Here is a 57,671-nt window from a genome sequence, read left to right as displayed (position 1 = left end):
GAAGCCGGCATGGATGTGGTACAGTCAGCCGGTCAGCTCGTGCTGCAGCCCCAGTCGGAGACAGAGCATTTGAGAAGGTACATCGCAGAGAATGGCTGGAAGATCACAGAAGAAAAAATGCTGATAGATGCTGGCAAATACTACGGTGTACTGAACGTGGATGTGACAGCACAGGATTTTGGTAATAAGTCAGCCATGGATGAAGTATATTATAAATACGGATATTACCTCATACATAATCATGACAAGATCCTCGGAGAGTATCTGAGGGATAAGCTTGATTCGACCGGAAAAGTCCTTGAAGGACTGAAGAAGGCGGATACGGTCAATGCCAGACGGCGTGCCGGTGAGCTCACGCATGAAAAGGAATGCATGGAAGAGGCATTGAGACTTATATCGGATATGGAGTAGATATTTATATGGGTGATGAGCAGAGAAGTATAACATCATTAAAGACAACTGCAAAGGAGTGGGCGAGGAAAGTCGGTATCGATTCGGTCGACAGGCTGAACGAGATGATCGATTCAGGAAAGGGACTGGAGCTCATACTGGTATGCGAGGCTATGCAGAGTAACTGCATGTATGAGATAGCCAGAAAAGTCTCCGAACAGAAGCGCAGGATAATACTGATATCCGGGCCGAGCTCGGCGGGCAAGACAACACTTTCCCACAGACTCAGTATCCAGCTTCGTGCCATGGGACTCAGACCACATGCGATAGCTGCGGATAACTATTTTGTGAACCGTGAAGACAATCCGAAGGATGAGAATGGCAACTATGATTTCGAGTGCCTGGAGGCCATGGATCTTGAAACACTTAATAGGGATATGACAAGGCTGTTGGACGGTGAAGAGATAGAGCTTCCGGTTTTCAACTTCAAGACCGGAGTGAGGGAATATCATGGGGACCTTCTCAAAATAGGTGAAAATGATGTTATCATCATGGAAGGAATCCATTCGCTTAACCCGAAGATGACATACGGCCTGGCGGATGAAGACAAGTACAAGATATACATAAGTCCTCTTAATCAGTTGTACGTTGAAGGTGAGGACGGCGAGCCGGCAAAGGTTTCAACCATAGACAGCAGACTGCTCAGGAGAATAGTCAGAGACAGCAGGACCAGAGGGAACGATGTGGAGAAGACACTTTCCATGTGGAGCTCAGTCAGAAGGGGAGAGGAGAAATATATCTTCCCATATGAGAGCGAGGCTGATGAGATGTTTAACTCGGGACTGTTGTACGAATATACCGCCATACGGCGTGAGGCGAGACCATTGCTGCTCGGGGTAGATGAGACTTCAGAGCATTACCAGGATGCGGCGAGACTTCTGCGTCTGATAGATATGTTCCACGATATAGACACGGAATACATACCTGCCAATTCCATACTCAGAGAATTTATAGGTGGCGGATGCTTCAGGATATGATGAAGGTTCACACAAGGATATAGAATAACCAATAAGAATAACCAGTAGCATAAAAAATACGGCACAGAGGCAAATCAAATGTCTCCGTGCCGTATTTTTTGTTCAAAATATAAGAAAAATACTATGAAAGGGAATGAGTTGGACTGTAAGCCGGGTTATGTCGAGAGTGATCATCTATCTAGGATTTATGTTACCATAAAACTCAAGCAACCTACCTGGAATGCAGCGGGCAACTGTATCATTCCACAAGCTCCTTTGCAGAAGCTATATTTGGTCTTGCTTCGGATGGGGTTTACAGAGCCTGTCATGTTACCATGGCAGCGGTGAGCTCTTACCTCGCCTTTCCACCCTTACCATACGAATATGGCGGTATATTTCTGTTGCACTGGCCTGGGAGTCGCCTCCACCGGACGTTATCCGGCATCCTGCCCTGTGAAGCCCGGACTTTCCTCACCTGCAAAAATGCAGCCGCGATCACTTATCCAACTCATATAATCTTATAACAAATCACCGGCAAAAAGTAAAGTGAAAATAATCAAAAAACAACGAATGTAGTTTTTAAAACTACTTAACACAGTTAAGAATGCTTGATGTGGATTGAGATTCATGATATAATCTATAGCAAAGACGAGCAGACTAATATATGACTTCAGGCATATGGCGCACACAGCGCTGGAAAGGACTAACAATGGAAGATGTATATTTAACTAATAGAGATTATGTGAAGATAAAGAATCTGAATCTGGTGAGCTACGGTGGCAATCAGAACTGGTCAAAGTCAAAGAAGATGCAGAAGGTCGGATGTGGTGTTATAGCCATGGCAGACCTCACGATGTATCTTGCTGAGCAGAATCCGAATATGATGACCGATGCCATCCGAAAGATCAACAAGCCAAAAGGCTTATACAACAAGCATGACTATCTTGAGTATGTGAGATTTTTCTATGTGCACTACGTGATACTTCTCATGCACAAGGGTATGCTGGGAATAGCACTCAAGCATACGATGAACAGATATTTCATGCTGAACGACATAGGGCTCAAGGCAAAGTGGAAGATGATGCAGTCCGATGAATCGATGCTGAGAGATATAAGACATCTCATAAGAAAGAATAAGCCGGTCATACTGGCCATAGGACCTAACAGATACAATCCATTTGGCAAGAAGGGTATCAGCCTTTATGTGGACAAGGACGGTGAGCTGAAGAGCTCCATCAGGGAGAATGTCCACTCACATTATGTGACTGTTACAGGAGTGTGCACCATAAAAGGAAGAGAATATCTTGTTGTATCTTCATGGGGAAAGAAGTATTATATAGACTATAAGGAATACAGGAATTACGTGAATAACGTCGGTGACAAGTTCACGAGCGGGATATTATATATCCAGGGATTATTATAAGATTTTACACCAGGAGGACATTGTATGAACGCAGTAGAATGTATCAAGACCAGAAGAAGTGTGAGAAAGTTTACAGATGAGATGGTGAGTGTTGACACAGTCAGAGAGATTGTTGAGCTGGCGTCATATGCGCCATCATGGAAGAATACACAGGTTATCAGATATACACTTGTGGAGGATCCGGAGATCATAGCTAAGATAGCTGCAGAGGGCGTTATGGATTTCCCTCTCAACCAGAAGACAGTCAGCAGAGCGAAGCAGCTCATGATAGTCACCAAGAAGGACGGAATATGTGGCTATGAGAAGTCAGGAGAGTTCAGCACAAGCAAGGGCAGCGAGTGGGAGATGTTCGATGCCGGTATAGCAACCCAGACATTCTGTCTTGCCGCTCATGATAAGGGCGTTGGAACAGTCATACTCGGAATATTTGACGATGCAAAGGTAGGAGAGATAGTTGGTATTCCTGATGGACAGACTGTTGCCGCAGTTGTGGCTATGGGTTATCCTGCATTTGCACCGGAGATGCCGCCTAGAAAGTCAGTGGACGACCTTCTCACAGTGAAGTAGATCACAGAACGGTACAATTACATATAAAAAGAAATTGATGTAAGCTGCACTTTAGTATACACTAAGTGCAGCTTTTTTTAATAAGGAGGCAACATGGCAGACAGGATTTCTTCAAAGGCTGATGTTCTTAAGAGCCTGTATGGAAAATTGAAGTATTCGAGAGTGGAAAAGCTGAAGATAGTAACCGGAGCTGAGCTTGATGCCGATCCGTATGGACTTGCGGCGGAGATAGCAGAAGAATTTGCCGGAGGGTATATCGTGGTCAGAAGCTCGTCCTCAAATGAAGACGGACTCAACACTTCGAATGCCGGTCACTATGAGAGTATTCTGGGAGTGGACCCTTCAGACGGAGAGGCGGTAGTAAGGGCAGTCAGGGAAGTGCTGGATTCATATAAATGTGATCTGGACGATGTGTCCGGCGAACAGGTTCTCATACAGAGACAGATCACGAATATCAGCTACAGCGGCGTTATATTTTCAAGGGAGATCAAGAAGGACAGGCCATATTATACGATAACCTACGATGATTCATCCACAGACGCGGTTACAAGCGGAAGGGGAGGAAAGACGGTATACATAATCAGGAATGTGGACTGTGATGAGCTGCCGGCGAACTGGGCTGCGCTCATCAGATCCATGCGTGAGCTGGAGGAGATGCACCCTGAATATCCACTGGATGTGGAGTTCGCAATATATGAGGACAATACAGTCACGATATTTCAGATGAGACCTCTTGCAGCCAGCATCAATGGTGTTCACTCCGATGTCGATGACGAAGAGGTGTTCAGGACTGTTTTGGAGGCTGAGGATACATACAGGGAGATCAGCAGCCTGGTTGGGGACAGGAACACCATATTGTCGGATATGGCATTCTGGAATCCTGCGGAGATCATAGGTGAAAATCCCCATCCGCTTGACTATTCCCTGTACAGGGAGATCATCACGTCTGCGGCATGGAATCAGGGACTCAGCTACATTGGTTACAGAGAGGTGGATGGAGACCTCATGTATAAGCTTGGCAACAAGCCGTACATATCTCTTAAGAAGTCGTTCCTGGGGCTGATGCCGGATGAACTGGATGACAGGCTGGAGGCGAAGCTTCTGAAGTATTACGATAAGAAGCTTATAGATGATCCGACCGCCCATGACAAGATAGAATTTGAGATAGCATTTTCCGAATATGACTTCTCGACGGAGGACAAGCTGGGGGCACTGACGGAAGCCGGGTTCACCAGGGAGGAGATTGAGGACCTCTCGGATTCGCTGTTCAATCTGACAAACAATGCGATATGCAATTTCAATAGAAACAGGATGAAGGATCTCAGGGCTCTTAACGGCCTTCGTGTCCACCGTGAGAATACGAGAAGCAACTGGCTTATGGCGCACAATGATGTGGTAACGCTGATACAGTATTTTGTACAGCTCATAGAGAGCATAAAGCATTACGGAACCCCGAAATTTGCGCGACAGGCGAGACTGGCATTCATATCGAAGGCGATTAGCAGATCCCTTGTGTACAGAGGATATTTTACGGACAAAGAGATAGACGATTTTATGATGTCGATATATACTGTTGCGTCGGAGTACGATTCTGACTTTCAGGATCTGGTGGACGGCAGGATAACAAGAGTTACATTTGATGAAAAATATGGACATCTGCGTTCAGGCACATACGACATAACCTGCGAGACATACGCCCAGCGCGAGTTCGACCTGTCCAAGGGAAGCGCTGCTGCGAGAAAGCAGAGGCAGACCATAGAGGAGCTTAAGCATAATCCTCTGGATTCGGTTAAGCTCATGGAGGCACTTGAGGATATAGGCTTTTATGTGGACCTCAGGGAATTTCTGGATTTCCTCAAGGATTCCATGGAGGAGAGGGAATTCTTCAAGTTCGAGTTCACCAAGACATTAAGCCTTGCCATAGACATACTTATAGATATAGGCGATAAACTTGGCATAAGCAAGGAAGACATGGCATATCTTGAGGTGCCGGATATTCAGCTTATGGTGAACAGACCTGCGGAATTCACAGGCGATATATGGAGAAAGAACATAGATCAGAACAAAAAGAAATTCCAGAGGGCGTCCATGCTTATACTGCCGGATGTCATATATGATCCGTTGCAGTTAAAATGCATAGAGATATGGGAGGCCAGACCTAACTTCATAACATCTGAATGCGTCACGGGTGACATTCTCCTGCTTGAAAATTATGAGAATGAGGATCACGAGGATGTGGCTGACGTTCAGGATAAGATAGTAGTTCTCCCGAAGGCGGATCCGGGATACGATTGGATATTTGCAAAGGGGATAAAAGGATTTATAACGAAATACGGCGGAGTTGCATCCCACATGGCGATAAGGTGTGCGGAGTTCAACATCCCGGCGGCAATAGGCTGCGGAGACTGCATATACAGTTTCGTGGAAAAACAGCAGACGGTGACGCTCGACTGTGCACACGGTAAGATAACAAAGGGGGTATAGGTTTTATGTTACATGCACTTATAACACAGCGGGAAGGACACAATATGTATGGAAAATATACGGACGTTCTCGAGGCTGCTTATGTGGAGTTCTATGAGAGCCTTGGAATAAGACTCAGACCGGTATCCAACTTTACAAAAAACTTTGATGAGATAGTGGATGAACAGTTTGATCTCCTGATAGTGACAGGGGGCGGAACGCTCCATCCGAGACATTATGTGGAGCCGCACAATGCAGAGCTGCAGCCGCACCGTGATGCGCTAGAGGAGCAGCTCATAATGTACTGTGTCCAGAATGAGATCCCAGTGATAGGCGTGTGCAGGGGAATGCAGCACATAAATGCGCTGTTTGGCGGTAAGATAAGTTATTCCGCGCGCTTTAAGGTGCCAAGACCCAGAGGCACAGACCACATGGCAAGGATAGTCAAGACGGACAGATATATCAAGGTAAACAACTTCCACAGCGACTGTGTCTATCTGGAAAATCTGTCGACGATGTTCTATCCGATAGTGGTCGATGAGGAGAATGAATCTGTCGAGGCATTTGTATCACCGACGATGAGCATACTTGCCTTCCAGTGGCATCCTGAGCGTATATTTGAGAGCGAGGAAGGACGGCTTTTTACAAGACATCTTATACAGGATTTCCTTGGGCTTCCGAGAGATGATGTGAAACCGGCGATAGATTAACGTTGAAATGCCATATGAAAGATGCTAAAATAAACTAGCGTATACTTATGAGATAGAAAAGTTGCGATGGAGGCACTATTATGGAGAACGGAAAAGCTAAACAGCTTTTAGATAGAATACAGGATATAGTTGGAGATGGACAGAACGTTCCATTTGCAGCAGGTAAGGTACTGGTCAACAAGGAAGAGGTTCTTGAGATCGTTGAGGAGCTCAAGACTACTATAGATCTGGAACTCAAGGCATATCATGAGATCACAGACAAGAGAAGCAAGATCATCAAGGAGGCAGAGCAGGAGGCCGATGAGATCATCGCGGAGGCCGAGGAGACTGCATCCAGGATCAGGCTTACAAAGCCAAGCCCGCTCTTTGTGGACCGCAAGGTCAAGAGCCTTGGCAAGCAGGACAGGCAGGCGCTCAGAACGGCCAACGAGATATATGCGGCATCTATCATTTATACAAATGAGATGCTGATGGAGATCAACGAGACCGTGAACCAGGCATATAATATGATAAGCATGGAGAGCGACAGAGTCCTTGATTCTCTGAGAAAGAAATCTGAGATCATTGAGAACAACAAGAAGGAGCTCATGGAAGGTCTCATGGATATGAAGAAGCAGGAGCGCTATGCCGATATACTGGAGATCAGCCAGCTTCTGGCGAATGAGCTGTATTACGAGAAGAACAAAGCCAAGGATGAGGAGCACAAGGATAAGAACGGTGAGCCGGAGATGGTTCAGTGGGAGTTCGATTTTGAAGATAAGAAGGAGCCTGAACCGATCCGGGTGAAGGCATCTAGGGAACCGGTCAAGAGTGTCCAGAGGGAGACTGATGATGCGGATTCTTCGATACATGTCATAAAAGACAGTGATCATGACGATAAGATGAGACGCTTTGGAGACAGAACACCGGTGAGACTTGAGGAGTCGATAACGGATGCGAGTGCCAAGGGAAGCGACTCAGACAAGAACGGCAGACCTGATTTCAGAATAGGCGGACGTATATCCGATGCCTATGATGACGTGGATGACGGAGTCGTATAAAAGTTTCGTGCAACATGCAGGGGACGCGCTAGTTTTGAATATTAAAGCCTGATAAGTTGGCGGCTGATACTTTACAGGGGGTAACGTGTCGAATAGCACATTATATGATGCAGCAACACAGCATGCATGGCATTGCGCCGGAGCATGGGAGATCATATAATGGTGGTGTCGTCGACAGGAGGCAACATTTAATATTATATACAAATAAATCAACCTAAAACGCGGAGGTAAAAAGTTATGGGAATTTTAAAGAGATTTAAGGACATTATGTCATCAAACATCAATGCACTTCTTGACAAGGCAGAGGATCCTGAGAAGATGATAGATCAGTACCTCAGAGACCTTCAGGAGGATCTCAGAAAGGTTAAGTCAGAGACTGCAACTGTTATGGCAGAGGAGCAGAGATGCAAGAGACAGCTTGATGAGTGTGACGCAGAGATCGCAAAGATGCAGACATATGCAGAGAAGGCACTTGTAGCAGGTAACGAGGGCGATGCAATGAAGTTCCTCGAGAAGAAGAACCAGCTCACGCAGAAGCAGGTAGCTCTTCAGCAGGCATATGATGCAGCAGCAGCTAACGCAGCCAAGATGAGACAGATGCATGACAAGCTCACAAAGGATGTCAGCGATCTCAATGCAAGAAAAGAGACTATCAAGGCAAAGGTTCAGGTTGCTAAGACTCAGGAGCGTATGAACAAGATGATGAGCGGTATCGGCGATTCATCAGCTTCACTTGATGCATTTTCAAGAATGGAAGCAAAGGCAGACGCTATGCTTGACAAGGCAAATGCAATGAGCGAGCTCAATTCATCAAGCGCAGATTCAATAGATGATCTTGCAAGCAAGTATGATGCAGCTCCAAATGCAGACGTTCAGGATGAGCTTGCAGCACTTAAGGCAAAGATGGGATTATAATATTCCAAACATATTGCAGAACAGAGAGGAGTGCACTACATGGGTTTATTTTCAAATCAGTTTGCTAATGTTGTAGAATGGGAAGAGTACAGAGATGACGTCATCTTCTGGAAGTGGACAAATAGAGAGATCAAGAAGGATTCAAAGCTTATAATCAAACCGGGACAGGATGCTATATTCCTTTATAACGGAGCGGTTGAAGGTATATTTACCGAGTCTGGAAACTACACTATTGATTCACAGATCATACCATTCCTTTCAACACTCAAGGGATTTAAGTTCGGATTCAATTCAGGACTTCGCGCAGAGGTTCTGTTTGTGAATACAAAAGAGTTTACATGTAACTGGGGAACCAGTTCACCGATCAGACTTCAGGCACCGGGACTTCCGGGCGGACTTCCTGTGAGATCAAATGGTAAATTCTCATTCAAGATAGACGATTATAATGTTCTAATAGAGAAGGTTGCAGGTATAAAGCAGCAGTTCACAGTCGATGACATAAGAGACAGGATAAGGGGTATCCTGGACGGACTGCTGATGAAGTGGATCACAAAGGTTGGCGGAGACGTATTCAATCTTATGGCCAATTCCGTTGATATAGCTAAGGGTATCAAGGAAGATCTGGACATGGAACTCTTGGGAATCGGACTTACGATAACTGATTTCAGAATAAGCGAGTTTACATATCCTGAGAATATACAGAAGCGTGCTGATCAGGCTGCTGAGTATTCTATGATAGGGGATATGAACAGATTCCAGCAGGTGAATATGGTTGATTCAATGGCAAGGGGTGGCCGTACAGGAACAGCCGGAAGCAATGCAACGGATATGGCAAATGCCATGGTAGGAATGCAGATGGGAATGGCTATGGCAGGTCAGATGGCCGGAGCTATGAACCAGATGAACAATGCAGCAACACAGGCAGCAGGAACCGGAACAGCTCCAAAGTTCTGTCCTAACTGTGGACAGCCAACTAACGGTGCGAAGTTCTGTGGCAACTGTGGAACGAAGCTGATCTAAAGACAAATACATTATAATTGAATAATGATATTTTCAAATAAACGCTGTTATGATATACTAGGCAGATGGAATAAAACATATGTTTGGTATATATAACGGCGTTTTTTACGTCACAGGATACAGGAGGAATTATGGCAGGACTTAACGATATGCAGGAACAGGCCTGTGAGCATGTGGATGGGCCACTGCTCATACTTGCGGGAGCAGGAAGCGGAAAGACCAGGGTTATCACACACAGGGTAGCCTATCTAATGGAGCACGAAGGAGTTAATCCTCTGAACATACTGGCGATCACATTCACCAACAAGGCGGCCCGTGAGATGCGAGAGAGAGTTGATCTGATAGTTGGGGACGGAGCTGACAGGGTATGGGTCAGCACATTTCATTCGCTGTGTGTGAGGATACTCAGAAGATATGCTGATAAGATCGGCTATGGCAAGAACTTTGATATATATGATTCGGATGACCAGAAGAGTACGGTGAAGAGTATACTCAAGGATTTTCAGATAGACCCGAAGAGGTATCCCGAGAAGATGTTCATGGCGGAGATATCCAAGGCCAAGGAGAAGTATCTGTCACCTGATGAATTTGCAAAAAAGAATGCTGCAGACTATGCAGGAACAAAGGCTGCAGAGGTGTACACTGAGTATCAGAGTCGTCTTAAGAAGAACAATGCGATGGACTTTGACGATCTTATTTACAAGACGGTGGAGCTGTTCGAGCACAATCCTGATGTCCTTGATACATATCAGAATAGATTCAGATATATCATGGTTGACGAGTATCAGGATACTAATCACATACAGTTCCTGCTGGTCAAGATGCTTGCGAGAAAATACAGGAACCTGTGTGTGGTGGGAGACGATGATCAGTCCATATACAAGTTCAGAGGAGCGAATATAACCAATATCCTGAACTTTGAGAAGGAATATGAGGATGCGAAGGTTATCAAGCTGGAACAGAACTATAGATCCTGTGGCAATATACTTGCCGCAGCGAATGCAGTCATACAGCACAATGCAGGCCGTAAGGATAAGGCTCTGTGGACGGATAAGGATGCCGGTGAGAAGATCTCGTTTGAGCAGTGCGATTCGGAATATGCAGAGGGAGATATGGTGGCGAGCCGTATCAAGACTCTTGTCAGACAGGGAGTGGACTACAGGGATATAGCTATCCTCTACAGGACGAATGCACAGTCCCGTGTGCTCGGAGAGAAGATGGTGTATGCGAACATACCATACAGAGTATATGGCGGCACAAACTTCTATGCCCGAAAGGAGATCAAGGATGTTCTGGCATATCTCAAGGTCATCAACAATTCCACTGACAACCTGTACTTCAGGAGAGTGGTAAATGTTCCGAAGAGAGGTATAGGCGAGGCGATTCTCAGCAAGGTTGAGTCATTTGCGGATGCGTATGGATTGTCGATGATGGATGCTGCGGCGAGAGCTGACGAGATACCGGGAATGGCTGCCAAGACCTCGGCCAAGATCAGGCAGTTTGCGGAGCTTATCACATCATTCAGGGATATGCTGGCGGATGGTGAGAGCCTTGACTCGGTGTACGACAGGATCCTTGAGGATACGGGTTATGAGTCAGAGCTCATAGCAGAGCACACAGAGGAGGCCATGACTAGGCTTGAGAATATCGATGAACTCCGCAACAAGGTGGTGGAATTCACAGAGGATAATGAGGAGGCAGGGCTCAGCGAGTTCCTGGAGGAGATAGCGCTTGTGTCTGACCTCGATGCCATGTCGGAGGATGACAATCAGGTCAAGCTGATGACTCTCCACAGTGCCAAGGGTCTGGAGTTCCCATATGTATTTATATGCGGAATGGAGGACAGAGTATTTCCTAGTGGAATGGCACTCAACTCAGATGATCCCGATGCTCTTGAGGAGGAGAGACGTCTGTGTTACGTGGGTATAACCAGAGCCATGAAAAAGCTGTACCTGAGTGCGGCGAAGGAACGAATGATGCATGGTAACAGGGTGTACAGCGATGTGTCCAGATTCATAAGAGAGATCCCACCTATGCTGTTTGAGCATGAAGCTGATATGAAGAATATGGCAAAGCGAAGAGAGTCGGAGTCTGTCGACAGATATAACAGAGGTGAAGGACGCAGAGATGCGTATGGAAGTTCATATGGTGATACATATGCCGGCTATGGCGGTGGAAGAACCGCTGGAGCAGCCTCAGGCAGAAGCTATGGACAGAAGAATCCATACAGCAGCTATGCAAAACAGCAGTCATACGGGCAGCCGTCTTCCCAGCCTTTGTTCGGCAAAGCCTTTGTGGTAAACAGTGTTGGCAAGCCTGATTATGCTGTTGGAGACAGAGTCAGACATATTAAGTTTGGTCCGGGTACTGTGGAGGCTTTGGAGAAGGGCGATAAGGATTACGAGGTTACAGTGAATTTCGACAGATGCGGTGTCAGGAAGATGTTTGCTTCGTTTGCAAAGCTCAAAAAATGCGAGTAGTCAATTAAACCGCATGTTAGATTTATTTATAAAATACATATAGAAATAATCAAAACCGTATGCTATAATTTTGGTATGTGTTGGGAGATAATAACTGTATGTTTCTTCTCTCAAATCAATATAATATAATGAAACCCGTTACAGGGTTAAGAAAGGGTGGAATGTAACGATGAAGAGTAGTGACGTAATCTTAGTTAAAGGCGATGCAACAGAAGAGAAGGCAAAGAGCACATTATTTGTGATCTTGGTTATCATTGGTGCCGTTGCTGCTATTGCAGGTATTGCATATGCAGTATATTCATATCTTACACCAGACTTCCTTGATGATTTTGATGATGACTTCGACGATGATTTCGACGATGACTTCTTCGATGATGAGGAAGATACAGATGAGGCAGAGCCAGCAGCAGAAGCAGCCGAGGCGGCAGACGCTGAGTAATTCGTACTGTATTATATAGAAGAATATGGTAGTATAAAGATACGCTCTATCCATTGAGGATAGAGCGTATTTTTTGCCATCTACTAAAAAAAATGGAAGATAGGACGAAACGTCATGATAAAAGGTATAAAAAATGCGGATAACAGGAATCGAACCTGCACCCCGAAGGACTAGATCCTAAGTCTAGCGCGTCTGCCAGTTCCGCCATATCCGCTTAATTCTCCGTAAAATAAAAATAGCCCCTCATACCAGAAGGGAAATAGTGAGCCATCGGGGACTCGAACCCCGGACAACTTGATTAAAAGTCAAGTGCTCTACCGCCTGAGCTAATGGCCCATAAGTCTGGACTTTAATAACTGGGCTAGCTGGATTCGAACCAGCGAATGCAGGAGTCAAAGTCCTGTGCCTTACCGCTTGGCGATAACCCAATAGCATCGCTAATATGTGCGATAAAGAAAAAGGGTGGATAGAGGGACTCGAACCCTCGGCCTCCAGAGCCACAATCTGGCGCGCTAGCCAACTGCGCCATACCCACCATAGGCTTATAAAATAATTGTTATTTTATAAAAATATATCTTAGCCTGCTAACAGTAGTAGTAGCTAAGATACAAAAATGTGCCCGAAGGGATTCGAACCCCCGACCCACGGCTTAGAAGGCCGTTGCTCTATCCAGCTGAGCTACGGACACGTACCAATTCCCGCTATATGTATATGTTAGCGAAAATAAAGAGCGGGTGATGGGAATCGAACCCACGTATCTAGCTTGGAAGGCTAGTGTTCTACCATTGAACTACACCCGCATAATGCTTAACAGTGTTTTGGATTATAAGTCGGGGTGACAGGATTCGAACCTGCGACCTCTTGATCCCAAATCAAGCGCTCTAGCCAAGCTGAGCCACACCCCGTTAGTCCTTTGCGACCAACGCAAAACCTATTATACACAAGTCGGTGATGTTTGTCAACAACTTTTTTAATTTTTTTTGAAAATCAGTTGCTGATGTGTTATATTGAATCAGACGTTATCGCCTATTCATCAAACCGACTTTTGCATTATATGCATTATAGGAGCGAAAGTCAATAGGTATTTTGAAAAAAATTGAAAATTGTGAGGATGTGTAGTAATGGATAATTTTATATTCAGCATAAATGCAACGATACCGATATTTCTGGTGATACTTCTGGGATGGTTTCTGATGAAGATACATATTATAACAGAAGAGTTCGCCAACGTGGCGAATAAATATGTGTTCAAGGTAGCCCTTCCGGTTCTGCTGTTCAGGGATATTGCGACGACCTCCATATTGGACGACCTCAATGTAAAGTTTGTTCTGTTCTGCTTCTTTGGAACGATCATAATGTTTGGGCTGGTATGGGTGTTGGCACTGATATACTGTAAGGACAGAACCATGATTGGTGCATTTGTGCAGGGGGGAGCAAGAGGAAGTGCTGCGGTTCTCGGCGTTGCATTTGTGGAGAATATCTGTGGCAACTCGGGCATGGCGCCTCTCATGATAGTGTCAGCGGTGCCGATGTACAATATTATATCTGTAATAGCTCTGACATTTGGCGGGAACGACAGACAGAGAGGAACAGCTGGTATCAAGAAAGCGTTCGTCAATATATTGAAGAATCCGATCATCATAGGAATATTGCTTGGAGTCCCATTCTCTGTATTTGACATACCGATATCAGCCATACCGACAAGGACTATCAGTTATATAGCACAGACGGCGACTCCTATAGCGCTCATAGCCATAGGTGCTGGATTTGATTCACAGCAGGCATTAACCAGGCTCAAGCCATCACTTGTGGCAACGGTCATAAAGCTTGTGATTCTTCCTGTCATATTCCTCCCTGTTGCCATAGGTATGGGATTTGGGCCGAGTGAGATTGTTGCTATACTTATAATGGTTGGAGCACCGGCTACGGTGTCGGGATACATCATGGCGAAGAATATGGACAATGATTATGTGCTGTCATCGAATATTATCGTTTTATCCACATTATTATCGTCAGTGACGTTGACTCTGTGGGTGTTTGTGTTAAAATGTTTGGGAGCAATCTAATTTTATTATACAGAGGTTTAATTAATGGATAATATTGACTACAAGATACTGAGATGCCTGAAGGACAATGCGAGACTTACAGCATCGGCCATCAGTGAGGAGATCAATCTCTCTGTCTCGGCTGTGATAGAGAGAATAAGGAAGATGGAGAGCAGCGGAGTAATAAAGGGTTATACCATTGAGGTTGACCAGAAAAAGCTGGGCAATGAGATGGTAGCCATCATGGAAGTGAGACTGAAGCATCCGAAATATTATGATGAATTTGCACAGCTTATACAGACAAATGACAGCATAGTCGCATGCTTCTATATGACAGGAGATTTTGACTTTATATTGAAGATAGTAACTGATTCCGCTGCAGGTCTGGACGAGGTGTATAGATTTGTGAAGGGATATGAGGGTGTGTCAGCAACTGAAACGCACTTTGTTCTCAAGACGCTCAAGGACGAAGTATCAGTTATACCGGAGGTAAAGGAGAAATGAACAACATAGTACTTACAGGCATGCCGGGAGCGGGCAAGAGCACTATAGGGGTTCTTCTGGCAAAGGTTCTCGGTTATAAGTTCATCGATGCAGATATTCTCATACAGAACAGTCAGGGAATGCTGCTCAGGGAGATCATAGCAAAGTATGGCGATGATGGGTTTTTAAAGATAGAGAATGATGTGAACAAGGGTATCACAGACCAACATGCAGTCATAGCCACAGGTGGAAGCGCTGTGTACTGTACTGAGGCCATGAAGAAATACATGGCGGAGGATACAGTTATATATATCAATCTTCCGTATGAGGAGATAGCGAACAGACTTGGCAATATCAAGAGAAGAGGCGTGGTGCTGAAGGATGGACAGACTCTGAAAGATTTGTATAATGAGAGGACAAAGCTTTATGAGAAGTACTGCCATATCAATATCAAAGCGGAAGGTCTTGGAATTGAGGAATTGCTGGACAGCGTTGCGGGCATGATAATTGTCAGAAGAGATCTGTAATACGTCATATGCCACATGATAGGGATAGAAAAGCTGCTTATATAGCTGAGGTGAAAATGTAGCATATTTACAATGGAGGGAATGTATGGAGATATTAAAAATGTTAGGTCAGATACTGCTTCTTGTGCTTGGATTTGTGTTTATGATAAAGGGAGCGGATGTATTTGTAGATGGTGCGTCTAAAATAGCTGTCAAATGCAACATACCAGAGATGGTAGTTGGCTTAACAATAGTTGCCATGGGCACTAGTGCTCCAGAAGCAGCTGTCAGCATAAAGGCGGCACTTTCGCCTGCGGGAGCCGGGATCACTGTTGGAAATGTGCTTGGAAGCAACATTATTAACATACTTGTCATCCTTGGAGTGACAGCACTCATAGCAGCACTTCCTATAAAGAAAAATACACTTAGGATAGATATACCATTTGTTATCGTGGCATCGATCATGATACTCTGCATGGGATATTTTGATGGTGTGCTCAGCAGACTTGAAGGTGTGATATTCTATGTAGTGTTTATTGGATTTTTGGTATATCTGATCATCAGCGCGAAGAATGGCAACAGCGAGAGTGATTCTATAGAACTCACGGAGAAGGATAAGACTCCGAGACTTATACTGTTTATAATCATAGGATTAGCGCTGGTCGTGGTCGGAAGTAATTTCACTGTAAATGCGGCATCATATATAGCTGGAAAGCTCGGTATGACAGAGAGACTCATAGGTCTTACAATAGTGGCATTTGGCACATCTCTTCCTGAGCTTGTGACATCATGCACAGCGGCAAAAAAGGGGCAGACAGATATTGCCATAGGCAACATAGTTGGAAGCAATATATTCAATATACTTTTCGTTGCCGGAACTACAATGCTCATAACCCCAGTGCAGTTTGAGCAGAACTTCCTGTTGGATGGCATCATGGCAATAGTGGCTGCTGTTCTCCTCTGGGTGTGCAGCGTCAGAAAGAAGAAGCTCACCAGGCCGGGCGGAATAGTGATGCTGGCTGTGTATGCGGTATATTTTGCTTATATTATGTACAAGAATTATATGTAGCAGATATCAAATGAATGGGGTATAGTCATTTATGTGATGATTATGAACCGGAAGAGTTGGTGTGTATAACAAGTCACTATGACAAGGATTATTACAGTATGGATGATTTTTATGATTTAGATGAACTTGATTAGATCTCAATAAAAAATACAGCGTGTAGCGATTGCCGCACGCTGTATTTTTTGTGGATATTTCTTGACTATGGTATGGGTATAACTTATAATCAGATATAGCAATTTAAACCGCAAAACTTTAAAGTTGACACGCTTTGATGTGATAAAGTAAACCGCGGATAAAAAATGTATTGGGAGGATACTATGGTACTCAAAGTTATTATGCTTGTTGTTTTCTTTGCAATCATGCTTGGAGTTGGATTTTACTCGAGAAAACACACAAAGGATGTGAATGGATTTGTTCTCGGAGGCAGAAGTGTTGGCCCGTGGCTCACGGCATTTGCCTATGGAACATCTTATTTCTCAGCGGTTATATTCATTGGATATGCCGGACAGTTTGGATGGAAGTACGGAATTGCTTCCACATGGATAGGAATTGGAAATGCGCTGCTTGGCTCACTGGTGGCATGGGTAGTTCTCGGAAGAAGAACAAGACTGCTCACACAGGAGCTTGACACGAGAACTATGCCGGAGTTCTTCGAGAAGAGATACTCCAGCAAGTCATTGAAGCTTTTCTCGTCGATCATCATCTTCATCTTCCTCATTCCATATACAGCGTCACTGTACAACGGACTTTCAAGACTGTTCGGAATGGCGTTCAATGTTGACTATAAGATATGCGTAATCGTCATGGCTGCCCTTACAGGTATATATGTAATCGTTGGTGGATATATGGCGACTGCTATCAACGATTTCATCCAGGGACTCATCATGCTGGTGGGAATCGTGGCAGTCATATATGCGGTACTCAACAACTATGGTGGACTCACAGGCGCGCTAGACAGTCTGGCAAGGATAAATGATCCTGCAGTGTCAGATACACCGGGTGTATTTGCATCATTCCTGGGACCTGACGTGTTCAATCTGTTTTGTGTCGTCGTGCTGACATCCCTTGGAACATGGGGACTTCCACAGATGGTACAGAAGTTCTACGCCATAAAGGATGAGAGATCCATCAAGACAGGTACGGTTGTGTCGACACTGTTTGCGATCGTAGTTGCCGGCGGATGCTATTTCCTCGGCGGTTTTGGAAGACTGACAGGAACCGATGTTGCTACAGAGGGATTCGATGCCATCATTCCACATCTGCTTGAGAAGCTTCCAGCTGCCCTTATGGGACTTGTGGTCATACTGGTGCTTTCAGCATCTATGTCCACACTTTCTTCGCTGGTCCTTACATCCAGCTCAACGCTCACCATCGACTTTATAAAGCCGGTCATTGCACCGAAGATGGATGAGAAGAAACAGATACTTGTCATGAGGCTCATGCTCGTTATGTTTGTTGCTGTATCGGCTGTTATTGCCATCGTGCAGTACTCAAGCAGGATAACGTTCATAGCACAGCTTATGGGTGTTTCATGGGGGGCTATAGCAGGTGCGTTCCTTGCTCCATTTTTATATGGCTTATACTGGAAGAAGACTACAGTTGCGGCTTGCTGGACATGCTTTATATGGGGAACAGGAATCATGACGCTGAACTTTATAAGCAATACATGGGGATTGTTCAAGTTCCCGGCAGTGATGCAGTCACCTATCAACTGCGGTGCGGTTGCAATGGTGGGCGGTCTCATCATAGTTCCTATTGTGAGCCTGTTCACAAAGAAGCCTGACCAGAAGAAGGTCGAGGATGCCTTCTCATGCTACGAGGAGACGGTTACAGTAGCCCACAGAAAGGCACTTGACTAACATAGATATTACACGGTCTTTACACAAAACTTTGTTGAAAGGCCGTGTTTTTTATGTTAATATTATCAGGCGGTAATGTGCATTTGAGGCATGCTGTAATCTATGTGGCAGGAGGCGCAGGGAATGATCACACTGTACAGAACGGATGACAGAATTTTGAGTGAAATACAGGAATATGGTCCTGGTGCCTGGATAGTCATGACTAAGCCAACAATAGATGAGAGTAAGAGCATAGCCGAGAGGTTTGAGATAGACCTGGCGGATGTCAGAGCCGCACTGGATGACGAGGAGAGCTCACGTGTTCAGGTGGAGGACAACTACACACTGATAATCGTGGATATTCCTTCTATAGAGATAAGAAATGAACGAGAGGCATATACAACAATCCCTCTTGGTATCATACTGGTTGCAGACTGCATCATCACCATATGCGCCGAGGAGACTCCTGTGCTTGAGGCCTTTATGGAGGGCAAGGTGAGAGAGTTCAGCACCAAGAAGAGGATGAGGTTCATGTACCAGATACTCTACAGGAACTGTACCACATACCAGTATTATCTGAGAGTCATGGACAGAAGAAGAACCCTTATTGAGCAGCGTATCCAGGAGGAGACCGAGGATGCGGATCTCATAGATCTTCACGAGCTGGAGTCCAACCTTGTATACTTCGCAACGTCACTGAGGGCGAACGGAGTAGTCCTCGACAAGCTGACCAGATATGGCAGAATCAAGCAGTATCCGGAGGACAAGGAATTGCTTGACGACGTTTTGGTGGAGAATAAGCAGGCTATAGAGATGACACAGATATACAGAGATATCATAAGTGGTACGAGGGAGCTCATGACGACCATCATCAACAACAGACTGAACAACGCCATGAAGTTTCTGGCGGCCATAACCATCGTCATGGCTGTGCCTACAGTTATATCCGGTGTGTATGGAATGAATGTGGGCACGAAGTGGATGCCATTTGCGAATGTACCATATGGATTTGAGATAGTGTGCGGTATAATACTCGTTATAAGTATTGTGATAGCTTTGATATTGAAGAAAAAGAAGATGCTCAAACAGTAGGGCAGATAGAAAAAGGATCACCGGCGGTTTTGTTGCTGCCGGTGGTCCTTTTTTGTGCCTTTGTTATTTGTTGTTGATAGGTATTCCGTTTACCTCGACCTGATCGGATATCTGGATGACGATGCATTTCCTTCCGTCGATCTCCATGGTCTCTACCAGATCAGTTCTCTCAGGATTCACCTTGATGACCACATCAGGAGTCTTTACCTCAAATGTTTTTGTGTTTGCAACATTTGTCGCGTACATGACAGTTGACTTCTCACGCGGTACAACTATGGCCGGTTCATCCTCCGGGTTCTCAGATGGCTGCTCAGGCGGTGCTGCCGCAGCGGTTACCTTCTCGTAGTGGGCGTCAAAATCTGCCATCTTCTCATCTGATACTCCGCTCTCTGCCAGCAGATTCTTTATAGTGTTCTTGGATAGGGTCAGCGGTTCAGGACTGTCCTTTCTCTGCTCTATCATCTCGTTCAGATTGTCGTGTATTGTACGCACCATGTCGTAATTACAGTCATCGCCCAGAGTCTCAGCCACGATCTCCTGGAATACATCTTTCTGCTCGCCCGCTGTTATAGGAAGAGAAGTGCCAAGGATGTTACTTATGAAGCTGTCGTGAAGCTCCTCCGGTTTTTTGGTGTAGTACAGAACGTTGTGGATATCCGTGCTCCTGTCGATAAATGCCGGGAACAGGAAGCCTATGTCCGGCATGTCGACCACCCAGTCGCGGACTCTGTTGTGGAATGTGCTTTCAACGTCGAAGTAGCTGAGTCCCGCCTTGGACAGGTTGACGTGGCAAATGGAGCACATGATATAGTCATACACCTCGTCTGATGCATCGTCCATCATGATGCCGTCGGTTGTCTTGCCCGGAACATCATATGTATCGTGGATGAGCAGTATGAGGTAGTTGCCGGTGTAATCGTAGTTCTCGATGACCTTGTCATAGAACTCATTTATCAGCTCATCGTTCTCAAGCTTGCTCTTCCTGAGTTTATTCAGGAATTCCTGTGTGCCGCCTTCAAACTCCTGTGAGGTAGGAAATGGCATGGTGACAAGATTCTTGCCAATGCTTCCTGATAAAGTCTTTTTCAGTATTTCAAAATATTTGTATGTTTCTTCTTCCGGCATGGTGAGAAACTGTTCGTTGATGGTCGCCACCTTGTTGCAGTCTCCGTCCACGTAGCATCCGCGGATCTTGCTTATGGAGCATTCCTTTGGAGCAAACAGGTGTCTTATCTCAAGTACGTCTTTTTTTGTCATAAATAAAACTCCGTTTCTATATAGTGATATATTTTGCGTTATAACATCTGCAATGACAGACCGCCTCCTAAGTATACCACAAATAATGACAAGTCTTAAAGATATCTTAAACTTTATAATGGTTGTTTCTTAATGGCAGTATGGCGATAATTGAGAACAGGAGGTGATTGTGGTAAGCTAAGGATAAATACGAAAAAGGTGAGGACAAGAAAAATGTACAATATATTAATATGTGACGATGAAAAAGATATAGTATCAGCTATAGAGATATATCTTAAGACAGCCGGGTATTCGGTGTATAAAGCTTACAATGGTATGGAGGCAGTTGATATGGTAAATTCTAATGACATACAGCTTGTACTCATGGACGTCATGATGCCTCAGATGGACGGTATAACAGCCATGGCAAAGATAAGAGAGAGCAGCAATGTGCCGGTTATCATGCTTACGGCAAAGAGTGAGGATACCGACAAGGTGCTGGGACTTGAGGTCGGCGCAGATGACTATGTGACAAAACCATTTAATCCGGTGGAACTTCTGGCAAGGGTAAAGTCCCAGCTCAGGCGTTACATGCAGCTGGGAGGCGGAGAGACACCAAAGGATAAGCTGGTTATCGGAGGTATAGAACTTGACGACAAATCCAAACAGGTCACACTTGACGGTGAACTTATGCCCCTCACCCCGACGGAGTATGACATCCTGAAACTTCTTATGCAAAATGTGGGAAAGGTATTTTCCACGAAGGAGATATATAAGGCGGTGTGGAAGGAGGATCCGATGGGAGCGGAAGGCTCTGTTGCGGTTCATATAAGACACCTGAGAGAAAAGATAGAGATAAATCCATCTGATCCGAGATACATAAAGGTTATCTGGGGAAGAGGATATAGAATGGAGGGACAATAGTGGATAAAACAATTTATAAGATACGAGGAAATGTGTTCTTTAAACTTGGAATATATATTCTTGTGGCGGTGCTGGCATATGGAACGCTGTATACAGGCGGTCTGGTGCTGCAGGGAAGCTACCTTGGAGTGTACAGTGATGATGATCAGGGCGCGACGCCGTATGAGAGACTTGTAAACGATTATGTGGAGGACACAAATGATGCGCTTACCGAAAAGGTGAAGGCTTACATCCAGGATACAAGGTCGCAGCTGGAAAGCATTACAACATATAATCAGCTCGTGAGTGCTGATCATAACGGAGATATGGTTATAACTGCGGATGATGTTTTCCGGAGATTGACCAATGCGGATACAACATCTGCGATCAAGTCGTCATACCGGTATGAGGATATGAGCGAACGAGGTGATATCGGCTATATGCTGACGGCATCCTGCAGTGATGATACAAATGTCAATATCAATAATGGAAAGATAAAAGTAACGACCGGAAATATAAAGCTGATAAACGATGATGCACGGCTGGACGATAATATATATACAAATGATTATGATAGCACGATAGAAGTACCTGTTAAAAGATATATTGTGTTTGACAAACAGAGCGATATGGAACAGGGCGAGCAGTATATCAATGCTCTGCTGGGGAATTATGATCCATATTATGACGAATACATTTATAATGAAGAATATGAAGAAAGTGATACTGTGGAGGCTGATACAGATTCTGTATTGACAGCGGATGGCAAGTCTATTACCAAACAGGATATCATGTATGGCGATTATTATCCTAGCTCAGTTGAAAAACTGTATCTTGATGAAGCAGACGATTCTGGCAGTTCATCTGGAAAGGTCTACTGTCTTGTGCTAAGCTATGATGCATATTCATTTATAAATATCACGGGAAAATGCTATGTGGACGTGGCGGCTGCTGTAGACAACATCAAAGCGTCAAATCCGGAAATGGTTCAATACATTGGAATATGGAGGACGAAGAGCGAGGGGATACTGGCAGGATTTGCAGTCATGTTGCTGCTGTGCATCGTCATGTCAATATTTTCAATGGTCAACGCCGGCGTAAAGACAGGGAAGGAGACGATAACTCTCGGCAGATTTGAGAGGACTCCGACTGAGCTTGTGCTGGCTATGGCAGTATGCTCTGTTGCAGCAGCAGTAGGGATCTGCGTTGAAAGCGGTATTGCATCCATGTGTGTGAACCAGTATAGGAATTACACATTTGTATCAGAGAATATACAGTATATTGCGTTTCTGGTGCCGGTGGCATGCCTATATTCTGTGGCATTGTTTTTCTTTAATAATATAGTCGCTAAGGTGAAGGCGGGAACATTTTTTGCAGACTGTCTGATAATCCGCGCACTGAAGTGGATAGCAAGAAAGACGAAAGCTTGTTTCAGGTATGTGAAAAGTCATATGTCCCTGACGCAGAAGGGCGTATGGGCTTATATAGGTATAACTATAGTAGAGATAATTTTTGTGGCAATCCTGGCAGCAGGCAGCATGAGAGGCCTTCTTTGGGTGGTGATTTATATCATTTTAAAATGGCTGTGCATAGTCGGAATAGTGGCATATCTCATACAGACACAAGAGTTATACAAGTGCGCAAAGGAGATGGCGGAGGGCAATCTGGACAGGAAAGCGGACACAAGCAAAATGTTCTGGGTATTCCGCGCACATGGTGAACACCTCAACCAGATAAGAGACGGCATGTCAAAGGCTGTTGAGGCCAGAATGAAGAGCGAGCATTTGAAGACAGAACTCATAACAAATGTATCCCACGATATAAAGACCCCGCTTACCTCCATAATCAACTATGTAGATCTGCTGCAGAAGGACGATATGGATGAGAAGACAAGACAGGAATATATAGAAGTTCTCTCAAGGCAGTCTGCGAGATTGAAAAAACTCATAGAGGATCTGGTCGAGGCATCCAAGGCATCCACTGGCAATATCCAGATAAACTGGGCAGAGATAGATGCCAATATGCTGCTTGAGCAGGCTGTTGCAGAATATGAGGATAAACTTGCAAATGCCGGGCTTAAGGTCGTATTCACAAGATCAGAGTTGCCGGCAGTCATAAGAGCTGATGGACAGCATCTGTGGAGAGTATTTGATAATCTTCTGTGTAATATAAGCAAATATGCAATGCCGGGGACAAGGGTATATGCATCGGTGATAATCGATGACAGAAAGACCAGGATTGAGTTCAAGAATATATCCAGAGATCCGCTCAATGTGTCCAGTGATGAGCTCATGGAGAGATTTGTCCGTGGAGACAGCTCCAGAAATACGGAGGGAAGCGGACTGGGATTGTCTATTGCAAACAGTCTGTGTACACTGATGGGTGCAAAATTCAGATTGAGCATAGATGGTGATCTGTTCAAGGCAGTTATAACATTTGACTGCGGAACTCCGCAGAAGAAAACCAATCGTTAGAATAATGTGTGATCTGCAGGTTGAATTATGAAAAAATATTAGATTTTAGCACAAAACGTTATTGACAACTAATTTGAGTTAGGGCATACTAACCTTGATGATAATATTATCAACAATCAGAAGGAGGCGTGTATGATGACTAACGAAAGATTAGAGACGGACAAGAAGAGTATAGATGATACAGGTATCCAGCGTACAGAGATGCAGAAAGAGATCGTTATCAGCAGACTCAGGGAAATGGGATGCAGGATAACCAGACAGAGAATGATACTCCTTGACATAATACTCGGGGAAGAGTGTTCTTCCTGCAAGGAGATTTATTATAAGGCGACCAAGCAGGACAGTCGTATAGGCTCGGCTACAGTGTACAGAATGGTGAATACATTGGAGGATATAGGAGCCATCAACCGTAAAAACATGTATAAGGTTGCCTGTGGTGCCAACTGTGGTATAGAGGATGCCTGTGTCATTGAGCTTGATGATTCATCCAGCATTGAGCTTTCGGCCAAAGAGTGGAACAGGATAATCCGTGCAGGACTTATGGCTGGCGGATATATTGAGAATCAGATGGTGACAGGTGTCAATGTAAAGCCTTGTGGCTGTGGCTCATGTTGTTAATAACGAAGGAGATGATCTACAATGGGTGGAACAATATTGGTAGTGTGCATACTGGTGCTTATAGTAGTGGGTGCAGTTATCAGTTCTACAAAGCACTTTAAAGGAGAAGGAGGCTGCTGTGGCGGCGGTGGTTCCGTCAAGGTCAAGGGTGACAAGATAAAGGATGTTGTCGCCGTGAAGACTATTTACATAGAGGGAATGCACTGCAGCAACTGTTCAGATCGTGTACAGAATGCACTGAACAGTCTGAGCCAGGTGAACGCAAAAGTCGACCTCAAGAAGAAGCAGGCTATCGTTAAGCTCGGAAGAGAAGTATCTGATGATGAGCTTAAGAGCTGTGTAGAGAAGTGTGGATACTCAGTAACCGGTATAGGATAAAGTCTTGAATAAAAAATTGTAAAAAATTTTCAAAAAATTGTTGGCAATTCGAATAAGATGTGGTATTATCCATATTGTTGTTGAAAACACAACAGATAAGCGCGAGTGGCTCAGCGGTGGAGCATCTCCTTGCCAAGGAGAGGGTCGCGGGTTCGATTCCCGTCTCGCGCTCTGGATAATTTCCATGTTGCTAAAATTTTAAAAAAGTTGTTGACAGTTTGCTGGCGGTGTGATATTATCCATATTGTTGTTGGTAGCACAGCAGATAAGCGCGAGTGGCTCAGCGGTGGAGCATCTCCTTGCCAAGGAGAGGGTCGCGGGTTCGATTCCCGTCTCGCGCTCTTTTATATTAATTCACACTCAGGATTCAATCCTGATTTTTTTTTGCCCTCAGAAGCGATTGGTAATAAAATTTAAACATTTTTACTATTGAATAAATGACATGTAGTGATATAATCAATCACAATCGTTGAATATCAGAAAAAGTATAATTTTTACGAGGTAATGATTAAATTATGAAAGAGAGACTTAAGAATTTTCATCATTCAGCAGTTTTTATCTGTCTGGTTCTTGCAATTGTTCTGGACGTTGTTCTGGAAGCTCTTGGAAGACATTCGCTGTTTAAGGCGATATCGTATGTGTGGAATCAGCCGCTCATATTTCTGTATAACTGTTCGATCATTTTCTTTACGCTGACACTTTCGCTGCTCATGAGAAAGAGAATATTCGGATACTGCGTTATATCGTTTGCATGGCTGATACTTGGAATCACGAACTGCATAGTTCTGGGATTCAGAATAACGCCATTTTCAGCTATCGATATGCTTATGGCGAGGAATACGATAACTATCATAGACAAATATTTTAATGTATGGCAGATCGTGCTCATAGCTGCGCTTCTGTTCGTTGCGTTGGCAGCCATCATAGTTCTGTTCATAAAATCGCCGACGGTTACGGGCAATATATATAGAACGAGAACGACTGTGTTTATAGTTGCGACATTCTTCTGTGTAATGCTCTTCACCAAGATCGCGCTCAATGCACAGACTATATCAGATAATTTTGCAAACCTTGCAACGGCATACAACAATTATGGATTTGTATACTGTTTCTCAAACAGTGTGGTCGATGTAGGTATAGGACAGCCGAGTGATTACAGCGAGGATAAGATGCTTGAGATAAAGGATGATCTGGACAGTGTTGGCACAACGGATTCAAAGCATGGCAAGGACAAGCCAAACGTTATATTTGTACAGCTTGAGTCATTCATGGATCCGTCATATGTAAAATGCCTCACGTTCAATGAGAATCCTATTCCGAATTTCACAAAGCTGAAGGAGGAATGTACATCAGGATTCCTGACGATGCCGGCGATCGGTGCAGGTACAGCCAATTCGGAATTTGAGGTGCTCACGGGATTTAACGTGGCATATTTCGGTGCAGGTGAGTATCCATATAAGACCATACTTGGCAAGCAGACCATAGAGAGCATGGCGACACAGCTGAAGCTTGATGGTTATTCAACACATGCCATGCACAATCACGATGGTACATTCTATGACAGATACAAGGTGTATAAAAACATGGGATTTGATACATTTACCCCGATGGAGTATATGTACAATCTGGAGCATACTCAGAAGAACTGGGAGAAGGACAATGTCCTTACCGGTGAGATCATGAAGACTCTGTACTCCACCACTGGACGGGATTTCATATTCACCGTCAGCGTACAGGGACATGGAAGATACCCATCAGAGCTTGACGAGGAGAATTACAGTTACCCTATAAAGGTTGCCGGCACAGGCGATGAGAGTCTTGATACACAGTGGACATATTACTGTAACCAGCTCCACGAGATGGACGATTTCATTGGCAAGCTTATAGACAGACTTACGGCGTACGATGAGCCGGTCGTTCTCGTTATGTATGGAGACCATCTTCCTGGATTTGAGATCACAGAGGACGATATAACCAACGGAGACCTTTACCAGACAGAGTATTTTGTCTGGAGCAATATGAAGAACTTCCCGGTTGAGGATGAGGATATAGAGGCATATCAGCTCAGCACAAAGGTGTTTGATATGCTGGGATTTGAGAAGAGCTATGTGCAGAAGTTCCAGTCAAAGTACAAGCCGGGCGATGCAAACTATGATGATGATCTCGAGAACATTGAGTATGATATGCTTTATGGACAGAGATACATGTATCCTGATGGATGGCCATATGAGCCGACGAATATGAAATACGGCATAAGCAAGATCAGGATCTCGGAGATCACAAAGGGCGTGTATGTGCCACCGGTTGATGAAGAAGCGGATTTCACGGCAAATGATGGTTCCGGGGACGGCGAGAGTGCTGAGGAGCCACAGCCTATGAATGGATATTATATCCACGGAAGCAACTTCAATGAATGTACATTTGTGTGGATAGATGATGCCTTTTTGAAGGAGACTATCTATATAGATAGAGATACGCTGTTTCTTCCATATGAGGACTCGTTTGAGGCGGGCAAGGAGATATCCGTGGCGCAGGTCGGAGACGACAGTATAGATTTCGGAGTGGAAGACACTTATGTATATAAGGGAGATCCTGAAGATCCGGAGGACACAGAGACAAATGTGACCACGGAGACGGAAGAACTGCCTTGACAAGAACTATATAATTTGTTAGCATGTTTAAAAAGTTACATCACCCAACGCGATAAGTGTTGGGTGATGTGTTTTCTCTATTAAGGCTAATTGACGTACATAATGAGCACAATGCTCTTATTAAATATTTTACAGAAAGAGAGAGAAGAAAATGGGTAAGATTATTGGCGAAGGAATTACATTTGATGACGTTTTATTGGTACCTGCTTATTCTGAGGTATTACCAAATGACGTTGACCTTACAACACAGCTGACACAGAAGATTAAGTTGAACATTCCTCTTATGAGTGCCGGTATGGACACAGTTACAGAGCACAGAATGGCTATTGCCATGGCTCGTCAGGGTGGTATCGGAGTTATCCACAAGAACATGTCCATAGAGAAGCAGGCAGAGGAAGTTGACAAGGTAAAGCGTTCAGAGAACGGTGTAATATCAGATCCATTTTACTTATCTCCAGAGCATACACTGGCAGATGCTGACGAGCTTATGAGCAAGTTCAGAATCTCAGGTGTACCTATCACAGAGGATGGCAAGCTTGTTGGAATCATAACCAACCGTGACCTGAAGTTTGAGAAGGACTACACCAAGAAGATCAAGGAGTCAATGACATCTGAGGGTCTTGTTACAGCAAAGGAGGGAATCACACTTGACGAGGCTAGAGAGATCCTTGGAAAGGCTCGTAAGGAGAAGCTTCCTATCGTTGATGACGATTTCCACCTGAAGGGACTCATCACGATCAAGGATATTGAGAAGCAGATCAAGTACCCATATTCAGCACATGACGCACAGGGCAGACTTCTCTGTGCAGCAGCAGTAGGATGTACAGCCAACATCCTCGACAGAGTTGCAGAGCTCGTATCAGCAAAGGTTGATGCGATAGTTATAGATACAGCACATGGACATTCAGCCAACGTTCTGAGAACTTTCAAGATGGTTAAGGAGAAGTATCCTGACCTTCAGGTTATTGCCGGTAACGTTGCAACAAGATCAGGCGCACAGGCTATGATCGACATGGGTGTAGATGCAGTCAAGATCGGTATCGGACCTGGTTCTATCTGTACAACAAGAGTTGTTGCAGGTATCGGTGTACCACAGATCACAGCTATCATGCAGGCATATGATGCAGCTATGAATGCCGGAATCCCTGTTATCGCAGATGGCGGTATCAAGTATTCAGGAGATATCACAAAGGCTCTGGCAGCAGGTGCCAACGTATGTATGATGGGAAGTCTGTTCGCAGGTACAGATGAGGCTCCTGGTGATTTCGAGCTTTATCAGGGACGTAAGTACAAGGTATACAGAGGTATGGGATCTATAGCAGCCATGGAGAATGGTTCTAAGGACAGATACTTCCAGGAGAACGCAAGAAAGCTTGTCCCAGAGGGCGTTGAGGGCCGTGTGGCATACAAGGGATCACTTGAGGATACAGTATTCCAGCTCATCGGTGGACTTCGTTCAGGTATGGGTTACTGCGGAGCAAAGAACATTGCAGAGCTTCATGAGAAGGCAGAGTTCGTCAAGATTTCAGCAGCTTCACTCAAGGAGAGCCATCCACATGATATCCATATCACAAAGGAAGCTCCTAACTACAGTGTAGAGTAATAGAAATTTGCATAGATGATTTCAGATAAGAGGATGCATATCTGTCAGATATGCATCCTTTTTTCTTGACACCGTTCTGTTATGTGAGATAATGAAGAATGGGTGTCTTAGAAAAGAGGTGTTTGGATATTTATGAAGGTAAACAATCCAGGTAAAAAAGATCTTGACCAGCTTGTGATGCTTGAGCAGGAGACATTTCCTGAGGCTGAGGCAGCAAGCCGGGAGTCTATAGAGCGAAGACTGAAGGCGCACAGAGAAACTTTCTGGGTGCTCAAGAAGGACGGGCGAATAATAGCAGGTATAAATGGTATTACTACTAATGAGAAGGATTTGAGCGATGCCATGTATACGGGCGAGGACTTCTACGACAAGAAGGGTCGCTGGCTTATGATATTCGGCGTGTCAACTCTGCCGGACTATCAGCACAATGGATATGCGGCGAAGATAATGCATGAGGTTCTTCAGGAGACGGTCAAATGTAAACTCGACGGAGTCGTCCTCACATGTAAAGAGAACATGATCCCATTCTACGAACAATTTGGTTTTGCGGATGAGGGCGTGAGTGAATCTGAGCATGGCGGTGTCGTCTGGCATCAGATGAGGATAAGGCGCAGAGATATAAAACGTGATTATAAGCAGGATGTGATTGATTGTATAGTGATAGTAGTTGTGGCCGCCGTACTGGCATTTCTGCTGGGACGATTTGTGATATTAAACTGTAATGTACCTACTGGTTCCATGCTTGAGACAATACAGCTTGGAGACAACATAATAGGAAGCAGGCTTACATATAAGTTCTCTGATCCTGAGCGTGGCGATATAGCCATATTCAAGTGGCCGGACGATGAGTCCCAGGTATATATCAAGAGAATCATAGGACTGCCGGGTGAGACCGTGGAGATCATAGATGGTAAGGTATATATAAATGAAAGTGATACTCCGCTCAAGGAGGATTATCTGAGTGATGAGGCAAGGACTGACGTAAGATCGTTTGGACCGTATCAGGTTCCTGAGGACTGTTACTTTATGCTGGGAGACAACAGACCAAACTCAGCGGATGCCAGACTTTGGGAGAATACCTATGTGAAGCGTGACAAGATACTTGCCAAAGCAGAATTTGTGTATTTCCCATTTTCACAGATAACATGGCTTGGAAACGGAGCAGAGTATTAGATTGTATGTCATGATGGATAATCAGAGGAGATGGTCACATGAACAGAGTAAGATTTGACATGCATTGTCATACGGCTGAGGGATCACCCGATGCCAAAGTAAAGATTCTTGATTATATTGATCTGTTAAAGCAGCGTGGTTTTCACGGAATGCTGGTCACAGACCATGATTCATATTCCGGATACAAAGCGTACTTAAGGCAGAAAGATAAGGTGAAGGATTTCGCTGTGCTCAGAGGTATTGAGTATGATACGTTTGACTATGGACATTTCCTCATCGTACTGCCATCAGATACACCTGAGGAGGTGTACGACCTGTTTGAACACAGGGGCATGGCGCTTATCAGGGTGATATGGCTTGTGCACGAGTGCGGCGGTATACTTGGCCCAGCTCATCCATTTGGCGAGAAGTTCATGAGCTTTGGCAGCACGAGAAGGCTTGGCATGATAGAGCACAGACTATATGCACAGCATTTTGACTTCATAGAGGGATATAATTGCTGTGAATCAGCCAAGAGGAATAAGATGGCCAGAAGGCTTGCGTCATACTATGATATACCTGTTTTTGGTGGAAGCGATGCCCATAAGGAGAACTGTGTCGGACTTGCAGGTACATATCTTCCGGATTATATACATTCGGAGGATGATCTGATAAATTATATAAATGACGGCAATCATCCCGAGGTTGGCGGAAAGAGATACCCGAAGACCTTGAAGGACAAGATAGGACCTGCCGGCAAATTCCTGACGTATGGATTTTATTTATACAATATATATGGCGCATTCCGAAATTATCCTGCGAGATGTCGCGCATACTTTGCGGCATCGGCAAAACTGAAGGCAAAAATGAAAAGTAACTGTTCAGACAGGGGACTGGATAGCAAAAAATAAAAGCAAAAACAGAAAGGGCGATTATGAATAAGAAGGAAAGAAGTAATTTTACGGGGACGCTGGGCTTTGTTATGGCAGCAGCGGGAAGTGCGGTAGGACTTGGTAATATATGGAGGTTCCCATATCTTGCGGCAAAGGACAACGGTGGTGTGTTTATACTTGTGTATATAATACTTGCGCTTACATTTGGATTCACACTGCTCACAACAGATATTGCAATAGGAAGAAAGACTCGGCAGGGACCGCTCACAGCTTATGGTCTTATACATAAGAAGTGGAAATGGCTTGGCGGTCTGGCGTGGATCGTACCGGTCATAATCCTTCCATATTACTGTACTATCGGAGGATGGGTTCTGAAGTATATGACAGCATATTTTACAGGTCAGACAGAGGCTGCCACTGGTGACGGTTATTTCACCGGTTTTATAACAGCCCAGACTGCGCCTATAGTATTTGCACTTATATTCCTTACGGCCACAGGCGTTGTCGTATTCTGTGGTGTTGAAAAGGGAATAGAGAAGTTTAGCAAGGTGCTCATGCCGATATTGGTAATTCTTATAATTGGAATTTCGATCTATTCACTGACGATCAAGCATACCGGTGATGATGGTACGATCAGAACAGGAATTGATGGACTGAAGGTATATTTGATTCCTGATTTTAAGGGAATGACATTCAGGGATATATTCATGGTTGTAATGGATGCCATGGGACAGCTCTTCTTCTCGATAAGTGTCGCTATGGGTATCATGGTTGCGTATGGCTCATATGTTAAGAAGGATGTTAACCTTATGAAGTCGATCAATCAGATAGAGATATTTGACACGGCAGTGGCTTTCCTTGCTGGTCTGATGATAGTCCCTGCGGTGTATGTGTTCTCTGGAACGGAAGGCATGTCAGCGGGCCCTGGACTTATGTTCATATCTCTGCCAAAGGTATTCAATGCCATGGGTAAGGTCGGAACAGTCATCGGAGCCCTGTTCTTCATCATGGTTACATTTGCGGCGATCACATCCTCAGTATCGGTCATGGAAGCGATAGTGTCAGGACTTATGGATAAGTTCCATCTCACGAGAAAGAAGAGTGCGGTCATAACAACTGTATATGCGGTTGTCGGAATGTTGGTCGTATGTTTCGGTTACAACATATGGTACTTTGAGCTCAAGCTTCCAAATGGAGCTACAGCCCAGATCCTCGATGTGATGGATTACCTGAGTAACAACATCTTCATGCCGCTTGTGGCTATCCTGTCATGTATACTTATCGGCTGGGTAGTGAAGCCTAAGACGGTTATAGACGAGGTTACAAGAAATGGCGAGAAGTTTGGAAGAAAGAAGCTCTATATTGTCATGGTAAAGTTTGTGGCACCAATACTGCTTGCATTGCTGCTTCTCCAGTCATTTGGAATTGACTTTGTACAGTTTGTTACAAATCTGTTCAAATAGAACAATATAGTTTATAATGTAGAGGCGTTTGTCATGTGAGTGATGAAGGCCTCTATATTTTTGTCATAAGGAATGTCATTGCAGGATATTTATACCGGGTTTACGGATTTAATGGGAGAATGATGGATGAACAACAGGGATGATTTGATATATCTTGCCCCGATGGAGGGGATAACAGGATACATATACAGAAATGTACATCACAAATATTTCGGCGGCGTTGACAAATACTTTATGCCGTTCATTGCCCCGGCGAAAGGACGTCCTCTCAGAAACAGGGAACTAAGGGATGTGCTGCCGGAAAACAATCAGGGGATAAATGTGGTGCCGCAGCTTCTGACCAACAGTGGCGAGGGATTTGTGAAGGCTGCAAAGTTCCTGAAGGAGCTTGGATATAACGAGGTGAATATCAATCTCGGCTGTCCGTCAAAAACTGTAGTAACGAAGTATAAAGGCTCGGGTCTACTGTATGATACAGAGAGACTTGACAATTTCTTATATGAAGTATTTGCCGCCGACGTGATGGATGTGTCTATAAAGACCAGAATAGGAAGAGACAGTTCTGTGGAGTTTGAGGATATCATAGAAATATATAAGAAGTATCCGATAAGTGAGCTGATCATACATCCGAGAATACAGACGGATTTCTACAAGAATACGCCAAACATGGAAGTGTTTGCCGAAGGTGTGGCTTCATATGGAAGACCAGACACAGTGTGCTACAACGGAGATATAAACAGTGTGGTGGATTATGACAGGTTCACGGGCGATTTTCCTGATATAAGTAAGGTTATGATAGGCAGGGGGATAATAGCTGATCCTTGTCTGGCGGAGCGGATAAAAGAAGAGTGTGGCGACAGTACATATGACTGGAACAGATTTTTCATATTCCACGATGAACTTTACAGGAATTACTGTGAGTCGGATGTGGGCAGGGGCAACACGATGTTCAAGATGAAGGAGCTGTGGGCTTACTGGTCGAGGCTGTTTTATGATGTGGAGGGAGCTGAGAGGGCTCTTAAGAAGATCCGGAAGACTAGAGATAATGGTGAGTATGAGGCGGCAGTCAGGATGCTGGCTGCACTGTGCAGATAGGAGATGATATCATGGGATGTCTTGGAAATTGTATATGGTTTTTATGTGGCGGAATATTGAGCGGACTTTCGTGGGGGGCAAGCGGGGTGCTGTGCTGTATAACGATAATAGGGATTCCGATTGGGATGCAGTGCTTTAAGTTTGCAGGACTTGCATTTTTTCCATTTGGAAAAGAGATAGTGTATGGAGGCGGGGCTGGCTCGCTGATCGCGAATATCATATGGCTGCTCTGCTGCGGAATACCTATGGCGGTAGAGAATGCCTGCCTGGGGCTGCTGCTTTGCATAACGATAGTCGGAATTCCATTTGGGCTTCAGTTCTTTAAGATCGCCAAGCTGGCGCTCATGCCTTTTGGTGCAGAGATTGTGGGATGATGGTGGAAATATACATAAATATAGTTGACAGAACTTGAATCACTAGAATATAATAATGTGGCGTCAGATATGTGCTGACGCCATATATAAGGCAATGACGAAGAGAAGTAGCATAGATTATCGCCCACAGAGAGCCGGTGGTGGTGGGAGTCCGGCGGAGTGAATATATGTGAATAACACTTTACCAGCCGCAAGCTGAAAGATATAGCCCATAGCGGGATACGTGTTTTATGTCGAGTAGGGGAGCCGTAGCTGCACGATACGCAGAGAGGTCATGAGCAAGGTGACTGAGAGGGACTGGGACGCGATGCTTTGAATATACGAAGATCGTGTAACGGTAAATCAGGTGGTACCGCGGACATTAAAGCAGACAAGTAACCGACAGGTAGTTTGAGAGAGCTTATGTTCGTCCTGAATATTTGCATATGTATATGTGCATCTGATTCAGGATGAACATAAGCTTTTTCTATTTGCAAGAGAAATAACAGCCAGTGCGTAATCCTGAAAAAGCCAAAGTGGACATAAAGCCACAGGCAAATAGTAAAGAAAAGGAGAGAACAGATGACAATCGAGAACATTTATCGTAACAGAACAATGAACGAGATCACTGAGGGCGATGTGGGAAAGACACTTAAGGTTGCCGGATGGGTAGAGAATATCCGTGACCACGGTGGAGTATCATTTATCGATCTTCGTGATATGTATGGCGTGCTCCAGGTAGTAATGAGAGACACATCCCTGCTTGACGGAATAACAAAGGAGGATTGTGTATCAATCGAGGGTATCGTTGAGCACAGAGATGAGGAGACATACAATCCTAAGATCCCTACAGGTACTATTGAGCTTGAGGCAAAGACTGTAGAGATACTTGGCAAGGTATATAAGCAGATTCCATTTGAGATCCAGACATCCAAGGAGACACGTGAGGATGTGAGACTCAAGTACAGATATCTTGACCTCAGAAACAAGAAGGTTAAGGACAACATGATTTTCAGAAGCCAGGTCATCAGCTACCTTCGTCAGAAGATGACTGAGATGGGATTCCTTGAGATCCAGACACCTATCCTCTGCGCATCATCACCTGAGGGTGCAAGAGATTACATCGTGCCATCAAGAAAGTTCAAGGGCAAGTTCTATGCACTTCCACAGGCACCACAGCAGTACAAGCAGCTCCTCATGGTATCAGGATTTGACAAGTACTTCCAGATTGCTCCTTGTTTCAGAGATGAGGATGCGAGAGCAGATCGTTCACCTGGTGAGTTCTACCAGCTTGACTTTGAGATGAGCTTTGCAACACAGGAGGATGTATTTAAGGTTGGAGAGGAAGTCCTCTCAGCAACATTTGAGAAGTTTGCACCTGAGGGCGCAGTGGTTACACAGGCTCCATATCCTATCATCAGCTACAAGCAGGCTATGCTTGAGTTCGGTACAGATAAGCCTGACCTCAGAAACCCACTCAGAATAATAGACCTCACAGACTTCTTCCAGAGATGTACATTCAAGCCATTCCATGGCAAGACAGTGCGTGCCATCAATGTACACAAGAAACTTTCAAAGGGACAGCATGAGAAGATGCTCAAGTTTGCACAGAGCATCGGCATGGGCGGTCTTGGATACCTAGAGATCCTTGAGGATATGTCATACAAGGGACCTATCGACAAGTTCATTCCTGATGATATGAAGGGTGAGATCGCAGAGCTTGCAGGCCTTCAGCCTGGAGATACTATTTTCTTCATCGCAGACGTGGAGGAGCTTGCAGCGTCATTTGCAGGACAGATCAGAATTGAGCTTGGCAACAGACTTGACATCAACGAGAGGAACGCATTCCGTTTCTGTTATATAAATGACTTCCCAATGTACGAGTATGACAAGGAGAGCAAGAAGATCATCTTCACTCACAATCCGTTCTCAATGCCACAGGGCGGACTTGAGGCGTTAAATGAGAAGGATCCACTTGATATCCTGGCTTACCAGTACGACATCGTCTGCAACGGTATCGAGCTTTCATCAGGCGCTGTAAGAAACCACGACATGAAGATCATGGTCAAGGCATTTGAGATCGCAGGATACACAGAGGATGATCTGAAGGAGAAGTTCGGAGCACTCTACAATGCATTCCAGTTCGGAGCACCACCTCATGCAGGTATGGCTCCTGGTGTGGACAGAATGATCATGCTTCTCAGAAACGAGGAGAATATCAGAGAGGTCATCCCATTCCCAATGAATGGAAATGCACAGGATCTTATGTGCGGAGCACCTGGCGAGGTTACAGAGCAGCAGCTCCGTGAGGTTCACATTAAGGTCAGACAGTAAAAAGGCCGGACGGCACTTGTAGTTCGAGATATGGATATGAAAACATATATACAAACACATTCAGTTACCTTCACTTCAGCTTGCTTACATTTGCATGCTGCGAAAACCGCGATAAGAGCGGTGCGGTCTTCGCAGCAGCAGTAAGCGCTGAAGATCAGTCACTTTCATTATCGTTTGTATATATGTTTCATATCTTATGTATCAAGAACTACAAGTGCCTGTTTTTTTGACATGTACTTGTGTATAAAACCGGTTTTAATTGTTTTTATGAGAATTGTAAGAGGAGGCTTTTGACGATGGCAGGTTTTCTTATAAAGGACACAACTAGGGAAGAACGAGAGCAGATAGTCGCTGATTCTCTGGGGAATATTGACGCTTACTGTGATGGCTGTATGTGTGGTATCACAGAGATGTACCAGGATTATATTGACGGGAAGAAAGAGCTTCGTGAGATAAATATGGAGTTCAATGCGAGATATGTTCGGGATGAGAATATGGATGGACGGAAGTAAGCGTATGGTGACAACTTTAATAATAAGTATGTTGCAGAGCTGGAAAAGCCATGTTAATATGGACATACAGTTAGTTGGTTTACATTACATCAATAAATAAGAATTAAAAAGGGGAAATTTATATGGGGATACGAAAAGAAATATTTATAGTTGCTGCGATGCTCTCCATTATGGCGTGTACGGCCTGTGGAAATTCAGGTGGAAATGTTTCAGAAACAAATGGTGCGGAGACCTCGACCGGTGTGGAGAGCGGAATAATAGAGCAGCCACAGGTCATGTATGATGGACACATCTATTATTACAATGCAACCGGAAGAGATGAGAAATTGCCGGAAGGATACGAGATCGCGGGAACGATAAAAAAGGTCGACAGCAAAGACTATCCTGCAGAGAATTTTGCGGCAGCAGGCGTGGATCTTGAAGCTGGACAGGAAATATATATCAGCACAACTGAGAAGAATGTCATTTATCTGAAATATGACAGCGGATATGCGAGGTTTGAGAGAAGTCCTGAGGATGCTGCAGCGGAAGAACAGGATGAGACGGAGGTTGCAGAGAAAGAGAATGAGATAGAGGGGAATAGTGAAATGGCAGATAATATGGATGATGCTATGGCAGAAAATTATGGAGAATATGGATTTGGAGAAGACGGAGAATTCGACTTTGACAGTATATTGGGGATAGATCAGCTTGACCTGAACTACGAGGCACATGTTGCAGGATTTGACGGAGAGAGCTTTTTGTATAGTGTGCATATTGATGGCGGTGTCACAGATGAGAAGGTAGATGAGATCCAGCAGGTGATGGCGGATTATTCTTCACAAAATGGTGATGAAGAAAACTATATGGGGTATATTGATATATATAAGGGCGAAGACCAGATAATGATATACCTTGATCTTGGCGGCGTATCAGAAGAAAATAGCAACATGGCGGTAACGGGTATACTGAACGCACTTAACAGTGTCTCAGGTATAAAGAGTGTTATCATAAACGAAGAGATGTAGAAAAAAGAAAACATGTGTGAAAAGTCTATGATGTTTATTCTGAAATCACAAAGTAATTTTTGACTATCTTTTCAAAAGTTCTGAGTCGAACTTTCTACTTCATAAGCGTTTTTTTTATTTCATGCTTATGAAGTAGAGAATTTTTACCTTATCGTAAATTCGCAAGATAAATTATATGTATCGTAATCCCAATCTCTTTCACTTTCAAAGAACGCAAATTGTTTAATCAAACGATAGTGTCCAGCAGGCAATTCTCCATAAAAACTTTTAACATCAATTTCTAATGTTAATCGTTCGTTAGGATTAATAAAACAATCCTTTTCATTGCTCTTTGAGGGGTCATCAAGCTGTTTAAGTTGATACCAAGTGCCGGATTGTTCAGCTTCTATTTCAAAATAATTTGGTGAATATCGGTATTCTTTATCAGAAGTATTTTCTATTAGAAATGAAAGGTGCTTCAAATCTAAATCCTTTTCTGTACTCATTGAAATCTTCAAATCACCCAAAGTGTCAAGTGCTTCTTCACTTCCATAAGGAGAAACCTCATATTCTTCGGAATAATCTTGTACTACATGGTTATCACTGTCCTTTGCTTGACTGCACCCAACAATACACACCAATAACGATAAGTTTAGAAACATACATATTATTTTTTTCATTTGTCCTTATCTCCTTTCTTTTAAATTTATAATAGCAATAAAATGTCTATTTTCAATCAACTTTCATTGCAATTTATTTTTACTGTAACACATGCTCCCCCTGCTTCGTTATTAGCAATTTGGATATTTCCGCCATGTCTTTCACTTAAAATCTTACTAATATTCAGCCCTAATCCCAAATGTTCAGTAGATATATCTTTCGATGATTTATAAAATGGTAATGTCGCTTTTTCAATATTAATATTTTTAAACCCGCAACCATCATCTGAAACAGATATAACTAAATTATTATTCTCTATTACTGCGCTAATAGCAATATCACTTTTTGCGTATCTAATACTATTAGAGAGTAAATTTTCATAAATCTGCATGACTGTATTTAAATTGATAAACAAGGTTATATTATCACCGCTTGTAGTAATTGAAAAATGTTTGTCATAACAAAGTGCTTCTGCTGTGTTATTAAAATTATCAATAAGTGCATGAAATGTAATCTGTTGCCGTGGAATATCAATATCCTCTAACCTATATAAGTTCGTCATAGCATTTACATATTTTTCAAGACGTGAAACATTTTTTGACATTACTGATATTTCATCTAATATTTCTTCTTGTGATACTAAGCCTTTGGGAATAAAGGAAAGCAGCATAGTAGCATGACCCTTTAGTAAAGTCAAAGGAGTGCGTAAGTCATGTGAAAAAGCAGCGTTTAGACGGCGCTGTTCAGCAAATTGTCGAAACATAGTTTCATTATTTTTCGCCAAACAGTCTTTCATTTTTTCAAAGGCATGACAGAGTTTTCCCATTTCATCATTTAATGGATATGATAACGTAAAATCTAAGTCATTTGCTTCAATTTTATGATACGCATTAGTTAATAGCTTAATAGGTTTCGATATTTTTTTTTTATAAAAAAATGTTACACAACATATCATATTAATAGATAATACGATAGGAATAATTGCAACATTTAATGAACCTAAAACACTGTCAATAAGCCTATCCCGGTTTGTAAAATTAGGTGAAACTTCGATATATGAAACATGGTTCGGATAGACATATTCGTGTACTGGGCGTTCTTTTTGATAATCAACATTGAACTTGCATATCTCGTTTCCTTTCGTATCAAATATTGTGTATTTTGTTTGGTCATTACTATAAGCGGCGGTAAATGAACCATTTTCCGGTATATCATACCTTGTTGACATATTTTCATACTTATAGTTCAAATTTATTCTGTATTTGTCAACCATTGAAATTAAAAGTATACAAATAATTATTCCAATCAACAACGAAAACAAAGCATAAAGAACAAAGGACATCCTAATACTCATGCTATTTAACCGATTGAACCATCTGCTTCTCTTTAATTTTTCCATTTATATCCGCACCCCCAAACAGTTTCAATGTAAGGTCTATCGCCTAAAGATAAAAATTTTGCCCTAATACGTCTGATATGTTCTGTAACAACTGTATTATCACCAATGCCGTCTAATCCCCAAACTTTTTCATAAATAGTTTCCCGGTCAAAAACAATTCCTTTGTTTTGTGAAAGGAAAGATATTATATCAAATTCCTTTTTGGTAAAAGCCATATCCTTATTATGATAAAACACAATACGTGAGGAATAATCTATAACCATATCTTCATCAAATTGCACCTTTGAAGATGTATTGTGTCTTTTTTCTCTGCGAAGATGTGCTGCAATGCGAGCTTCTAATTCATCAACAGAAAATGGTTTTATTACATAGTCGTCTGCGCCAATAGAAAATCCTTTTATTTTATCACTATCTTCAATGCGTGCTGTTAAAAAAATTATAGGGCATGAAACATAATCCCGTATTCTTTCACAAACAGTAAATCCATCAATATCTGGCATATTAACGTCTAACAAAATAATGTCAGGTTTTTTTTCTACTTCTTTTAATGCAGCATTTCCTGCTGTTGCAGTATATACCGTATATCCAAGTTTGCTGAAATAGCAATACAGCATTGATACAATTTCTTTTTCATCGTCTACAATTAAAATACTCTGCGCCATAAATATGCCTCCATTGTGAATATCTGATTTAAGATTATCAAACAAAAATCTATTTCTAATCAATTTCTTTAATTTTCGATGTCATTAGATATTATATATGGCAATATGAGTTGTAGCAACCTTACTCTGCATGTTTTATGCTCTATTGCCATCAATACTATGATATGTGTAATCATATCTCAAAGAAAAGAGGAACAGTAAAATGTAATAGGGTGAAAAATATGAAGCAGGATAAAGTGAAGTATGATTTTAAGGCTTTCGGGCAAGCCATTAAAGCAGCAAGAAAAGCAAAGGGAATATCACGCAATCAGTTAGCCGACACACTGAATATTGCGCCCAGGTATATCGCGTCCATTGAAAACAGCGGGCAGCACCCAAGTTTACAGATTTTATATGAGCTTGTAACCCTGCTTGACGTATCAGTAGACCAGTTCTTTTTCCCGGAACGGGAACAAGAGAAGTCCACACGCCGCCGTCAGCTCGATACCATGCTTGACACAATGAGCGAAACAGACTTAAAAATCATGTCTGCTACTGCAAAAGGCATAGAGGAAGCCAACAATGACAGGACGGGGGAATAAAGTTCCCTCGTTTTTGTCTGCATAAAGTGAATGAAGCGCCGCAGAATTGCGGCGTTTTTCTTTTGCGCTTTTTGGCATACTGGGAGTTCCGTTGTAGTGATAAGTGAGGAAAAAACTTTCTTAGCAAGCATAGGAAAAGAGTACCCTTTTCCGTATTTTCGCCCTCCCGTCCTGCGGTGCGTCGGTTGAAAATTGCTTGTTGGGAAGTATGGAGGAGATTGAGACGTATATAGGCAATATAGAGTCTGGAAAGAGCGGAAGCATAGATATCCTCACGAATGCCGTGGTGACGACTGCTGCGAGCGGTGATATGTCAAAGGTGATAGTTACATATGAGGACAAAGAGGGGAATGAGACGACGATTGAGGGGAATTTCAAGGCGACTGTGGAATCTCCGGTGTATGACAATGTAGAGAAGATAAAGGACAGCACAAAAAGCAGTGGTAAAAAGGTGTTATATGGTGTAATTGCTGTGGTTATAGTGATAGCTCTGTTATGTATATGTGCAATAAGAAAGCACAGGAGAAAAAGGAGATTCTTGATGAATTTTAGATTCCGGTCACGGGGAGAGAGTTTATAAGGAGATAGATTGTATGGGGTGGATATGGCATTTGTGTCTTATGAATATGAAGAGAAGAAAGATCAGAACATTTCTCACCGTTCTCGGCGTGATGATAGGTGTTATATCGGTTGTAGCACTTCTGGCTGTGGGAATCGGAGTCAAGAACGAGATGATAGATTCTGCGGTTGCAAGTGGAAGTGTCAACCAGATAACGATATACAGTGAGACCGGAAGTAAGCATAAGGATCGAATGATAACGGACAGAACGATATCTACATTGACAGATCTTGCAAATGTGGATGGTTGTTATCCTCTGTATGAGGTTCCTGTGAGTATGAAGTATGGGGAGTATGAATACTTTGGCAATCTTGTGGGTGTGCCGGGAAATGAGCTTGATGGCTGGAGTCTGGCCTATGGGGAAAACAGCAATTCTTCACATGGGACACCTGAACTGATCTCGGGCAGCAGTGTGGGCAAAATGTTCTTCAATCAAAAGATATTTGACAGTTACGAGAAGAGAGAGAATAAGAGTATTGCGTCCCTTGTCAGAAAGAGATTTGACACGACCGTCGGATGGAGCGGTGAAAGTGACAGGATATTCAAACTGAAGCTCGCCGGGGTTTTATCTGATGGAGATACGGATAACAGCTCTGACAATGCTTCTGCTGACACTTCTTATGACAGCGCAGTTCAGGATGAAGAGTCTGACGAATCGCTGGACATCTCTGACAGCTACAGCGAGAAGTCTCAGACGATATACTGTGATATGGATTCACTGAAAAGCCTGCTCAGAAAGGTCAGCGCCGATGGCAAGCTGTACGGTCAGCCGGTGGATGGCAATGGCAACAGCTACCGTGAATTTGTCTACACATCAGCGGTGGTGATCGTAGATGATATAAATAACGTCGATGCGATGGTAAAAAAGCTTCAGGACATGGGGTATCAGACAGAGAATTCCAAGGAATATCTGGACACGATACAGAAGTACCTCAAGATGATACAGCTTCTTCTCGGCGGAATCGGAATGATAGCACTTATTGTGGCTGTCATAGGAATAAGCAACACCATGACGACCTCTGTATTCGACCGGGTAAACGAGATCGGTATATTGAAGGTCCTCGGCTGCGACATAGACGAGCTCAGACTTCTGTTCCTCATTGAGGCCGCAGTGATAGGACTTGTCGGAGGCGTCCTCGGAGTATTATCCTCCTACGGAGTGAGAATAGTGGTGAATAAAGCCGCCGTCTCCATGTTCAACCTTGCAAAAGGAACCCAGATAGCCATGATCCCATGGTGGCTTGCACTGACCGGAGTCCTCGGCTCCGTGATCCTCGGAGTGGCAGCAGGCTATTTCCCAGCAAGATGGGCCTCAAAACTAAGACCAATAGACGCCGTGACAAGGAGGTAAAAGGTCACAAAATTATCGCAAACATAAAGAAAAAGCCAGAAAGATACAAAAAAGCCCTATAAGAAAGTAAATTAGCTCGTACCCTGTAAGGGTGTGGGGCCATCGTTAGTTCAGAAAGTCGAGTGTGATGGAACATATCATTACAGGGTACGGGCTTCATTATCTCAAAGGACTTTTCGTCCGTTTTCGTCCTACTTCCTATTGGCTCTGTAACGGAGAGTATGGTCAAGAATCTTCTTACGGATTCTGAATGACTTTGGTGTGATCTCCAGAAGCTCATCAGTGTCGATGAAGTCAAGAGCCTGCTCAAGACTCATCACCTTTGGAGGTGAAAGCTTGAGAGCATCATCTGATCCTGAAGAACGTGTGTTGGTAAGCTGCTTCTTCTTGCAGACATTGACCTCCATGTCCTCAGCACGAGGATTCTCACCTACAACCATACCGGCGTAAACCTGCTCACCAGGTCCGATGAACAGTGTTCCACGCTCCTGTGCGTTGAAAAGACCATATGTGATCGAAGTACCTGACTCGAATGCGATGAGTGATCCCTTTGAACGGTAGCTCATGTCACCCTTGTATGGAAGATACTCGTCAAATGTTGTGTTGATGATACCTGTACCCTTGGTAGCTGTCATGAAGTCACCACGGAATCCGATAAGTCCACGGGATGGAACAGAGAACTCAAGTCTTGTGGTTCCATTTCCTGTAGGAGCCATTCCCTGAAGCTCACCCTTTCTCTGGTTCAGCATGTTGATGATAGTACCTGCAAATTCGTCAGGAACATCTATATAAGCGATCTCAAATGGCTCAAGCTTATGTCCGAGCTCATCTTCCTTGTAGATAACCTCAGCCTTACTTACTGCAAATTCATAACCTTCACGTCTCATGTTCTCGATGAGGACTGACAGGTGAAGCTCACCACGGCCTGAAACCTTGAAAGCCTCAGTTGTGTCAGTCTCCTCAACTCGGAGGCTGACATCTGTGTTCAGCTCTCTGAAAAGTCTCTCACGAAGATGTCTTGATGTTACGAACTTACCTTCCTTGCCTGCGAGAGGAGAGTCATTTACCATGAATGTCATGGCGATGGTTGGCTCAGAAATCTTCTGGAAAGGAATTGGGTCAGGATTCTCAGGGGAGCAGAGAGTATCACCTATCTGTACATCTGCGATGCCTGAAACAGCAACGATAGAACCTATCTGTGCTTCCTTAACCTCTATCTTGTTAAGACCCTCATACTCGAAAAGCTTTCCGATACGAACCCTCTCCAGCTTGTCCGGGTCATGCTCATTTACTATGACAAGATCCTCATTTACCTTGAGGACACCATTGTCGACCTTGCCGACACCGATACGTCCAACGTACTCGTTGTAGTCGATTGTGCTGACAAGCATCTGTACACCTGCCTCAGGATCGCCTGTAGGAGCAGGAATGTAATCAATTATAGTGTCGAACAGAGGCTTCATGTCTGTGCCTGGCTCGGATGAGTCAAGTGTTGCATAACCGGACTTGGCAGAAGCAAATACAAATGGACAGTCAAGCTGATCTTCATTTGCATCAAGCTCGATGAGAAGCTCAAGAACTTCGTCAACGACCTCATCAGGGCGTGCCTCCGGACGATCACATTTATTTACACATACGATAACTGCAAGATTAAGCTCAAGAGCTTTCTTCAGAACGAACTTGGTCTGTGGCATAGGACCCTCAAATGCATCAACAACGAGGATTACTCCGTTTACCATCTTAAGAACTCGCTCAACCTCACCGCCGAAGTCTGCATGACCCGGAGTATCAATGATGTTGATCTTGGTGCTTCCATATGTTACGGCAGTATTCTTGGAGAGGATAGTGATTCCTCTTTCACGCTCGATATCGTTGGAATCCATGACACGCTCAGCGACCTCCTGATTGTCACGGAACACACCGCTCTGCTTTAAGAGCTCGTCTACAAGTGTTGTTTTACCGTGGTCAACGTGGGCGATGATAGCCACATTTCTGATATCATCTCTTGTTATCTTCATAATTTTCACTCTTTCTTTCAAATTTAGTCTACTTTACAACGGTTAACATTCTAGCATAGTGAAAAAACCAATGCAATAATTATAATGTACAAAAATGTTGTAAAAATGAGGGCAAATGGCGGAAAAATGATTATTTTGCAGCCGCCTTGAGCAGCATCTCCTTAAGTTCGTCAGGTGAGAACTTGTAATGAGAGTTGCAGAACTGACAGTTGACCTCTATAGGTTCGCCCTCCTCAAGAAGACTTGCAATCTCCTTCTTTCCGAGGCTGAGTACCGCATTGTAGTATCTCTCCTTGCTACAGTTGCAGTGCCACCCTGTAGGAAGCTCGTCGGTTACGACCACATCATATCCCTCAAATACATCTTTGATGATGTCAAGAGGACTCTTGCCGGCATCAAGAAGGCTTGTAATAGAAGAGAATTCGTTGAGTCTCTTCTCAAGGACATCGATGAGTTCATCCGATGCAAATGGCATGAGCTGGATGATGAATCCGCCTGCCTGTTTTACTGTGTTATCCTTTTCCATAAGAACACCAAGAGCAACCGATGTTGGAATCTGCTCTGATGTTGCAAAGTAGTATGTCAGATCCTCGGCGATCTCACCGGACACGAGCTGGGTCTGACCTACATAAGGCTCCTTGAGACCTATATCCTTGATGACTGACAGTACGCCGAGATCAAGGGCTTTTGCAACATCCAGCTTGCCCTTGTCATTGGCATGGAGGATTACATTTGGATTGTTTACATAACCCTTGACTCTTGAATGTGCGTCTGCAGTTACGGTAAGTCCTCCGATCGGTCCGTTGCACTGGATCTGAAGTGTGAGTACGTCGGACTCGTTCTTGCACTGTGCTCCCATAAGTGCTCCTGCTGTGAGCAGTCTTCCAAGTGCGGCTGTAGCCACAGGGCTTGTGTTGTGGATAGACCTTGCGGTTTCCACGATATCTCTTGTTGTTCCGGCGAAGAATCTTACCTGATTGTTCGCTGCCATACCTCTTATTATATGATCGCTCATGTTGTATACCTCGCTATTCTATGTTGATTAGTTTTGTTACATTTTGAAATCTGTCCGGTTATCTCTATATATAATCGCATTATAATAATGATATATTGGACAATCTTCACCATTTTATATTATGAATGATGATAAGACAAGCCTATTCATAGTGTTTGTTATCCTGGTGTGTCTCCCTTGCAACCACGTATACCCTTTCACTGGAATCTGTGGCTGGCTGCCATGTAAATGCATCGTACATGGCGACGAGCTCCATGCCTGAGTCAGCAACGCATTTCCTCATGTCATCAAGGGTCAGGCCTCGCTGATAATGGAATTCCTGATACTTCCTGTATAGAGGACACTCATCATCCGGCTCAATGCCTGATTCTGGGTATTCTGGGAGAAACAGGCTGAGAGCCAGCTCATTTATATCGGTTTCCGTATCGTAGTAGTTATCCCAGATAAAGCTCACGTCGTCCCTGTCCTCGGCTATGGTGCTGTCGGCTACCACGTCCTTAAAGTAGTGGCGGGTCTTGAAGTCACAGACAAATATGCCCCTTGATTCAAGATAGTTATTTGCCAGTCTGAATACATGGGTGATATCGGAAAGTTCTGTCAGGTAGTTGATGCTGTCGCACACGCACACGATGGCATTTACCGTGCCGAAGAGCTCAAACTCCCTCATGTCCTGCATGAGATATAAGATGGATTCATGTCCTGTATCCAGCTTTTTCTCATTTGCCACCTCAAGCATCTCATATGAATTGTCGATACCGATCATGTCGTATCCGGCATCCGCAAGCCTTTCCGTTATCTCTCCGGTGCCACATCCAAGCTCACATATGAGCCCTTCGTTCACTCCGTATTTTCTCAAAACTTCTATTATATATGTGCACCAGTCATCATATGGAATGTTGTCCATCAGTTCATCATAGACACTGGCGAATACCTCATAAGCGTTCATGCTTCCTCCTTCAGCCTGCGCTGGTCAAATCTCTTGATAACAGTTTGAATTGTACCACAGCTTAAGTTTTATAGTAAACTGCAATAAATAATTATGCATAAAATTCGAATGATTGTTGAAGAAACTTAAAATAGCATTTATTATGTTACTGGGCAGAACAAATATAAAAATCAGAAAGAGGACAAGCAGAGATGGAATACTGGGATATTTACGATGTAAACAAGCAGCCTACAGGGCGCACGATGAAGAGAAATGACTGGAATATGAAACCGGGGGATTATCACCTCACAGTGCTCGGTGTGCTCCAGAACAGAGAGGGAAAGTATCTGATTACCAAGCGTGTCATGACAAAGGCGTGGGCAGCAGGCTGGTGGGAGGTATCCGGCGGCGGAGTGCAGGCAGGAGAGTCATCCATAGAGGCTGTCAGACGAGAGGTGATAGAGGAGACAGGCATAGACGTAAGTGATTTCGATGGAGGCTTGCAGTTTACATATAGGAGAGATAACCCGGATGAGAAGGACAACTACTTTGTGGATGTCTATAAGTTTACTGGAGATTTTTCTGAAATAGATATCAGGCCTCAGGAGGCGGAGACTGATGGTTTTAAGCTGGCAACGCTGGATGAGATAAAAGAATATGCAGAGCAGGGAATCTTCCTTCATTATGACAGTATCAAGAAAGTGTTTGAATAAGCCGGGCTGCTTATACCAAAAAACAGTTTGAAAAACACAGCATATATGCTAATATAGTTAAGATTAGAGAGGAATCGGGCGAAAAAGCGTTATAAAGCCTGAAAAGATAAATTTCAAGGAGGCATTTTCAAAAATGGCTGAGACATACAACCACAAAGTCGTTGAAGGAAAGTGGCAGAAGGTCTGGGATGACAACAAGGCATTTGCTGCTACAGATGATTATTCAAAACCAAAGTATTATGCGTTAGTTGAGTTCCCATACCCATCAGGTCAGGGACTCCATGTAGGTCACCCAAGACCATACACAGCGCTTGATATAGTAGCAAGAAAGAGAAGAATGCAGGGCTACAACGTTTTGTATCCAATGGGCTGGGATGCATTTGGTCTCCCTACAGAGAACTATGCGATCAAGAACAAGATCCATCCAAAGGAAGTAACCAAGACGAATGTTGCAAGATTCAAGAAACAGCTCCACTCACTTGGATACTCATTCGACTGGGACAGAGAGATCAACACAACTGATCCTGAATATTACAAGTGGACACAGTGGATATTCCTCAAACTCTTCAAGGCTGGTCTCGCATACAAGAAGGAGATGCCTATCAACTGGTGTACATCATGTAAGGTTGGTCTTGCAAATGAGGAGGTTGTCAACGGCGTATGTGAGCGTTGTGGCAGCGAGGTTGTCCGCAAGGTTAAGTCTGAGTGGATGCTCAAGATCACAGATTACGCAGACAAGCTCATTGAAGGACTTGACGGCGTGGATTACATCGAGCGTGTAAAGGTTTCACAGAAGAACTGGATCGGACGTTCAACAGGAGCTGAGGTAGATTTCTCAGTAAAGGGCAAAGAGGACAAGCTCCGCATATATACAACAAGATGCGATACATTATTCGGAGTAACATACATGGTAGTTTCACCGGAGCATCCAATCCTTGACAAGTACAAGGACGAGATCGGCAACTGGTCAGACATCGAGGCATACCGTGAGCAGGCAGCGAAGAAGAGCGACTTTGAGCGTTCAGAGCTTGCAAAGGATAAGACTGGTGTATGCATAGACGGACTCACAGCCATCAACCCTGTAAATGGCAAGGAGATCCCTATATACGTATCAGACTATGTACTCATGAGCTACGGAACAGGTGCTATCATGGCGGTTCCTGCACATGATGACAGAGACTGGGAATTTGCAAAGAAGTTCGGACTTCCACTCATTCAGGTTGTTGCAAAGGATGGCGAGGAAGTAGATATAAATGAGGCTGCATTTACAGATGTGGCAACAGGAGTGCTCATCAACTCAGATTTCCTCAACGGCCTTGAGGTAAAGGATGCAAAGGAGAAGATGATAAAGTTCCTGGAGGAGAAGGGTATCGGTCAGGCAAAGACAAACTACAAGCTCCGTGACTGGGTATTCTCACGTCAGAGATACTGGGGTGAGCCAATTCCTATCGTTCACTGCGATAAGTGTGGTTATGTACCTATCGACGAGAGCCAGCTTCCGTTGCTTCTTCCAGAGGTAGACAGCTACATGCCGACAGACAACGGCGAGTCACCACTTGCAGCTATGACAGACTGGGTAAACACCACATGTCCATGCTGCGGCGGTCCTGCAAAGAGAGAGACGGATACTATGCCACAGTGGGCTGGATCATCATGGTATTTCCTCAGATATACAGATCCTCACAACACAGAGGCTCTTGCAAGCAAGGAGGCACTCAAGTACTGGCTTCCTGTTGACTGGTACAACGGAGGAATGGAGCATACAACACTCCACCTTCTGTATTCAAGATTCTGGCACAAGTTCCTGTACGATCAGGGCGTAGTTCCTACACCAGAGCCATACCAGAAGAGAACATCACATGGTATGATCCTCGGTGAGAACGGCGAGAAGATGAGTAAGTCAAGAGGCAACGTTGTAAATCCTGACGACATCGTAGATGTATACGGTGCAGATACACTTCGTACTTACGAGATGTTCATCGGAGCATTTGACCTTGCAGCTTCATGGTCAGAGGATGGTGTCAAGGGATGTAGAAGATTCCTCGACAGAGTATGGAAGCTTCAGGACAGTGTGACAGACGAGAAGGGCTACTCCAAGGATATGGAGACCAAGATGCACCAGGTTATCAAGAAGGTTTCAAATGACTTCGAGAACCTGAAGTACAACACAGCTATCGCAGCCATGATGGCACTTCTCAACGACTTCTACAAGAAGGGAAGCGTTACAGCAGATGAGTTCAAGACACTGCTCATCCTGTTAAACCCTGTTGCACCTCATATCACAGAGGAGCTGTGGTCAGTAAAGAACTATGGCGGATATGTATATCAGCAGACATGGCCAGAGTTCGATGAGGCAAAGACAGTAGAGTCAACAGTAGAGATCGCTGTACAGATCAACGGTAAGACTAAGGCAACACTTGCGATCGGCAAGGAGGATCCAAAGGATGAGGTTATCGCAAAGGCTAAGGAAGTGATCGCCGACAAGCTCACAGGTAACGTTATCAAGGAGATTTATGTTCCTGGACGTATTGTGAATATTGTTATGAAATAATTTGAGAAGAAAATCTCACAATAGAATAAAGTGCTTGGAAATATTGAAAAGTTCGCTGAAAATCAAGGTTTGCAGACATTTTTCTTCAAAGAAAAGGTATCGTAGAATACCGCAAAATATCGTAATAGATTTTTAAAATGGAGTAAATTTGGAGTAAAAGTTGAAAGAAAATGGAGTAAATATTTCAAAATAATATTACAAAATAGCGTAGACAGTGGTAACACTGCTTACGCTGTTTTTATAAACTTATAGAATGAGATACAGGCATATGATATAATTTAAAGTATAGAAAAAATAGTATGAAATGAGGATAGATACGGAATGCCAAAAGGAATTTCAAAAGAATTTCAAAATATTATAAAAAGAACAGCACCGAATCCTTTTTATACAGAAGAAAAGGGTTGTTTATTTTTAGGAGATAGTATAGAAGTTTTAAAAAGAATTAAGGATTCATCGGTAGATTTGATTTTTGCAGACCCACCATATTCGATAAAAAAAGCGGATTGGGATACGTTTGAAAACCAAGAAGAATATATTAAATTTTCAAATAAATGGATTAAAGAAGCAAGCAGAATTTTAAAAGATACGGGGACATTATATGTATGTGGATTTTCTGAAATATTAGCAGATATTCACCATCCAGCAATGAAATACTTTTATAATTGTAGATGGCTAATTTGGTATTATAAGAATAAGGCAAATTTAGGGAATGATTGGGGACGAAGTCACGAAAGTATTTTGTGTTTAAGAAAGTCTAAAAATCATATAATGAATGTTGATTCTGTAAGAATTCCATATAATGCTCATACATTGAAATATCCAGCACGTACGCAAGCGAAAACTAGCCAGTATGGAAATGGAAAAGAAAGAGGGGCGTGGACACCAAATCCATTAGGAGCAAAACCTAAAGATGTGATAGAAATTCCTACGACATGTAATGGAATGGGCGAAAAAACCCCACACCCAACACAAAAGCCAGAAGAATTGTTGCGTAAAATTATTTTAGCTTCGTCTAACAAGGGAGATGTTATATTAGATCCATTTGTTGGAAGCGGAACAACTGCTGTATGTGCCAAACAATTAGAAAGGCAATGGATAGGTATAGATAAAAGTGAAGAATACTTAAATTGGGCTGTTGAAAGATTAGAAAAAATTCAAAGAAAAACAATAGAGGAATGGATACAATATGATAAATCTATTGTATCAAGAAGGGAGACAATACGATGAAAACTTTATGGGAACTAATGTCATGGGTTTCAGAAAAGCAAAGATTTGAAACGATTGGAGATTATGTAGAATTTGCAAAATATTACTTAGAATTTATTGAAACAGAATTGCAGGCAGAATTGGTAGCTAAAAATGAAAATAATTATCGCTTTTTTCAGTATAGACGAGACGGAGAGTATAACATAACTCGCCCTGTTAATTCAGAATTATTTTTTAAACTTGCAGAATATGAAAGTATAGCACCGGATTTTGAGAAAATTCTTACAAATATAAGAGATATAAAAGATGATGAAGAAGCAAGAGGAAAAATCAATAATTTTATTTATACTACGCAACAGACAATAGGTTGTGCTTTAGATGCCCTTCCATCTTCTAAAACTAATACATCAAGAAAAGTGAACGGTGATTTGTTTGAACGTTTAATGCAGATGATTATAAGACAGTTGGGATTTACGATAGATTCAGAAACTTTGAGTGTTCCTGTACCAAAATCGGTGGAAAAAATGAATTATCAGAATGACATAGAAATAAAAGTAGAAGGGGAAATTGTTGCGATAGGCTCGGTTAAAACATCAAGTAAAGATAGAATTGATAAGATTTTTTTGGATAAACTGATGTATAATCGTTTAACTAACACAGATACACCTCATTTTGCAATCTTTTTACATGATGTACAACGAGCTGGAAAAGAACCAAATTATAAAACAGGTCAAACATTTTTGACAGGGCATTTTAAGGCATATACTATTGGTTTGAATCCTTTAGATGGTGTGTATTATTGTGATTTGCGTCCAATTATGAAAACTGATGATTTGTTAAAAGAACATATAAAATCGTTAGATTATTTATTATGTGAAGATGTTTGAAAATTTGTATAAAGGTAATAGAAATGAAAATTTATAAGAATTCAATTTATATAACAGGGTTATTAACAATAATAACTTTTGCAGGAAGTTTAATTTTACACTATATTATTTCTTCAAAAGAAGCTGAGTTTTGGTGTAATATTCTTCTTGGTATATTTGGTGGCGCAGTATTAACCTTAATATCTTCGATAATTGGGTATAAAGTAGAGCGTAAAAGGATTCTTGAAAAATTTTATTATTATACAAACAAAATTTTGAAACAAATAAATCAATATCAATTTAATATGACATTAGAAGAAAAAATAGATTTTTTATTAGAGTATGTCGATAGTGATAAAATCGAATGGGATTCATGTCTTGGAGATATAGATTTTTTGTTTGATTTTGGGAAAAAGAATTTTAAGTATATTTTCCATTCTATATATGAACCACTATTGGAATTGCAGAATGCTGTGCAAAAACATTATTGGCATTTTAAGTGGTATAAAGATGGAACAGGAAAAAATGATAGAGTTATGGAACACTTTTTGGAAGAAATTGAACCTTTGATACTTGACAGAAAGAAAGAGAGTGTTCCCGGAGAATTTGAAGAAAGTGATACTACTACAGAAAGAATAGTTATAACTTCTGTATCGAATAGAATTGTAGAAAAAATCAATAAAGAATTGAGTGGAAAATATTATAAACTTATGTATAAATAGAAATGTAGTGAGGTCAAGGAACAAGGCGAAGCCGATACGCCGTAGGGCAGTCCTTGACGGAACGGACACAATCAACAGCACCATGATACATCAGAGGACTTGAAAGGTCAGAAACCTTGCAAGTCCTCTTGTTTGTTATTGGGCATTATATTTTAAGTAAAGAGCTTCTTTTATTTGTTCTTTTTCAAATGCTTTTATGTGAGCGTCTTGTATTCCGTTGTCGATGTAAAAGCAATCGTCAGCTTGTGAGTAGGCAAGTTTGGTAACTTCTGGTTTATACGTCTTTGTATCAATTCCATAATAGTAAATCGTGGCGGTTGTTAATACCATATGAATACTTTCAAAATCTCTTGTAAAAATAGTATGCCTGTTGGAATAGAAGAAATCAGACGGACATTCGTAGAATTGAGAGCTATCTTCTTTCAAAAATAATGGAAGTATGTGCATTGCATTTCCACCACGATTGACAAGGACATAAAAGCGTGGAATGAGAGCGGCATATTGGGTCATCATGGCAATATATATATCATCTAAGTTATCAAGAAGATACTCGGAACAGGTGTTGTTGTAAAAGACATATTGCAGAGCGTTATCATTTGGGGTTGTATGTTCCATGGGCACATTTTGTCCGTAAAGCCACCGCAAGTCTACATCTAAAGAGTCGGCAATTAGTTCCATTTTATCGGCTTTTGGATTGTATTGTCCCGAAAGATAGGAACTGAACGCTCCTTTGCTGATACCAGTATCTTTGACTATATCCACTTGTTTTTTATTTTTTGCTTTCATGGCAAATTTAATCCGTTCTGCGATTGTATTCATCTGAAAACCTCTCTTTCCATATCTCATTATAACTTCTCATATCATATCGTCTAAGGACACTATATCATAAGTTCAGAAAAAAGAAAACAAAAAGTTCATAAAAAACTAAACTTTCTGTTGCGGAATAAACATATTTATGCTAATATAAAACTAAGTTCAGAAATAACTGAACAAAAACGACGTCGTAATAGGAAAATGAAAATATGAGAAACTGACCTATCGGTTCAACGGGGAGAAAGGAACGAGTATGCAGATTACATTGACAAAAGAACAGGTAAAAGAAGCTTTTGGAGAACTTCGTTTTATGGGTGCGGACAACTGTTACCGCTATGACAAAGACAGCAAGAAGAAAACAGAGGATGTGGAAGCCTTAAAACTTCATCTCGGAAGCATGAAAATTGGGAACAGCGTGGATATTCGTTTGGAAGCAACGGAACTTCCGAAGATTGAGCCTTATGCGGTGGTAGAACTGGAAGAACCAGTATATGCCCCTTATGTGCAGAGAGGAAACTTTCCGGTATTAGTGGAAAAGATTACCTGTAAAGGTATCCGTCCTGTTCCGAATAAAAATATGTAGGTGGTCAAAGTTCCTGCCCTCTTTCTGACGTACCAAACGGCAGGTTGAGGGTAGGGCAATGGCAACGCCATTGCAGATAGGAGGTATGTGAAATTTGGAAGAAAGAAGCGGAAGTTTTCTTCCAGAACTCCCCTATACTAACAGGGGAGTAATACGACAGAAAGAAGAATTAAGTGCTTTGATAGATTGGTGTCAGGTGACCATTAAGGAAGTTCCGTTAGAAGTAGTTATAGAAGATGTACTGAGAATACCGTTGGAACTTATGACGGTAACAGGCTATGAAAAAGGAATTGCAGGACATGAGGTTGTGGCAATCTTTGATAATATCAAGGTACTAAAACCAACAGGAAATGCACAGTATCAAGGATTTCAGATTTTAATGAGTGGGAAAGGCTGTCGCAACTATGAGAATTTTTTACAACTCAATGAGGAAACTTGGTTTGATTTTTTTAACAGAGTTTGTCAGTATCATATCAATTTCCCTCGGATTGATTTGGCGATAGACGACAGAAAACCGTATTTGAGTGTTCCCGATTTGATTATACGGACAAAAGAGGGATTGCTTTCTTCAAAGTTACGGGAGATAGATTTTCATGATTCGGGAGAATTGAAAGAAGATGTATTTCAGAGTAAAGGTGGCAGTCTTTATATCGGTAGTTCAGCCAGTAATTTGAGATTGGTGTTTTATGAAAAGGGATATGAACAGAGTAAAAAATATGGAATAGAATTAGACGAAAATTGGAATAGATATGAATTGAGATTTCGGCGGGAAATGGCAGTTAGTGTAGTACAGGAATTATTGAGATATAAAGATGTAGCAAGGCTGGCAATGGAAGTATTGAACAGTAAAATACGATTTTTGGAAAAGCCAACAGACTGTATGACAACAAGAAAAAGGCTTTATCCCACTTATCGAGCATGGGCGGAATTGATGAAAGACATAGGCAAGGTCAAACTTACTATGCAACCACAGAAGAAAAGTCTGCAAAAGGTATGGGAGTGGTTAGAAAAATATGTTGCCCCGTCTTTGAAATTGTTTGCAGAAGTTGGGAAGATAGAGCAGAGAGATTATATTGCTAATCTTATAGCAAATGGAGAAATGAATATCACACAAAAGCAGTTGTATGATGATTACATAAAAGCAAGAAAATTAGACGAAAGGGGGTAATCGTATCGAGAAAGCATTACTAAATATAAATGAATTTTGTGAGTATATGGGGATTGGGAAAACAAAGGCAAGAGAATTGTTGAACAATCCTAAAAATAGATTTACAGTACGCATTGGTAATCGGTTGTATGCAAATAAGAAATTACTTGATGAATGGCTGGAATATCAATGCAAAAGGGCTTGAAAAGAAAATGAGGTGTCGATATAATGAAAATTGAAATATTTACTTTACCATATTTCTTTCAGTAGAAGAAAGGAAAGTTGGTATGGGTAAAGATTTAAAGGGCAAAGAACTCGGTAAGGGAATTTCACAGAGAGCAGACGGACGCTATATTGCAAGATTTACAAGCAAAACAGGGAAACGAAAAACGCTTTATGATTTTAAACTAAATGAGTTGAAACGGAAGTTGCGAGAAGCGGTTTATGAAGATGAACATGGTTTGAATGGCAATGGCGAAAGTATCACTTTAAATGCATGGTATGTAACGTGGACGGAGTTGTATAAGAAGAAAACAGTTAAAATGACTACGATATATAAAAATCACAGTTACTACAATTCAAGAGTGAAGAACTCCATCGGGAAGATGTATTTGCAGGACATTAAAACATATCACGTTCAGAAGTTTTTGAATGATTTGTTAGACAATGGTCTTGCACATGGAACTGTATCAAATATCAGATTTATGTTAAACGATATGCTCGATAAGGCAGTGTTGAGTGAATACATCAGAAAAAATCCTTGTATCGGTGTGGAAATGCCGAAAGAAGTGAAAAAGGAAAGGCGTGTATTAACAAGAGAGGAGCAGGAAAAATTTTTTACATTTGCTTCTTCCTACATACACATCAATGTTCTAAAATTTGCCGTGACAACAGGTTGTAGGATTGGAGAAGTGCTTGGACTGAAATGGGAAGATTGCGACTTTGAAAGAAGAAAAATTACAATCAATAAGACAATCCATTATTCAAAGGCTTCCAGTCCCGTTGAGGGTTCGAAGTTTTTCTACACGACTGCAAAAACCATGTCTAGTAATCGTGCAATTCCAATGACAGATGAAGTGTATGAGATTTTACAAAATCAGAAGATAAAGCAGACAGAACAGAAGATGTGGAAACGCTCGATATGGAAACAGCATAAAGAATTTCAAAATTTGGTATTTACCTGTTCGGACGGTTCGCCGGTTTATTATTACAACGTTAATAGTGCAATCAAAGACTATGTAGCGAAAATCAATGTAATAGAGATTGAACTGGCAAAGGAAGAAAAGAGAGAGCCGAAGATATTTGAACTATTTACCTGTCACACTCTACGACATACATACGCTACAAGGTGCTATGAAAATGGAGTAGACCAACAGGTAGTGCAGAAACTCTTAGGTCACTCCACATTGGCAATGACAACCGATTTATACACGCACGTTTCAGAAGAAAAGAAAAAAGAAGAAGTAGCCGAACTGAAAATATTGGCTTAAAATTGGAGTAAAAATGGAGTAAATCATAAGATAGATAGCGAAAAACAGCGTAAAATCAACATTTTCGAGTAGATATAAATATTGTTATGAAATAAAAAAACTATAAACATGAGAAAGCCACATGGAGAAAAATCCATGTGGCTTTCTTGATGTTTAATATATCGGATTATCATTTATTTCAGATAAGGCAGCAGATTCTTGAG

52 protein-coding genes, 9 tRNA genes and 1 other RNA gene (2 of these 62 cut by a window edge) are annotated in these 57,671 nt (G+C 42.8%); 45 read left to right on the top strand and 17 right to left on the bottom strand.

Annotated features, from left to right (window positions below):
* Both DW025_RS11875 and DW025_RS11870 read left to right on the top strand, forming a co-directional pair.
* Positions 1-411, top strand: the 3' portion of a protein-coding gene (locus DW025_RS11875; RefSeq protein ID WP_120000054.1) for a tRNA (adenine(22)-N(1))-methyltransferase. 315 nt of this gene lie to the left of the window's left edge; the window shows 411 of its 726 coding nt (coding positions 316-726); its start codon lies beyond the left edge, outside the window; its stop codon occupies positions 409-411.
* 8 nt (positions 412-419) lie between these two features.
* The gene (locus tag DW025_RS11870) at positions 420-1,427 is read left to right on the top strand and encodes a uridine kinase family protein (RefSeq protein ID WP_055273287.1); all 1,008 of its coding nucleotides are present in this window, start codon (positions 420-422) and stop codon (positions 1,425-1,427) included.
* Between the two features lie 130 nt (positions 1,428-1,557).
* Here the strand turns inward: DW025_RS11870 and rnpB are convergent.
* Positions 1,558-1,917, bottom strand: an RNA gene (gene rnpB / locus DW025_RS11865) — RNase P RNA component class A.
* A 198-nt stretch (positions 1,918-2,115) separates the two neighbouring features.
* Between rnpB and DW025_RS11860 the strand changes: the two genes are divergently transcribed.
* From DW025_RS11860 to DW025_RS11820, 9 genes are all read left to right on the top strand, one after another.
* Complete coding sequence (locus tag DW025_RS11860; RefSeq protein WP_055223258.1) at positions 2,116-2,829, top strand: hypothetical protein; 714 nt, start codon at positions 2,116-2,118, stop codon at positions 2,827-2,829.
* A gap of 24 nt (positions 2,830-2,853) precedes the next feature.
* Positions 2,854-3,396: a nitroreductase family protein gene (locus tag DW025_RS11855; RefSeq protein ID WP_015533958.1), complete on the top strand. Its 543-nt coding sequence runs from the start codon at positions 2,854-2,856 to the stop codon at positions 3,394-3,396.
* 93 nt (positions 3,397-3,489) lie between these two features.
* Positions 3,490-5,880 carry a PEP-utilizing enzyme gene (locus tag DW025_RS11850; RefSeq protein ID WP_120000052.1) on the top strand — a complete coding sequence of 797 codons (2,391 nt, stop codon included), beginning with the start codon at positions 3,490-3,492 and terminating at the stop codon, positions 5,878-5,880.
* 5 nt (positions 5,881-5,885) lie between these two features.
* Positions 5,886-6,569 carry a gamma-glutamyl-gamma-aminobutyrate hydrolase family protein gene (locus DW025_RS11845; protein ID WP_015533956.1) on the top strand — a complete coding sequence of 228 codons (684 nt, stop codon included), beginning with the start codon at positions 5,886-5,888 and terminating at the stop codon, positions 6,567-6,569.
* Positions 6,570-6,649: 80 nt separating this feature from the next.
* Positions 6,650-7,609 (top strand): hypothetical protein, encoded by a 960-nt coding sequence (locus DW025_RS11840; RefSeq protein ID WP_117549341.1) that lies wholly within the window; start codon positions 6,650-6,652, stop codon positions 7,607-7,609.
* A 237-nt stretch (positions 7,610-7,846) separates the two neighbouring features.
* Positions 7,847-8,524, top strand: coding sequence for a PspA/IM30 family protein (locus DW025_RS11835; protein ID WP_015533954.1), 678 nt, complete (start codon positions 7,847-7,849; stop codon positions 8,522-8,524).
* 39 nt (positions 8,525-8,563) lie between these two features.
* Positions 8,564-9,544, top strand: a complete 981-nt coding sequence (locus tag DW025_RS11830; RefSeq protein ID WP_015533953.1) for an SPFH domain-containing protein — start codon at positions 8,564-8,566, stop codon at positions 9,542-9,544.
* A gap of 131 nt (positions 9,545-9,675) precedes the next feature.
* Complete coding sequence (gene pcrA / locus DW025_RS11825; RefSeq protein WP_120000050.1) at positions 9,676-12,024, top strand: DNA helicase PcrA; 2,349 nt, start codon at positions 9,676-9,678, stop codon at positions 12,022-12,024.
* Positions 12,025-12,193: 169 nt separating this feature from the next.
* Entirely contained in the window at positions 12,194-12,463 is a 270-nt protein-coding gene (locus DW025_RS11820; RefSeq protein WP_015533951.1) for a hypothetical protein, read from the top strand.
* A gap of 134 nt (positions 12,464-12,597) precedes the next feature.
* On the opposite strand, the gene DW025_RS11815 is transcribed toward DW025_RS11820, so the two are convergent.
* The 7 genes from DW025_RS11815 to DW025_RS11785 all read right to left on the bottom strand — a co-directional run bounded on the left by DW025_RS11815 (position 12,598) and on the right by DW025_RS11785 (position 13,368).
* Positions 12,598-12,677, bottom strand: a tRNA-Leu gene (locus tag DW025_RS11815).
* A gap of 49 nt (positions 12,678-12,726) precedes the next feature.
* Positions 12,727-12,799, bottom strand: a tRNA-Lys gene (locus DW025_RS11810).
* 20 nt (positions 12,800-12,819) lie between these two features.
* Positions 12,820-12,891: transfer RNA gene (locus DW025_RS11805), tRNA-Gln, on the bottom strand.
* 33 nt (positions 12,892-12,924) lie between these two features.
* A tRNA-His gene (locus DW025_RS11800) sits at positions 12,925-12,998 on the bottom strand.
* A gap of 79 nt (positions 12,999-13,077) precedes the next feature.
* Positions 13,078-13,151 (bottom strand) — tRNA-Arg (locus DW025_RS11795).
* 41 nt (positions 13,152-13,192) lie between these two features.
* Positions 13,193-13,263 (bottom strand) — tRNA-Gly (locus DW025_RS11790).
* Positions 13,264-13,293: 30 nt separating this feature from the next.
* Positions 13,294-13,368: transfer RNA gene (locus DW025_RS11785), tRNA-Pro, on the bottom strand.
* Between the two features lie 216 nt (positions 13,369-13,584).
* On the opposite strand from DW025_RS11785, the gene DW025_RS11780 reads away from it, so the two are divergent.
* The 6 genes from DW025_RS11780 to DW025_RS11755 all read left to right on the top strand — a co-directional run bounded on the left by DW025_RS11780 (position 13,585) and on the right by DW025_RS11755 (position 19,496).
* Positions 13,585-14,529 (top strand): AEC family transporter, encoded by a 945-nt coding sequence (locus tag DW025_RS11780; protein WP_120000048.1) that lies wholly within the window; start codon positions 13,585-13,587, stop codon positions 14,527-14,529.
* A gap of 24 nt (positions 14,530-14,553) precedes the next feature.
* Positions 14,554-15,012 (top strand): Lrp/AsnC family transcriptional regulator, encoded by a 459-nt coding sequence (locus DW025_RS11775; RefSeq protein ID WP_022215931.1) that lies wholly within the window; start codon positions 14,554-14,556, stop codon positions 15,010-15,012.
* Positions 15,009-15,518 carry a shikimate kinase gene (locus tag DW025_RS11770; protein WP_055146992.1) on the top strand — a complete coding sequence of 170 codons (510 nt, stop codon included), beginning with the start codon at positions 15,009-15,011 and terminating at the stop codon, positions 15,516-15,518. Before DW025_RS11775 ends, DW025_RS11770 begins: the two co-directional genes overlap by 4 nt.
* A gap of 85 nt (positions 15,519-15,603) precedes the next feature.
* Positions 15,604-16,566, top strand: a complete 963-nt coding sequence (locus DW025_RS11765; RefSeq protein ID WP_015533950.1) for a calcium/sodium antiporter — start codon at positions 15,604-15,606, stop codon at positions 16,564-16,566.
* A gap of 317 nt (positions 16,567-16,883) precedes the next feature.
* Positions 16,884-18,425, top strand: a complete 1,542-nt coding sequence (locus DW025_RS11760; protein ID WP_117549333.1) for a sodium:solute symporter family protein — start codon at positions 16,884-16,886, stop codon at positions 18,423-18,425.
* A gap of 123 nt (positions 18,426-18,548) precedes the next feature.
* Entirely contained in the window at positions 18,549-19,496 is a 948-nt protein-coding gene (locus DW025_RS11755) for a magnesium transporter CorA family protein (RefSeq protein WP_117549331.1), read from the top strand.
* Between the two features lie 63 nt (positions 19,497-19,559).
* Here the strand turns inward: DW025_RS11755 and DW025_RS11750 are convergent, their stop codons facing one another.
* Entirely contained in the window at positions 19,560-20,753 is a 1,194-nt protein-coding gene (locus DW025_RS11750; protein ID WP_120000046.1) for a DUF4317 domain-containing protein, read from the bottom strand.
* Between the two features lie 213 nt (positions 20,754-20,966).
* Here DW025_RS11750 and DW025_RS11745 point away from each other — a divergent pair, with 213 nt between their 5' ends.
* The 16 genes from DW025_RS11745 to DW025_RS11670 all read left to right on the top strand — a co-directional run bounded on the left by DW025_RS11745 (position 20,967) and on the right by DW025_RS11670 (position 38,168).
* Positions 20,967-21,656 carry a response regulator transcription factor gene (locus tag DW025_RS11745; RefSeq protein WP_117549467.1) on the top strand — a complete coding sequence of 230 codons (690 nt, stop codon included), beginning with the start codon at positions 20,967-20,969 and terminating at the stop codon, positions 21,654-21,656.
* Positions 21,656-24,109, top strand: coding sequence for a sensor histidine kinase (locus DW025_RS11740; protein WP_120000044.1), 2,454 nt, complete (start codon positions 21,656-21,658; stop codon positions 24,107-24,109). Before DW025_RS11745 ends, DW025_RS11740 begins: the two co-directional genes overlap by 1 nt.
* Before the next feature lie 135 nt (positions 24,110-24,244).
* Positions 24,245-24,727 (top strand): transcriptional repressor, encoded by a 483-nt coding sequence (locus DW025_RS11735; protein ID WP_117549327.1) that lies wholly within the window; start codon positions 24,245-24,247, stop codon positions 24,725-24,727.
* A 21-nt stretch (positions 24,728-24,748) separates the two neighbouring features.
* Complete coding sequence (locus DW025_RS11730; RefSeq protein WP_117549325.1) at positions 24,749-25,105, top strand: heavy-metal-associated domain-containing protein; 357 nt, start codon at positions 24,749-24,751, stop codon at positions 25,103-25,105.
* Between the two features lie 99 nt (positions 25,106-25,204).
* Positions 25,205-25,276 (top strand) — tRNA-Gly (locus DW025_RS11725).
* Between the two features lie 98 nt (positions 25,277-25,374).
* Positions 25,375-25,446, top strand: a tRNA-Gly gene (locus tag DW025_RS11720).
* A gap of 174 nt (positions 25,447-25,620) precedes the next feature.
* Entirely contained in the window at positions 25,621-27,756 is a 2,136-nt protein-coding gene (locus DW025_RS11715; RefSeq protein ID WP_120000042.1) for an LTA synthase family protein, read from the top strand.
* A 151-nt stretch (positions 27,757-27,907) separates the two neighbouring features.
* Entirely contained in the window at positions 27,908-29,359 is a 1,452-nt protein-coding gene (guaB, locus tag DW025_RS11710) for an IMP dehydrogenase (RefSeq protein ID WP_117549321.1), read from the top strand.
* A gap of 132 nt (positions 29,360-29,491) precedes the next feature.
* Entirely contained in the window at positions 29,492-30,532 is a 1,041-nt protein-coding gene (lepB, locus tag DW025_RS11705) for a signal peptidase I (protein WP_120000040.1), read from the top strand.
* 38 nt (positions 30,533-30,570) lie between these two features.
* Positions 30,571-31,422, top strand: a complete 852-nt coding sequence (locus DW025_RS11700; protein ID WP_120000038.1) for a PHP-associated domain-containing protein — start codon at positions 30,571-30,573, stop codon at positions 31,420-31,422.
* Between the two features lie 23 nt (positions 31,423-31,445).
* Positions 31,446-32,867: a sodium-dependent transporter gene (locus tag DW025_RS11695; RefSeq protein WP_055280491.1), complete on the top strand. Its 1,422-nt coding sequence runs from the start codon at positions 31,446-31,448 to the stop codon at positions 32,865-32,867.
* 126 nt (positions 32,868-32,993) lie between these two features.
* On the top strand, positions 32,994-33,962 hold the full coding sequence (locus tag DW025_RS11690) for a tRNA dihydrouridine synthase (RefSeq protein WP_118649959.1): 969 nt from the start codon (positions 32,994-32,996) through the stop codon (positions 33,960-33,962).
* Between the two features lie 11 nt (positions 33,963-33,973).
* A complete protein-coding gene (locus tag DW025_RS11685) occupies positions 33,974-34,336 on the top strand; it encodes a YccF domain-containing protein (protein WP_117549311.1) in 363 nt (120 codons plus the stop codon).
* A 561-nt stretch (positions 34,337-34,897) separates the two neighbouring features.
* Positions 34,898-36,649, top strand: a complete 1,752-nt coding sequence (gene aspS / locus DW025_RS11680) for an aspartate--tRNA ligase (protein WP_120000037.1) — start codon at positions 34,898-34,900, stop codon at positions 36,647-36,649.
* A 296-nt stretch (positions 36,650-36,945) separates the two neighbouring features.
* Complete coding sequence (locus DW025_RS11675) at positions 36,946-37,161, top strand: hypothetical protein (protein ID WP_055146976.1); 216 nt, start codon at positions 36,946-36,948, stop codon at positions 37,159-37,161.
* Positions 37,162-37,283: 122 nt separating this feature from the next.
* Positions 37,284-38,168, top strand: coding sequence for a hypothetical protein (locus DW025_RS11670; RefSeq protein WP_120000035.1), 885 nt, complete (start codon positions 37,284-37,286; stop codon positions 38,166-38,168).
* Positions 38,169-38,311: 143 nt separating this feature from the next.
* On the opposite strand, the gene DW025_RS11665 is transcribed toward DW025_RS11670, so the two are convergent.
* From DW025_RS11665 to DW025_RS11655, 3 genes are read right to left on the bottom strand one after another with little or no spacing between them, the layout of a single operon-like run.
* Positions 38,312-38,827, bottom strand: coding sequence for an immunoglobulin-like domain-containing protein (locus DW025_RS11665; RefSeq protein WP_118018180.1), 516 nt, complete (start codon positions 38,825-38,827; stop codon positions 38,312-38,314).
* A gap of 56 nt (positions 38,828-38,883) precedes the next feature.
* A complete protein-coding gene (locus tag DW025_RS11660) occupies positions 38,884-40,206 on the bottom strand; it encodes a HAMP domain-containing sensor histidine kinase (RefSeq protein ID WP_120000033.1) in 1,323 nt (440 codons plus the stop codon).
* Entirely contained in the window at positions 40,194-40,868 is a 675-nt protein-coding gene (locus DW025_RS11655) for a response regulator transcription factor (protein WP_022215892.1), read from the bottom strand. The genes DW025_RS11660 and DW025_RS11655 overlap by 13 nt, the downstream gene beginning before the upstream one ends.
* 221 nt (positions 40,869-41,089) lie before the next feature.
* Here DW025_RS11655 and DW025_RS11650 point away from each other — a divergent pair, with 221 nt between their 5' ends.
* From DW025_RS11650 to DW025_RS11640, 3 genes are all read left to right on the top strand, one after another.
* Positions 41,090-41,449 (top strand): helix-turn-helix transcriptional regulator, encoded by a 360-nt coding sequence (locus tag DW025_RS11650; protein WP_022215893.1) that lies wholly within the window; start codon positions 41,090-41,092, stop codon positions 41,447-41,449.
* A gap of 208 nt (positions 41,450-41,657) precedes the next feature.
* Positions 41,658-42,029, top strand: a complete 372-nt coding sequence (locus tag DW025_RS11645) for a hypothetical protein (RefSeq protein ID WP_120000031.1) — start codon at positions 41,658-41,660, stop codon at positions 42,027-42,029.
* Positions 42,030-42,042: 13 nt separating this feature from the next.
* A complete protein-coding gene (locus DW025_RS11640) occupies positions 42,043-43,419 on the top strand; it encodes an ABC transporter permease (protein WP_120000030.1) in 1,377 nt (458 codons plus the stop codon).
* A 191-nt stretch (positions 43,420-43,610) separates the two neighbouring features.
* Here the strand turns inward: DW025_RS11640 and typA are convergent, their stop codons facing one another.
* From typA to DW025_RS11625, 3 genes are all read right to left on the bottom strand, one after another.
* Positions 43,611-45,437, bottom strand: a complete 1,827-nt coding sequence (typA, locus tag DW025_RS11635) for a translational GTPase TypA (protein WP_022215896.1) — start codon at positions 45,435-45,437, stop codon at positions 43,611-43,613.
* Between the two features lie 130 nt (positions 45,438-45,567).
* Entirely contained in the window at positions 45,568-46,452 is an 885-nt protein-coding gene (gene hslO / locus DW025_RS11630) for an Hsp33 family molecular chaperone HslO (RefSeq protein ID WP_120000028.1), read from the bottom strand.
* 142 nt (positions 46,453-46,594) lie between these two features.
* Positions 46,595-47,398 carry a class I SAM-dependent DNA methyltransferase gene (locus tag DW025_RS11625; RefSeq protein ID WP_120000026.1) on the bottom strand — a complete coding sequence of 268 codons (804 nt, stop codon included), beginning with the start codon at positions 47,396-47,398 and terminating at the stop codon, positions 46,595-46,597.
* Positions 47,399-47,589: 191 nt separating this feature from the next.
* On the opposite strand from DW025_RS11625, the gene DW025_RS11620 reads away from it, so the two are divergent.
* The 5 genes from DW025_RS11620 to DW025_RS11600 all read left to right on the top strand — a co-directional run bounded on the left by DW025_RS11620 (position 47,590) and on the right by DW025_RS11600 (position 53,435).
* A complete protein-coding gene (locus DW025_RS11620) occupies positions 47,590-48,090 on the top strand; it encodes an NUDIX hydrolase (protein WP_015533927.1) in 501 nt (166 codons plus the stop codon).
* Between the two features lie 133 nt (positions 48,091-48,223).
* Entirely contained in the window at positions 48,224-50,641 is a 2,418-nt protein-coding gene (gene leuS, locus DW025_RS11615) for a leucine--tRNA ligase (protein WP_055146959.1), read from the top strand.
* A gap of 321 nt (positions 50,642-50,962) precedes the next feature.
* Entirely contained in the window at positions 50,963-51,868 is a 906-nt protein-coding gene (locus DW025_RS11610; protein ID WP_120000024.1) for a DNA-methyltransferase, read from the top strand.
* The gene (locus DW025_RS11605) at positions 51,865-52,734 is read left to right on the top strand and encodes a hypothetical protein (protein WP_120000022.1); all 870 of its coding nucleotides are present in this window, start codon (positions 51,865-51,867) and stop codon (positions 52,732-52,734) included. The genes DW025_RS11610 and DW025_RS11605 overlap by 4 nt, the downstream gene beginning before the upstream one ends.
* A 23-nt stretch (positions 52,735-52,757) precedes the next feature.
* Positions 52,758-53,435, top strand: a complete 678-nt coding sequence (locus DW025_RS11600; RefSeq protein WP_120000020.1) for a hypothetical protein — start codon at positions 52,758-52,760, stop codon at positions 53,433-53,435.
* A gap of 135 nt (positions 53,436-53,570) precedes the next feature.
* Here DW025_RS11600 and DW025_RS11595 read toward each other — a convergent pair whose 3' ends face one another.
* Entirely contained in the window at positions 53,571-54,254 is a 684-nt protein-coding gene (locus DW025_RS11595; RefSeq protein ID WP_120000073.1) for a helix-turn-helix domain-containing protein, read from the bottom strand.
* 247 nt (positions 54,255-54,501) lie between these two features.
* Here DW025_RS11595 and DW025_RS11590 point away from each other — a divergent pair, with 247 nt between their 5' ends.
* The 4 genes from DW025_RS11590 to DW025_RS11575 all read left to right on the top strand — a co-directional run bounded on the left by DW025_RS11590 (position 54,502) and on the right by DW025_RS11575 (position 57,468).
* Positions 54,502-54,831, top strand: a complete 330-nt coding sequence (locus tag DW025_RS11590) for a hypothetical protein (RefSeq protein ID WP_120000018.1) — start codon at positions 54,502-54,504, stop codon at positions 54,829-54,831.
* A gap of 94 nt (positions 54,832-54,925) precedes the next feature.
* Positions 54,926-55,999: a replication initiation factor domain-containing protein gene (locus DW025_RS11585; protein ID WP_165854786.1), complete on the top strand. Its 1,074-nt coding sequence runs from the start codon at positions 54,926-54,928 to the stop codon at positions 55,997-55,999.
* Between the two features lie 4 nt (positions 56,000-56,003).
* Positions 56,004-56,183, top strand: a complete 180-nt coding sequence (locus tag DW025_RS15490) for an excisionase (protein ID WP_081445676.1) — start codon at positions 56,004-56,006, stop codon at positions 56,181-56,183.
* 82 nt (positions 56,184-56,265) lie between these two features.
* Complete coding sequence (locus tag DW025_RS11575; RefSeq protein ID WP_120000017.1) at positions 56,266-57,468, top strand: tyrosine-type recombinase/integrase; 1,203 nt, start codon at positions 56,266-56,268, stop codon at positions 57,466-57,468.
* Positions 57,469-57,641: 173 nt separating this feature from the next.
* On the opposite strand, the gene DW025_RS11570 is transcribed toward DW025_RS11575, so the two are convergent.
* A protein-coding gene (locus DW025_RS11570) for a helix-turn-helix domain-containing protein (RefSeq protein ID WP_165854785.1) crosses the window boundary here: on the bottom strand, positions 57,642-57,671 show its end. It continues 312 nt past the right edge of the window; the window shows 30 of its 342 coding nt (coding positions 313-342); the start codon falls outside the window, past its right edge; its stop codon occupies positions 57,642-57,644.

It is taken from the genome of Coprococcus sp. AF38-1 (assembly GCF_003603945.1).
GTDB classification, from domain to species: Bacteria; Bacillota; Clostridia; order Lachnospirales; family Lachnospiraceae; genus Coprococcus; species Coprococcus aceti.
The sequence above is the reverse complement of the archived record's forward strand: the minus strand, read 5'-3'. Positions and strand labels throughout refer to the sequence as shown.

What these genes read in the sequence shown, in the direction of transcription:
- DW025_RS11840 (WP_117549341.1), top strand. Translation starts at nt 6,650, where the DNA reads ATGGAGAACGGAAAAGCTAAACAGCTTTTAGATAGAATACAGGATATA.
- hslO (WP_120000028.1), bottom strand. Translation starts at nt 46,452, where the DNA reads ATGAGCGATCATATAATAAGAGGTATGGCAGCGAACAATCAGGTAAGA.
- lepB (WP_120000040.1), top strand. Translation starts at nt 29,492, where the DNA reads ATGAAGGTAAACAATCCAGGTAAAAAAGATCTTGACCAGCTTGTGATG.
- DW025_RS11780 (WP_120000048.1), top strand. Translation starts at nt 13,585, where the DNA reads ATGGATAATTTTATATTCAGCATAAATGCAACGATACCGATATTTCTG.
- DW025_RS11665 (WP_118018180.1), bottom strand. Translation starts at nt 38,827, where the DNA reads ATGAAAAAAATAATATGTATGTTTCTAAACTTATCGTTATTGGTGTGT.
- DW025_RS11730 (WP_117549325.1), top strand. Translation starts at nt 24,749, where the DNA reads ATGGGTGGAACAATATTGGTAGTGTGCATACTGGTGCTTATAGTAGTG.
- DW025_RS11775 (WP_022215931.1), top strand. Translation starts at nt 14,554, where the DNA reads ATGGATAATATTGACTACAAGATACTGAGATGCCTGAAGGACAATGCG.
- DW025_RS11605 (WP_120000022.1), top strand. Translation starts at nt 51,865, where the DNA reads ATGAAAACTTTATGGGAACTAATGTCATGGGTTTCAGAAAAGCAAAGA.
- DW025_RS11760 (WP_117549333.1), top strand. Translation starts at nt 16,884, where the DNA reads ATGGTACTCAAAGTTATTATGCTTGTTGTTTTCTTTGCAATCATGCTT.
- DW025_RS11735 (WP_117549327.1), top strand. Translation starts at nt 24,245, where the DNA reads ATGACTAACGAAAGATTAGAGACGGACAAGAAGAGTATAGATGATACA.
- DW025_RS11690 (WP_118649959.1), top strand. Translation starts at nt 32,994, where the DNA reads ATGAACAACAGGGATGATTTGATATATCTTGCCCCGATGGAGGGGATA.
- DW025_RS11855 (WP_015533958.1), top strand. Translation starts at nt 2,854, where the DNA reads ATGAACGCAGTAGAATGTATCAAGACCAGAAGAAGTGTGAGAAAGTTT.
- typA (WP_022215896.1), bottom strand. Translation starts at nt 45,437, where the DNA reads ATGAAGATAACAAGAGATGATATCAGAAATGTGGCTATCATCGCCCAC.
- pcrA (WP_120000050.1), top strand. Translation starts at nt 9,676, where the DNA reads ATGGCAGGACTTAACGATATGCAGGAACAGGCCTGTGAGCATGTGGAT.
- DW025_RS11600 (WP_120000020.1), top strand. Translation starts at nt 52,758, where the DNA reads ATGAAAATTTATAAGAATTCAATTTATATAACAGGGTTATTAACAATA.
- DW025_RS11755 (WP_117549331.1), top strand. Translation starts at nt 18,549, where the DNA reads ATGATCACACTGTACAGAACGGATGACAGAATTTTGAGTGAAATACAG.
- aspS (WP_120000037.1), top strand. Translation starts at nt 34,898, where the DNA reads ATGACAATCGAGAACATTTATCGTAACAGAACAATGAACGAGATCACT.
- DW025_RS11750 (WP_120000046.1), bottom strand. Translation starts at nt 20,753, where the DNA reads ATGACAAAAAAAGACGTACTTGAGATAAGACACCTGTTTGCTCCAAAG.
- DW025_RS11640 (WP_120000030.1), top strand. Translation starts at nt 42,043, where the DNA reads ATGGGGTGGATATGGCATTTGTGTCTTATGAATATGAAGAGAAGAAAG.
- DW025_RS11835 (WP_015533954.1), top strand. Translation starts at nt 7,847, where the DNA reads ATGGGAATTTTAAAGAGATTTAAGGACATTATGTCATCAAACATCAAT.
- DW025_RS11625 (WP_120000026.1), bottom strand. Translation starts at nt 47,398, where the DNA reads ATGAACGCTTATGAGGTATTCGCCAGTGTCTATGATGAACTGATGGAC.
- DW025_RS11590 (WP_120000018.1), top strand. Translation starts at nt 54,502, where the DNA reads ATGCAGATTACATTGACAAAAGAACAGGTAAAAGAAGCTTTTGGAGAA.
- DW025_RS11670 (WP_120000035.1), top strand. Translation starts at nt 37,284, where the DNA reads ATGGGGATACGAAAAGAAATATTTATAGTTGCTGCGATGCTCTCCATT.
- DW025_RS11655 (WP_022215892.1), bottom strand. Translation starts at nt 40,868, where the DNA reads ATGGCGCAGAGTATTTTAATTGTAGACGATGAAAAAGAAATTGTATCA.
- DW025_RS11695 (WP_055280491.1), top strand. Translation starts at nt 31,446, where the DNA reads ATGAATAAGAAGGAAAGAAGTAATTTTACGGGGACGCTGGGCTTTGTT.
- DW025_RS11850 (WP_120000052.1), top strand. Translation starts at nt 3,490, where the DNA reads ATGGCAGACAGGATTTCTTCAAAGGCTGATGTTCTTAAGAGCCTGTAT.
- DW025_RS11575 (WP_120000017.1), top strand. Translation starts at nt 56,266, where the DNA reads ATGGGTAAAGATTTAAAGGGCAAAGAACTCGGTAAGGGAATTTCACAG.
- DW025_RS11715 (WP_120000042.1), top strand. Translation starts at nt 25,621, where the DNA reads ATGAAAGAGAGACTTAAGAATTTTCATCATTCAGCAGTTTTTATCTGT.
- DW025_RS11700 (WP_120000038.1), top strand. Translation starts at nt 30,571, where the DNA reads ATGAACAGAGTAAGATTTGACATGCATTGTCATACGGCTGAGGGATCA.
- DW025_RS11745 (WP_117549467.1), top strand. Translation starts at nt 20,967, where the DNA reads ATGTACAATATATTAATATGTGACGATGAAAAAGATATAGTATCAGCT.
- DW025_RS11770 (WP_055146992.1), top strand. Translation starts at nt 15,009, where the DNA reads ATGAACAACATAGTACTTACAGGCATGCCGGGAGCGGGCAAGAGCACT.
- DW025_RS11595 (WP_120000073.1), bottom strand. Translation starts at nt 54,254, where the DNA reads ATGAATACAATCGCAGAACGGATTAAATTTGCCATGAAAGCAAAAAAT.
- DW025_RS11830 (WP_015533953.1), top strand. Translation starts at nt 8,564, where the DNA reads ATGGGTTTATTTTCAAATCAGTTTGCTAATGTTGTAGAATGGGAAGAG.
- DW025_RS11645 (WP_120000031.1), top strand. Translation starts at nt 41,658, where the DNA reads ATGGAGGAGATTGAGACGTATATAGGCAATATAGAGTCTGGAAAGAGC.
- DW025_RS11660 (WP_120000033.1), bottom strand. Translation starts at nt 40,206, where the DNA reads ATGGAAAAATTAAAGAGAAGCAGATGGTTCAATCGGTTAAATAGCATG.
- leuS (WP_055146959.1), top strand. Translation starts at nt 48,224, where the DNA reads ATGGCTGAGACATACAACCACAAAGTCGTTGAAGGAAAGTGGCAGAAG.
- DW025_RS11610 (WP_120000024.1), top strand. Translation starts at nt 50,963, where the DNA reads ATGCCAAAAGGAATTTCAAAAGAATTTCAAAATATTATAAAAAGAACA.
- DW025_RS11845 (WP_015533956.1), top strand. Translation starts at nt 5,886, where the DNA reads ATGTTACATGCACTTATAACACAGCGGGAAGGACACAATATGTATGGA.
- DW025_RS11860 (WP_055223258.1), top strand. Translation starts at nt 2,116, where the DNA reads ATGGAAGATGTATATTTAACTAATAGAGATTATGTGAAGATAAAGAAT.
- DW025_RS11870 (WP_055273287.1), top strand. Translation starts at nt 420, where the DNA reads ATGGGTGATGAGCAGAGAAGTATAACATCATTAAAGACAACTGCAAAG.
- DW025_RS11685 (WP_117549311.1), top strand. Translation starts at nt 33,974, where the DNA reads ATGGGATGTCTTGGAAATTGTATATGGTTTTTATGTGGCGGAATATTG.
- DW025_RS11765 (WP_015533950.1), top strand. Translation starts at nt 15,604, where the DNA reads ATGGAGATATTAAAAATGTTAGGTCAGATACTGCTTCTTGTGCTTGGA.
- DW025_RS11650 (WP_022215893.1), top strand. Translation starts at nt 41,090, where the DNA reads ATGAAGCAGGATAAAGTGAAGTATGATTTTAAGGCTTTCGGGCAAGCC.
- guaB (WP_117549321.1), top strand. Translation starts at nt 27,908, where the DNA reads ATGGGTAAGATTATTGGCGAAGGAATTACATTTGATGACGTTTTATTG.
- DW025_RS11620 (WP_015533927.1), top strand. Translation starts at nt 47,590, where the DNA reads ATGGAATACTGGGATATTTACGATGTAAACAAGCAGCCTACAGGGCGC.
- DW025_RS11675 (WP_055146976.1), top strand. Translation starts at nt 36,946, where the DNA reads ATGGCAGGTTTTCTTATAAAGGACACAACTAGGGAAGAACGAGAGCAG.
- DW025_RS11820 (WP_015533951.1), top strand. Translation starts at nt 12,194, where the DNA reads ATGAAGAGTAGTGACGTAATCTTAGTTAAAGGCGATGCAACAGAAGAG.